The following is a 54512-nucleotide window of genomic DNA, read 5'->3' as shown; positions in this document are numbered from 1 at the left end:
CCAATGTGCAGGCGAAGGTGACGGGGCAGGGCCGGATCGACTGGACCGGCGCCAATGTCACCAGCAGCGGCAGCTTCCGCACCGACAACGCCAATCTCGCCGCTGCCTTCGGTCCAGTCGAGGGGCTGAGCGGCGAAATCCACTTCACCGACCTGATCGGCATGGTCACGGCACCGGGACAGGAAGTGCGCATTGCAAAGGTCAATCCCGGTGTCGAGGTGCAGGACGGCGTCGTGCGCTATCATCTGGAGGCCGGGCAGAAGGTCCGTATCGAGGGCGGCGGTTGGCCCTTCTCCGGCGGCAAGCTGGACCTGCTCCCCACGACGATGAATTTCGGTGAAGACGTGGATCGCTACCTCACCTTCCGCGTCATCGGACTGGATGCGGGCGCCTTCATTCAGGCGATGGAACTGGACAATGTCTCCGCCACCGGCACGTTCGACGGCATCATGCCCCTGATCTTCAATGCCAAGGGCGGCCGGGTCGCGGGCGGCGTGCTGGTCGCGCGGCAACAGGGGATGCCCCCGCTCATCATGCCTGAAGGCGTGCTGCCCACCATCCCCTGCGATCCCACGCGCCAGTCCGGCGTCCTCTCCTATGTCGGCCCGGTGTCGAACGAGCAGGTTGGCGTCATGGGCAAGATGGCCTTCGACGCGCTCAAGGATCTGCAATATAAATGCCTGACGATCCTGATGGACGGCGCGCTGGACGGCGAAATGGTCACCAATGTCGTCTTCAATGGCGTGAACCGGGGCAAGCTGGGCGACGCGCCATCGGGCATCACCCGCAACTTCATCGGTCTGCCCTTCATCTTCAACGTGCGGATATCCGCGCCTTTCCGTGGCCTGATGGGCACGGCTCAATCAATGATCGATCCGTCGCAACTGATCCAGAACAGCATCGGCGATCAGGTGCAGGGGGAAATGCGCACGGGCGCGCAACAAAATCTTGCGGTTCAGCCTGTGGAAAGCGAGAAGGTGCGAAACGGGGAGCCGAAATGAAGACACGATCGATCATGATGGCGGGTTTCGCCGGGCTGGCCCTCACCGGCTGCATCCAGGTGAAGGCCCCGGACAAGCCCATCGAAATCAACCTGAACGTCAAGGTCCAGCAGGAAGTGGTTGTGAAGCTGCAACGCGACGCGCAGGATCTTATCCAGAATAATCCGGAGTTGTTCCCGCAATGACACGCAAATTGCTCATGTTCGCCGCCGGCGCCGCAGTTGCGCTGGCCAGCGGTCTCCTCATGTCCGCCCCTGCACGCGCCCAGTCCGGCGCCGTGGCCGCCGCCATGTCGGCCGGCACAGTCGGTGAGCAGGCCGACGGCTATCTTGGTATCGCCGGGACGGTCGGCGCCGATGTCCGTTCCGAAGTGGAAGCGATCAACATCAAGCGCCGCGCCGCCTACACCCAGTTGGCTGGCCAGCGCGGCGTGACGGTACAGGATGTCGCCGCCGCCACCGGCTGCCAGACGCTCAGCAGCCGTGTGAAACAGGGCCAGGTCTACCGCATCGGCGCCGGCGCCTGGCAGACCAAGGGCGCAGGGGCGATCGCGCTGCCGGGCTATTGCGCGACGGCTGGTTGATCGCAGCGAGATAGAGAATGAAGGAAGGCGCGGTGGCCCGGCAACCGCGCCTTTTTGTTATTTGGTAGCGACGGTCGCGTAATGTCTTAGGGCGACCAGTTTCGGACATAAAAGGAGATTTGCGGCCTCCCCGATTGCGGACATTCCTATCAGGTGCATATTGCCAATATGACTTCTGCCCGCCTAAATCTGATAGCCATGCTTGAACGGGTTGCTGACGGTGGTGACGTTACCGCATGTGAACTCGATAGAGTGATACCCGACCCGCTAGTCCTTGATGCGCGAGAGAAGGCTGCATGGGAAGAACTAAGTCATTGGGCTGATGACGATGATATCCGTGCCAAGGATGCCCAATATGCTGCGTCCAAGCGCGAATGGATGCGAGGCCACTTATCAACATTGCGGGATATCGACTGGCATCCACATCCACCGTCATCGCGTAAGCGGATTAAGGTAGGCATATGGCTTGCTCTGTTTCTGGTTATTGGAGCGAGCTACCAACTCGGTTGGGGCATTTTCGATGGATATGACAAGCAGGTATCCATTGCTCTCCTGCTTATCGGACTTTGGATAATGCTGCCCATGCTCGGATCACTCAAACGACACTGAGTTTTTGTTCACGCTCGCTGAGCGTTTATGTCGGTAAAATATCGCACACTGCCCAGCACCGGACTGCCCGCTAATCACCCAACGTTGCCACTCACCCCAACGTCATCCCGGCCTTGAGCCGGGATCCTGCTTCTTTTTCGGGGGATAAGAAGCGGGATGCCGGGTCAGGCCCGGCATGACGAAGAAGGCACACACTCCATCCCCTCAATCCCGTCCCCGCCGCTTCGGTCGCGCCTCCACGATCCGCTGCGCTTCCCCGCAATAAGGCGCGAGAAACCCATATAACTGCCCCGTCAACGCCTCCACCACCAGCGTATAAAGCACATATTGCCCGCGCTTCTGCTCCCGCACCACGCCGGCCGCTTTCAGCACCGCCAGATGCTTGGAAATGGACGGCATCGCCATCTCGAAATTGTCGGCAATCTCGCCCACGGTCATCGGCTCGACCGCCAGATATTCCAGGATGCGGCGGCGCGGTTCGGATGCCAGCGCCTTGAAGATCTTATCCATTCCTATTTAGCTAAATAGGAAATTACACCAGCGCAACCTCGTTTACCCCTGTTGTCCGAAAGGCCGATTTTCTTGGCTTTTGTCAGGGTTGACACTCCGCCCAACCCTTCCTAGAGGGGCCTCGCCTTGACGGGTGCAGCCGCAAGCGCCATGCCGAACGCCACGGGCTGACAAAGCCTGATGGAGACGATGTATGGCAGCGGACACACCCGGACAGGACCAGGCGGGCGAGGACTCGCGGATCGCTTCTCTTGAGGAGCGGATCGCGCAGGCCGAGCATGTCGAGAAGGTCAGGCAGGGCGCCACGGAACAGGCTGCGGACGATGGGTCGCGGTTGGGGAACCGGGTGCTGGCGGAACTGATCGGCGGTCTTGTCGGTGGTGCGTTGATCGGCTGGGTTCTTGACCGGCTGTTCAACACGACACCCTGGCTCCTGCTGGTTTTCCTCGGTCTTGGGATCGTGGCGGCCTTCAGGAACATCATCAGATTGACGACGACGAAGCCGCCCGAGCAATAAGGCAGCCTCGCTCCTAGTCCGAAGACATTAAGCGTTACAGGGGTCAACGTGGCAGAATCCGGCAAAATCGATCCGATGCACCAGTTCGCTATCGAACCCCTGTTCGGTACGGATCACTGGTCGCTGGGCGGCTTCAACATCGCCTTCACCAACAGCGCGCTCTATATGGTGCTCGCCGCTGTGGTGCTCTGGATCTTCGTGATCGGCGGCATGAAGCGTGAACTGGTCCCCGGTCGCTGGCAGATGGCGGTCGAATATATGACCGGCTTCATCAAGAACTTGCTGATCGCCAATATCGGCGACAAGGGCCGGAAGTATATCCCTTACGTCTTCTCGCTCTTCATGTTCATCCTGCTGGCGAACCTTCTCGGTCTGCTGCCGCTGGGCCTGATCGGGATGCATCCCTTCACCTTCACCAGCCACTTCACCGCAACCGGCGTGCTGGCGATCATGAGCTTTTCGATCGTGCTGATCGTTGGCTTCTGGAAGCATGGTTTCCACTTCTTCTCGCTGTTCGTGCCGCATGGCACGCCGATCGCGATGGTGGTGCCGCTCTTCTTCATCGAACTCGTGTCCTTCATGGTACGTCCGTTCAGCCTGGGCCTGCGACTCTTCGTCGCGATGACCGCTGGCCACGTGCTGCTGAAGGTTCTGGCGGGTTTCGTCATCAACAGCGCCAACGCCTCGCCGGCGCTGGGTCTGACCGTCGGCACTGCCAGCTTCATCCTGATGATCGGCATCAGCGCGCTGGAAATGCTGGTCGCGGTCATCCAGGCCTATGTGTTCGCGCTGCTGACTTCGGTCTATCTGAACGATGCCGAGAACCTGCACTAAGTTTTTACCTGAGAATTTCCTCAACTTTTATCTGATCTGACAAGGGAGTTTACGACATGGACGCAGAAGCCGCAAAGCTGCTCGGTGCTGGCCTGGCCGCAATCGGTGCGGGCATCGCTGCCCTCGGTGTGGGCAACGTGTTCAGCGCATTCCTGGAAGGCGCGCTGCGCAATCCGGGCGCTGCCGACGGCCAGCAGGGTCGTTTGTTCATCGGTTTCGCCGCGGCGGAACTTCTGGGTCTGCTGGCGTTCGTTATCGCCATGATCCTGGTGTTCGTGGCCTAATCACGAAATTTAGGAGCGGGCAGGGCGGCGTCTTGCCGATATCCTGCCCGCTTCCCTTATTGACCGCCCTCTGATCGGACGGACCGTAAAATGCCTCAAATCGCGCAAATTGCCGAAACCTACTCCAGTCAGATCTTCTGGTTGCTGTTGACCTTCGGCCTCGTCTTCTTCGTCATCGGCCTTGGCATGGTGCCCAAGGTGCAGGGCACGGCGGATGCGCGCGACGCGAAGATCAGCGGTGATCTGGACGCGGCCAAGGCCGCCTTCGCCCGCGCTGACGAAGCGGAAGCGGATTACCGCACCCGCGACGCCGCCAGCCGTGCCGCTGCACAGGCGACGCTGGCCAAGGCCAAGAGCGAAGCCGCCAAGGCTTCCGAAGTGCGTCTCGCCGCTGCCGATGCAGAGGTCGCGACGAAGATCGCCGCCGCCGAAGCCCGTATCAAGGGTGCCAGCGACGCCGCGATGGCAGAAATCGAAACCGTCGCCGCCGATGCGGCGCGCGACATGGTGGCTCGCATTTCCGGCGTGGACGCGTCGGACGACGCAGCCCGCAACGCAGTAAAGGCAGCACTGGCCCATGGCTGAGGCAGCATCCCATAGTGCAGCGGAGGTTCCGCACTTGAACCAGGCAATTCACAGCGAAGGCATGGAACCGGTCGGCACCGTCGCGCACGAAGGCGTCGAACCCCATACCGATCCCAAGGCGGTCGGCATGGACGCGACGGCTTGGGTCAGCCTGGCGATGGCCGCGTTCATCGTCATCCTGCTGGTCAAGAAGGTGCCCGCCCTGATCGGCGGCGCGCTGGACGGCCGGATCGCCCAGATCAAGGCGCAACTCGCCGAAGCGTCGAAGCTGCGCGCCGAAGCCGAAGCGCTCAAGGGCGAATATGAAGCCAAGCTGGCCGCCGCGGCAGGTGAAGCCGACGCCATGCGCAAGGCGGCCGAGCATGAAGCCGAAGGGCTGATCGCCGACGCCAAGGTCCATGCCGAAGATCTGGTCGCCCGTCGTCAGAAGATGGCGGAAGACAAGATCGGCGCCGCCGAACGCGCCGCCATCGCAGGCATCCGCGCCAAGGCGGTGAACGCAGCGACCGCCGCTGCCGCCACCCTGATCGCCCAGGGCCATGATGCCAAGGCCGATAAGGCGCTGGTCGACAGCGCGATTTCGGGCCTCGGCACGATCAACTGATCGGATCGAACGACTGAACAAAAAGGGCCGGTGCGCACGTCGCACCGGCCCTTTTTGTTTATCCTCCCCAAGCAGACTTGGGGAGGATGACCTTGCCTCACCCCGCCAGCGTGGCGTTGTCGATCACGAAACGATATTTCACGTCGCTCTTCTGCATCCGCGCATAGGCCGTCTCGATCTCCTGGATCGCGATCGTCTCGATCTCCGCGACGATGCCCTTCTCGGCGCAGAAATCGAGCATCTCCTGCGTCTCCGCGATGCCACCGATCAGCGATCCGGCGATAGACCGGCGCTTGAAGATCAGCGCGGCGACATTGGGCGAGGGGTGCGCATGTTCCGGCACGCCGACCAGCGTCATCGTCCCGTCCCGCTTCAGCAGCGCGGTAAAGGCGTCGAGGTCGTGGCTCGCCGCCACCGTATTCAGGATGAAGTCGAAACTGGCCGCATGGGCCGCCATCTCGTCCGCATTGCGCGACACGATGACCTCGTCCGCACCCAGCGCCAGCGCGTCCTGCCGCTTGCTCTCGGATGTCGTGAACGCCACCACATGCGCGCCGAGTGCATGGGCCAGCTTCACGCCCATATGGCCAAGACCACCGATGCCGACGATGCCGACCTTCTTGCCAGGCCCGGCCTGCCAGTGGCGCAGCGGCGACCAGGTGGTGATGCCCGCGCACAGCAGCGGCGCGACAGCCGCCAGTTGTTCGGCCGCATGGCTGATCTTCAGGACGAAATCATCCTTGACGACGATGCTCTGCGAATAGCCGCCCAGCGTGTGACCGGGTGCATCTTCGGTCGCGCCATTATAGGTGCCGACAAAGCCGGTTTCGCAATATTGCTCTAGCCCCTCATCGCAGGAGGCGCAGCTCTGGCAACTGTCGACCATACAGCCGACGCCGACCGTGTCGCCGACCTTGAACTTGCTCACATGGTCGCCGATGGCGGTGACATGGCCGACGATTTCATGGCCGGGCACGCATGGATAGTGCGTCCCATCCCATTCGGAACGAACCTGATGCAGGTCTGAATGGCAGACGCCGCAATAGGCGATGGCGATCTGTACATCATGCGCGCCGACGGTGCGACGTTCTATGTCGATGGCTTCCAACGGCTTGTCGGCCGCATAAGCGCCATAGGCTTTTACGCTCATTGGGTGGTCCCTTTGATGCTGGCGGGTCGTGGATTATGGAGAGCCGCATCTTTCTGTACGGTACGGTATAGATAGGGTGAAAACCGCGCCGATCAACCCCGACCATTGCGAAAGATAGCGCGTACGCTATCTCTGCCCCCATGTCCGGCCCCCAATCTCCCGATCGTTTCAACGAAGACAAGGCAAGTTTCACCATAACCGGCAGCCAGCCGGATATCGACACCGGCGTGGAAGCGATCCGCATGGTACTGAAGACCCTGCCGATCCGTCCCGGCGTCTATCGCATGCATGATGCGCGCGGCGATGTGCTTTATGTGGGGAAGGCGCGCGCGCTCAAGAACCGGGTTGCCAACTATACCCAGGTCGATCGCCTGCCCAGACGGTTGCAGCGCATGGTCGCCCAGACCCGCAGCATGACGATCGTCACCACCAACAGCGAAGCCGAAGCGCTGTTGCTGGAAGCGCAACTTATCAAGCGTTACCGTCCGCCTTACAATGTCCTGCTGCGCGACGACAAAAGCTTTCCCTTCATCCTGCTGCGCGACGATCATGCCTTCCCTCGCGTCCAGAAGCATCGCGGCGCGCGCAAATATAAGGGTCGTTATTATGGACCCTTTGCCAGCGCGGGATCGGTGACGCGCACCATCAACGCGCTGCAAAAACTGTTCCTGCTGCGCTCCTGCACCGACAGTTTCTTTGCCAACCGCTCTCGTCCCTGCCTGCTCTATCAAATCAAGCGCTGCTCGGCCCCCTGCGTCGATCGGATCGACACGGACGGCTATGCCGAACTGGTCAAGGACGCGCAGGATTTCCTGGGCGGCAAGTCCACCGCCGTGCAGAAGAAGCTGGGCGCTGCGATGGAACAGGCGGCGGAATCGCTCGACTTCGAGCAGGCGGCCGTGCTGCGTGATCGATTGAAGGCGCTGACCTTCATTCAGGGATCGCAGGCCATTAATGCCGAAGGGCTGGGCGACGCCGATATTTTCGCGCTGGCGGAAAAGGGGGGGGCGATGTGCATCCAGGCCTTCTTCATTCGGGGCGGCCAGAATTGGGGCCATCGCAGCTTCTTCCCGGTCCACACCGCCGACGTCGCGACGGAGGAGGTGCTGGAAAGCTTCATGGCGCAATTTTACGAGGAAGTGCCGCCGCCGCGCCTCATCCTCACCGATCGCGAACCGGCCGAATGTGAGTTGATGGCACTGGCTCTGGCCGAGCGGGCCGGGGGCAAGGTCCGCATCGAAGTGCCCCAGCGCGGCGACCGCACCCGCCTTATCAAGCAGGCACAGCGCAACGCGGTGGAAGCACTGGATCGTCGCCTGGCCGAAACCACCAGCCAGGGCCGGATCATGGACGACATGGTCGAGGCGTTCGGGCTGGAGGGCGTGCCGGACCGCATCGAAATATACGACAACAGCCATATTCAGGGCGCGCATGCTTTGGGCGCAATGGTCGTCGCCGGGCCGGAGGGCTTCCGCAAGAACGCCTATCGCAAGTTCAACATGAAAGACCCGGCGATCAGCAATGACGATTTCGCGATGATGCGCGAAATGTTCGAGCGCCGCTTCGGTCGCGCCCAGAAGGAAGATCCCGATCGCGATAGCGGCGAATGGCCAGATCTCGTCCTGATCGACGGCGGCAAGGGCCAGCTATCGGCGGCCCGTGCGATGCTGGAGGAAATGGGCATAGAGGATGTGACCATGATCGGCGTCGCCAAGGGGCCGCATCATGGCCGTGAGGGGCGGGAGGTCTTTCACCTGATGGATGGCCGCGAAATCACCTTCCCGCTCAATCATCCCGTCCTCTTCTATTTGCAGAGGCTTCGCGACGAAGCCCACCGTTTCGCCATTGGCGCCCACCGCGCCAAGCGCAGCAAGGCGATCACCGTCAGTTCGCTGGATGAAGTCCCCGGCATCGGTCCCGCTCGCAAGAAGGCGCTGCTGATGCATTTCGGCACGGCACGGGCGGTGCGAGACGCCGCGCTGGACGACCTGCAACGCGCTCCCGGCGTATCAAAGGCCGTGGCCCAGCAGGTCTATGATTATTTCCACGGATGATGGGGCGCGAAGAAAAGCATGCCCCACCTCACCACCTTTGCCATCATATGCGCCGTGCGGCATCATGGCGAGCATGGGGCGATTGCACGGCTGCTGACGCCCGATGATGGTCTGCTGCCCGGCTATGTCCGGGGTGGCCGGTCGCGAGCGCTGCGGCCTGTGCTGTTGCCGGGCAATGTGGTGAAGGCTGAATTGCGGGCCAGGACCGAGGATCAGCTTGCCGGCCTGACCGTCGAACTCGTCCAAAGCCGCGCCCCGCTTCATGCCGAGCCGCTGCCCGCCGCCGCGATCGACTGGACCTGCGCGCTGACGGCTGCGGCCCTGCCCGAAGGGACGCCCTATCCGGCGCTGCATCAGGCACTCTCCGGCCTGCTCGACGCGGTCGAGGCAGCGCCCGCGGCGCGGGGCTGGGCGGTGGCGCTGGTGCGCTATGAATTGCTGCTGCTCGCCGAACTGGGCTTCGGCCTTGATCTCACGCGCTGCGCAGCGATGGGCGATGTCGATGACCTGGCCTATGTCAGCCCGCGTAGCGCGGCTGCCGTCAGCCGCGTTGCGGCGGTCGGCTATGAAAACCGCCTGCTGCCGCTGCCGCGCTTTCTGCTGGAAGGGGGCATGGGGGATTGGGGCCAGATCCTCGACGGCTTGCGCCTGACCGGCTTCTTCCTCGAACGTTCGGTGCTGACGGATCGCCGTGCCGATGTGCTGGCGGCGCGGGAGCGACTGGTCGAACGGCTCAAAAGAGCGGTTGCCTGAGCGGGTAGCATCTGCAAAGGCGAGCGCCGACAATCTGCCCCATTATTGCACGCACTGGGGCCGCACGCATATTTTGTGAGGAAGCACGCTTATGTTGATCGCCCTGTTCCCCGGAGACGGCATCGGTCCGGAAATCGTAGCACAGGCAAAGCGCGTACTCGATGCACTGGCGATCGACGGCCTGACCTATGAGGAGGGTCTGGTCGGCGGTGCGGCCTACAAGGCTGTCGGCCATCCGCTGCCGCCTGAAACGCTGGACACTGCAAAGCGTGCCGACGCTATCCTGTTCGGCGCGGTTGGAGATCCCGACTGCGACTCGCTGGAACGCCATCTGCGCCCCGAACAGGCGATCCTGGGCCTGCGCAAGGAACTGGGCCTCTTCTCCAACCTGCGCCCGGCCAAGGTCTTCCCGGAACTGGCGCATGAAAGCGCATTGAAGCCCGAAGTCGCCGGCTCGATCGACCTGCTGATCGTCCGTGAAACCAATGGCGACGTCTATTTCGGCGAAAAGGGCTTCCGGACCACCAACGACGGCCTGCGCGAAGGCTATGACATCATGTCCTATAACGAAGCCGAGGTGCGGCGCATCGCTCATGCCGGTTTCCAGGCGGCGCGCGCCCGGCGCGGCAAGCTCTGCTCGGTGGACAAGGCCAATGTGCTGGAAACCAGCCAGCTCTGGCGGGACGTGGTGATCGAGGTGTCGGCGGACTATCCCGATGTGGCGCTCAGCCACATGTATGTGGACAATGCCGCGATGCAGCTGGTCCGCAACCCCGGCCAGTTCGACGTCATCGTCACCGGCAACCTGTTCGGTGACATCCTGTCGGATCAGGCGAGCATGTGCGTGGGGTCGATCGGCATGCTGGCATCGGCCACGCTGAACGGCAGCGGGCAGGGCCTTTATGAGCCGATCCACGGTTCCGCCCCCGATATTGCCGGGCAGGGTAAAGCCAATCCGCTGGCCACCATCCTGTCCGCCGCGATGATGCTGCGCTACTCGCTCAACCTGCCCGAACAGGCCGATCGGATCGAAACGGCAGTGGCAAAGGCGCTGGCCAATGGCGCACGCTCGCCCGATCTGGGCGGCACGATGAACACGGTGGAAATGGGCGACGCCGTTCTGGCGATGCTCTGACTTTCGGTTCGTCGCATAAGGGACGGATAGATTTAAGTTTTGCGTCCCCGATCCGATCTAATCGGAAAATGGGGACGCAAAAATGCATATCGAATTGACGCAGGGCCATGATGACCTGCGCCGGATGATGCGGGATTTCGCGCATCTGATGCTGTCGGCGACGGTCGACGACATGTCGGAAGTGGCGCGTCGTCGTACGCGTTTTTCGCAACTCTACCGCGACCATATGGGGCAGGAAGATGCGATGGTGACGGCGCTGCGGCGTCGGCCGCTGACGCCAGAGGCGGACAGGATATTGCGCGATCATAGCCGCGCCATGGTCGCTCTGTTCCTGCGCTACAGCGATCATATCAAATATTGGACACCGGGCCAGATCGGGCAGGATTGGCCGGGCTATCGCCAGGCCGTTCTCGCGCTCCAAAATGGCCTGTATGAACGCATGGAGTGGGAGGAAGCGCATCTCCACCCCCTCTTTACCGGTCCGACCTTGCGAGCGGCCTGAACGGTCCAATTTCCCGCTATCGGTCCTGTCCTGTTCCATGCCCGGCGGATAAGGGGGGACTATGACCGATTTCTCGCTTACCTCGCTTCGCGCCGCCGCCGCCATGGTTCATGCTCAGGTGCCGCCAACCCCGCAATATGCCTGGCCGCTGCTCGGTCGGCGATCGGGCTGCGACCTGTGGGTGAAGCATGAAAATCACACGCCCACGGGGGCCTTCAAGGTGCGTGGGGCAATCACCTATATCGACTGGCTCCGTCGCACGCATCCGGACGTCACCGGCATCATCACCGCGACGCGCGGCAATCATGGTCAGGCGCAGGTGCGCGCTGCCACCGCCGCTGGCCTGTCCGCCACCATCATCGTTCCCCATGGCAATGCGCTGGAAAAAAATGCCGCGATGCGCGCTTTCGGCGCCAACCTCATCGAACATGGCCATGATTTCGACAGTGCGAAGGCGGAAGCGATCCGCATGGCGGAGGAACTGGGGCTGTTCATGGTCCCCGCCTATCATGACGAACTGGTGCGCGGCGTTGCCAGCTATGGGCTGGAACTGTTCGACGCGGTGCCGGACCTCGATACGGTCTATGTCCCGGTCGGCTGCGGATCGGGCCTGTGCGGCACGATCGCGGCGCGCGATGCGCTGGGCCTCAAGACCAGGGTCGTCGGCGTCGTATCCGCCCATGTCGATGCGGCCAAACGCAGCTTCGAGGCAGGCCGGCTGATCGCTTCGCCCACCGCGCATACTTTTGCCGATGGCGTGGCGGTCTGCACCCCGGTGCAGGCGGCACTCGATTATTTCGGTCCCCGCGCCGACCGCTTCGTTGGTGTCACTGACGATGAGGTTGCGGAGGCGATCCGCATATACTGGCAGGACACGCATAATCTGGCTGAGGGTGCCGGCGCGGTGGCCCTGGCAGCGCTTCTTCAGGAAAAGGCGCGAATGCAGGGCAAGAAGGTTGCGGTTATCCTCTCGGGCGGTAATGGCGATATGAGCCAGATGGCCGAGATATTGGGCGGCGCAACGCCGCGGGTAGAATTGCGGAAGGCGATATGAAGCGGAAAAGCGGTCAGAACCCGGAGATCACGAAGAACTGGAAGCCGGCGACGCTGGCCATTCGCGGCGGCACGGCCCGCAGCGAATATGGCGAAACGTCCGAAGCGCTCTTCCTGACCAGCGGCTACAGTTATGATCGGGCCGAGGATGCCGCCGCGCGCTTCGCCGGCGAGCAGCAGGGCATGACCTATAGCCGCCTGCAAAACCCGACCGTGGAGATGCTGGAACAGCGCATCGCCCTGCTGGAAGGTGCCGAGGCTTGCCGCGCCACCGCCAGCGGCATGGCTGCGATGACGGCTGCTCTTCTCTGCCAACTGTCGGCTGGCGATCATGTCGTCGGTGCCAAGGCGGCCTTCGGTTCCTGCCGCTGGCTGACGGACACGCTACTGCCGCGCTTCGGCATCGAAACGACGACCATCGACGGCAGCGACACTGCCGCCTGGGAAGCGGCCGTTCGTCCGAATACGAAGGTCTTCTTCTTCGAAACCCCGGCCAACCCGACGATGGATATCGTCGATCTGGCGGCCGTCTGCGCGATTGCGAAGGCGCACGGCATCACCACGGTGGTCGACAATGCCTTCGCGTCGCCAGCCCTCCAGCGGCCGATGGAGTTTGGCGCGGACGTCGTCGCCTATAGCGCGACCAAGATGATGGACGGGCAGGGACGTGTGCTCGCTGGCGCCATTTGCGGCACGCGCGACTGGATCGACAATGTCCTGTTGCCCTTCCACCGCAACACCGGCCCGACGCTTAGTGCCTTCAACGCATGGGTGGTGCTCAAGGGATTGGAAACGCTGGACCTGCGCATCCACCGGCAGAGCGAAAATGCGCTGAAGGTCGCGAAATTCCTCGAAGGGCGCGTGGCCAAGGTCAACTATCCGGGTCTGGAAAGCCATCCCCAGCATGCGCTGGCGATGCAGCAGATGGCCGCGGCAGGCCCGATCTTCTCGCTCTATGTCGGCGGTGGTCGGGCGGAGGCGCATGGCCTGCTCAACGGCCTCGAACTGGTGGACATCAGCAACAATATCGGCGATTCGCGCTCGCTCATGACCCATCCGGCATCCACCACCCATTATGGCATGGCGGAAGCGGCGCGGCTGGAGGTCGGCATTACCGAAGACATGCTGCGCCTCAATGTCGGTCTGGAAGATGCCGATGATGTCATCGCCGATCTCGATCAGGCTTTGCGCGCGATAGGGCGTTGACGAAAGAGGGGGTTAGGGCGCATTTCTGAGACGTGAACGCGCTCTTCCCCTTCCATGCGACCACGCGGGATATCACCGTCCATGTCGCCGTCACCTTCCTGCCCGAACAGTCGGAGCCGGACCGGGGCCGCTGGTTCTGGGCCTATCATATCCGCATCGAAAATCAGGGCGACCAGCCGGTACAGCTCCTGACCCGCCACTGGATCATCACCGACGGGCGCGGCGCGCAGCATATGGTGGATGGCGACGGCGTGGTGGGTGAGCAGCCGGTGGTACAGCCGGGGAAAAGCTATGACTATGTATCGGGTTGCCCTCTCAACACGCCGACCGGCTCGATGAAGGGCAGCTATCGTATGATCGGCGTCGGCGGCGAAACTTTCGATGTCGCCATTCCTCACTTCGCCCTGATCGCACCGGCGGTGGCCGAATGAAGCGGACCCATTTGCCCCTGAACGGTCTGCGCGTTCTGGATGCGGCTGCGCGGCATCTGTCCTTCACTCGGGCAGCGGACGAACTGGCGGTGACGCCGGCCGCCGTGGGGCAACAGATTCGCGCGCTGGAGGACATGCTCGGCGTCGTCCTGTTCCGCCGCACGCCCAAGGGGCTGGAACTGACCCCGGAAACCGAGGCAGGCCTCGACGCGCTGCGCGCAGGCTTCCTGGAGTTCGAGGAAGCGGTGCGCGCCATGCAGGCGGGCCAGTCCAGCAACGCGCTCACCATTGCCGCCCCTCGGGACATCACCGCCAAATGGCTCCAGCCGCGTCTGGCCGCTTATGCCGCCAGCCAGACCGATCTGACCTTCCAACTGATTTCGGCGGACGAGGCACTCGATTTCACCGAAGCCAATCTGGATATCGCCCTGCGCCTGAGCGACGGTGCCGGCGAACATGAGGGCATCAAGATCGGCGAAGCCGCTTATGTCACGGTTGAAGCGGCATCGGGCGGTCCGGATCATCGCATCGACTGGCCCGGCTGCCCATCGGGCGACAAGCCGGCGATCATCCGCGTGGCCGATGGCGGTCTGGCGATCGAGGCGGCGGCGAACGGCTTTGGCCGCGCCCGCGTGCCGATGCTGCTGGCGCAGGCCGACCTGGCATCGGGGCGCGTGCGACAGGTGGGCGATACCGTCCCGACGCTGTTGGCCTATTGGCTGATCGCGCCGCTGCCGCAATGGCGGCAGAAGAAGGTCAAGGCGCTGGTGGAAGCGCTGACAAGCGCATGAGCTAATGGCGGGCGGTCGCGGCAAGCGGGGGGTGCGATGCAATATCCGATGATGGTGGCGCTGACGGCTTTGTTCGTGGCAGGTTGCTCCGGCACAGAGCGTGATAATGCGGCTGGTCCGGTCAGGGAGGAGGTGGCCGCTAACGTGGCGCCTGCTGTCCAGCCTGCCGCCAACGCCGTGAATGCCGCCACCTCTACCGGGAAGGATGATGCGATCGAAACGGACGCATCGACCGGTCGCGACCCGGAAAGTCCGATTTACGGCGATTGCTATTTGAAGATCGACGGCAAGGTCTATCTCGATATCAGGAAGACATGCCCGATGTTCCCGCTGGGCGATGGGAAGGGTGGCCTGATCCTCAATTCCGATGGTGAAAACGAAGTGAAGACCTATTTCGCCTATCTGACGCCCAATGGCGATGGCACGGCAGGCGCGACATGGAATGAGGAGCCGGGCATTACCCATGCCCAGGCGTTATTGTCGGAAAATCTGAAGCGGGAAGGGGCCTGCTGGTCTGATGCGCGCGTGAAGATCTGCGCCACCAGACGCTGAACGCTCAGTGCGCGAGTATATTCATCGCGCGCGCCATCAACGCCACGAACTTGCCTTCCTCCACCCGCGCGGCAGGATTGTTCCAACTGCCACTGACGGCATACCATGTGCCGTCATTCGCCTGTGCCAGCAGGTTCATCGCCATAACGCCGGGCTCGCTGCCCCCCTTATAGCCCAGATAGCGCCAGCGCTTTGCGTCGGCGGGGGCGATGCCGGGATTGACCCCCAGTATCGGCAAGGCATCGCCGCCGTGCTGGCGCAGCCAGTCGAGCAGGCCGATCATGTCGCGCGCGCTCGCAAACCATTCGATACTGTCGATCGCAGTGGGGACTTCGGCGACGCTGCCAACATCCACCTTGTCGGCGCTTAGCCGCGGAGCAGCTTCGCGCAACAATGCCCTGCGGGCAGTGGGCGTAGCATTCATATAGCGCTGCCGCAGGTCGGCATTGGCAGGCATTTTGAGCGCAAAGGCTTCGGCGGTACTCAACAGCGGTAGTGCCTTGTCCGCATCCGCATGGCCGGTCGCTTTCAGCATCGCGTCCACCTTTGTCCGTCCCAGTGCGAACAGCAGCGTATCGCTGGCGCTATTGTCGCTTTCCGCGATCATATCGGTGGCCAGGCTGTGCAGCGTCATCGGGGCGCGGTCGGGCCAACTCATCAGTCGTCCCGAAAAGCTTTTGGGGCCCAGCGGCACAACATCGCTCCAGCGCCTTTCCCGCGCCGCCGTCGCACGGGCAAGCTCGGCGAGGAGATAGAGCTTGAAGCTCGATCCCGTCGCCATCTGCGCATCGGGGTGATGGGTGTGCAGCAGCTCGGGCGCGCCCGCACCCAACCGCGCAATGGCAAAGGCGGTGAAGCCGGGCAGGGCGCCAATCTCTGCCACCACCTTGTCCAGGCTGTCATTGGCGGTGCGGGCGCCGACGATATGCAGGCCGACGACCAGATTGGGTGCCTGTGGCGCGACCACCAGCGTGAAGCCGACCGTAGCCTTTTCATAGCGGATCTCGACCTGTCCGGCGGTCGCACTATCGGTCCGTACGGCACCCAGGCTCAGCGGCGCACCATGCTGTGCGCGAAGATCGGCGGCGATGGCGCGCCAGCGATCGACAGGTACGGCGTCCAGAAAGAGCGTGGAGAAAAACGCGCTCTCTCCGCCGGGTGCGGCAAGGATGCGCAGCAACTGTTCGGCTCGGCGTTGATAGGCTGGGGCGGTCACGGCAGAAGCCTGCATGGGAAGTGCCGTAAGGATCAGGCTGAGCAGGATCGACCAGAGGCGCATGCTCAAACCGATCCCGCACCGCGCGTCATGCGTCGATCGCTTCCTCGTCCACGGCCGCCGCATTCTCCTGGATGAAGGCGAAGCGATGCGCCGGGTTGGTGCCCATCAACCGGTCGACCAGATCGCGCACCTGCTGCCGGTCCTCGACATCGTCGGGCAGGGTGATGCGGATCAGCATCCGTGTCTTGGGGTCCATGGTGGTTTCGCGCAACTGCATCGGGTTCATTTCGCCCAGCCCCTTGAAGCGGCTGATGTCGACCTTCTTCCCTTTGAATTCCTTGCGCAGGATGTCTTCCCGATGGGCGTCATCCTTGGCGTAGAGGCTCTTGCCGCCCGCCACCAGGCGATAGAGCGGCGGCTGCGCGAGATAGAGGTGCCCGCGGCGCACCAGTTCCGGCATTTCCTGGAAGAAGAAGGTCATCAGCAGCGTGGCGATATGCGCGCCATCGACGTCGGCATCGGTCATGATGACGATGCGTTCGTAGCGCAGATGATCCGGGTTGCAATCCTTGCGCGTGCCGCAGCCCAGCGCCAGGATCATGTCCGCAATTTCCTGATTGGCCAGGATCTTGGCGGTATTTGCTGAGGCTACGTTGAGGATCTTGCCACGCAGCGGCAGGATTGCCTGCGTCTTGCGATCGCGTGCCTGCTTCGCGGAGCCGCCGGCCGAATCGCCTTCGACCAGAAAGATTTCAGCGCCTTCCGGGTCGTCGTTCGAACAATCTGTCAGCTTGCCAGGCAGGCGCAGCTTGCGGCTGTTGGTGGCGGTCTTGCGCTTGACCTCCTTCTCCTGCTTGCGCTTCAGTCGCTCGTCCATCCGGTCGAGGACATAGGCGAGCAGTGCCTTGCCCCGGTCCATATGGTCGGTCAGATAATGGTCGAAATGGTCGCGCACGGCATTTTCCACCAGTCGCGCAGCGTCCGGGCTGGTCAGCCGATCCTTGGTCTGGCTCTGGAACTGGGGATCGCGGATGAAGACCGACAGCATGATTTCTGACGACGTCATGATGTCGTCGGCCGTGATATCCTTGCCCTTCTTCTGCCCCACCAGTTCGGCAAAGGCGCGGATGCCCTTCACCAGCGCAGCGCGCAGACCCGCTTCATGCGTGCCGCCATCGGGTGTCGGGATGGTGTTGCAATACCAGCTATAGCTGCCGTCGGACCAGAGCGGCCAGGCGACCGCCCATTCGACGCGGCCGGCTTCGCCCGGAAAATCCTGATTGCCCGAAAAAAAGACGCTGGTCGCGCAATCTCGATCGCCGACCTGCTCCTTCAGATGATCGGCGAGGCCGCCGGGGAACTGGAACACGGCCTCGGTAGGGGTGTCGTCGCTGATGAGTTCCGGTGCGCATTTCCAGCGGATTTCGACGCCCGCAAACAGATAGGCCTTTGACCGGGCCAGCCGGTGCAGGCGAGCAGGCTTGAACTTCTGTTCGCCGAAAATCTCGGCATCGGGCACGAAGCTGACTAAAGTGCCGCGCCGGTTAGGTGCAGCGCCAACCTTTTCCAGCGTCGTGACAGGCAACCCTTGCGAGAATTTCTGGCGGAACAATTCCTTGTTGCGCGCCACTTCGACTATGGTGTCAGTGGACAGGGCGTTGACCACGGAAATACCGACGCCATGCAGGCCGCCGGAGGTGGCATAAGCCTTGCCCTCGAACTTGCCGCCCGAATGGAGGGTTGTGAGGATGACCTCCAGCGCCGACTTGCCCGGAAATTTGGGATGCGGATCGACCGGGATGCCCCGGCCATTGTCGGTAATCGTCAGCTTGTTGCCAGCCTCCAGCGTCACCTCGATCCGCGTGGCGTGTCCGGCAACCGCCTCGTCCATGCTGTTGTCCAGCACTTCGCTGGCCAGATGATGCAGCGCGCGTTCGTCCGTGCCACCGATATACATACCGGGGCGCCGCCGGACCGGCTCCAGTCCTTCCAGCACCTCGATGGTCGAGGCGTCATATTGTGGGGCGGCGGGGGTGTTGGCGGCGAACAGGTCTTCGGACATGCCATAAGCTATAAGCGGACGAGCGCCGGGTGCAAGCGTTGCACAGGGGGGCACAGCAGCAATCTTATGTAACGAAGTGCGCTGCAACAAAATGACGCGGCGGTTCGTTGGCGTTCGGAATGTGGAGTGAACCTCTCCGCATCAGGTGAGGAGACGAAAACCCATGAAACTGACCCTGATCGCGCCGCTTGGCGCCACGCTGGCGCTCGCCCTCGCGGCACCGGCCTTTGCGCAGGATAGCGCCCCTGCCGACTGGACCGGTCCCTATATCGGCGGTTCCTTCGGTTATAACTGGCAGAAGAAGGATGGTGGCGAGCATCTGCGTTTCGATGCCGATGCCGACGGCAATTATGATGATGCCATTCGTACATCGACGGGCGCCAACGCCTTTTCGCCGGGCACCTGTGGCGGCGCGGCGCGCGGGCCGACTCCGGCTAGTGGCTGCAACGGCGACAAGGATGCGATCGGCTGGATGGGGCATGTCGGCTATGACCGGCAGTTCGGCAATATCGTTGCCGGTGTCGTAGCCGAAGCGGGCAAGGCCTATATCGACGACAAGGTTACCGAATATTCGACCACGCCGGCTTTCTACACGATGCGCCGAAGCATCGATTATAACGCCAATCTGCGCGCGCGCCTCGGCTATACGACCAATGGCGGCATCATGCCTTACATCACCGGCGGTCTGGCCTATGCAAAGGTGAAGAATAATTTCAGCACCAGCAACGGCGCCAACAGCTTTACCGAGGTCAACCGCAAGGAAGACGGATGGGGCTACACCATGGGTGGCGGCATAGAGGCCAAGGTATCGGACAATTTCTCGATCGGTGTCCGCTATTTGTGGACCCGCTATAATGTCGGCGATTATCGCGTCGATGTCGGTGCGGGCAGTGCGCCTGCGACCAATCCTTTCCGCCTGACGCCGTCGGGTGGGGCCAGCATCAATCGCGGCGACAAGTTCGATACGCAAAGCGTGATGGTAACGACCAGCTTCCGCTTCTGATATCGTTCAAACGAAAAAAAAGGCCCGGTTTCCAGATGGAAGCCGGGCCTTTCTATTATCTCTCGATAAAGATCAGCGAACGCGCGGACCGCCGAAAGGCAGCGGCGGAGGCGGGCGACGCGTGCCGCGCGGCAACTGCGCCTGATAGGCGCGACCGCAATGCTCGACGCAATAAGGGAAGCCGGGGTTCACCGCCTCGCCGCAGAAATGGAAGTCCGGTTCGCCCGGATGGCCCATCGGCCATTTGCAGATCCGCTCGGTCAGATCGAGCAGGCTGGTCTTGTCGGCGATCTCGGCGCTGGGCTTGGCCGGAACCAGACGGCGCGGCGGCGCGGGCGGGATCGGGGCCTGCTGGTCGCCGGGGCCCTGGCGCAGGAAGCCGCCGGGGCCGACCGAGATGATGCGCGGTTGCGGCGCCGGCGCCGGTGCGTCCGTAGCAACGGCAGCCGGTGCGGAGGCCGCAGGCGCTGCGGGGGCAGCGACGGGCGCACGAACCGGTGCCACAGGCGCGGCGACGGTCGGCGCAGCCGCGCGGGGCGCTTCGACTTCCGGTGCAGGCGCGGGCTTGCGCGGGGCAGCGGCGGCCGCCTTCTTGGGGGCCTCGTTCGCCTTGACCGGCGAAGGGCGGGATTGCAGGCCCAGGCGATGTGCCTTGCCGATCACCGCATTACGGCTGACCCCGCCGAGTTCGTCGGCGATCTGGCTGGCGGTCAGGCCGCGCTCCCACATCCCCTTGAGCTGGTCGATACGCTCGTCGGTCCAGGACAATGAAAAACTCCTCACAAATCTCGTCTGGCTTCCTATATGGGAAGCACGCCGCGCAGGTTCAAATCCTTGGACCTTCCCCCTTGCAGCACAACGGACCAGCCGATAGTCGATCCGACCATGAACGACCAGCCAAAAATTCATGCCGCCCCTGCGGTCCAGCCGCCATTCGCCGAACCGGGCGTGCCGCAGATCCGCAACATCAACTGGGCCGGCACCTGGGCGCTCTATGCGAAGGAAGTGCGCCGCTTCATGAAGGTGCAGCTTCAGACGGTCTGGGCACCGGCAATCACCACGCTGATGTTCCTCATCATCTTCATCGTTGCGCTGGGGGGCAGCGGGCGGACGGTGATGTTGCGCGGGGAAGCGGTGCCGTTCGCCGATTTCATCGCCCCCGGCCTCATCGTCATGGGGATGATCAACGCCTGTTTCGCCAATGCCAGCTTTGCGCTGATGGTGGGGAAGGTGCAGGGGACGCTGGTCGACTATCTGATGCCGCCGATTGCGGTTGGCGAATTGTTGTTCGCGCTGGTCGCCTCCTCGATAACGCGGGCGCTGTTCGTTGGCTGCGCCCTGTGGCTCGCCATGGTATTGTGGCCGGGCGTGCATGTGACGCCGGCGCATCTGTGGGCCGTGCTGTGGTTCGGTCTGCTCGGTACCAGCTTCATCGCCTTTCTCGGCGTGCTGACCTCGATCTGGGCGGAAAAATTCGATCATGGCGCTGCGATCACCAATTTCGTGATCAGCCCGCTCGCCCTGCTGTCGGGCACCTTCTACTCGATCGACCGCCTGCCGCCGCTGTTTCAGGGGATCAGCCATGCCAATCCCTTCTTCTACATCATATCGGGCTTCCGTTATGGGTTCGTTGCGGCGGCGGATGTGAATGTGGTGGTTGGCAGCAGCGTGTTGCTGGGGCTCAATCTCCTGCTGGGCGGCCTTTGCTATATGCTGCTGAAGCGCGGCTGGAAGATCAAGGCATAGGGCGCGAAGCTGCCCTTTGGCGCATGTCGCCGGCCTTTCAGATGAAGGCGGCGAAGAGGGGTACGATAATGCCCGTCAGAAATAATAGGGTGGCCGCGATCATCCAGTGACGCAGCCGGGGAAGGGCGTCCGTCGGACGCCCTTCCTGCCTTTGCCTATCCCTCAACCGACGTTGCCGCCGACGCGGGAGAGGGTGAAGCCAGCGGCGGCGGCCTCTTCTGCGGGATAGATGTTGCGCAGGTCGACCAGGGCGGTGCCGTTCATGCTTTCGGCGATGCGCTTGAGGTCGAGGGCGCGGAAGATGTCCCATTCGGTGACCAGCACCAGCGCGTCGGCGCCGTTGGCGGCTTCATAGGCATCCTTGGCCATGACGACCTTGGGCATCATGGGCGCCGCGACCTCTGCGCCTTCGGGGTCGTAGGCGACGATCTTCGCGCCGGCATCTTCGAGCGCCTGGACGATGGCGAGGCTGGGGGCGTCGCGCATGTCGTCGGTATTGGGCTTGAAGGTCAGGCCCAGCAGCGCGACCGTCTTGCCGCGCGCGTCGCCGCCCAGCGCCTTGACGATCTTGCGGCCCATCGCCCTCTTCCGAAGGTCGTTGACCTGCACCACCGTCTCGACGATGCGGATCGGGGCGTCATGATCCTGGCCGGTCTTGACCAGCGCCAGCGTATCCTTGGGGAAGCAGGAACCGCCATAGCCGGGGCCGGCATGGAGGAATTTGGAGCCGATGCGGTTGTCGAGGCCGATGCCGCGCGACACGTCCTGCACCTCGGCGCCGACCGCTTCGCACAGGTCGGCCATTTCGTTGATGAAGGTGATCTTGGTCGCCAGGAAGGCGTTGGCGGCATATTTGATCAGTTCGGCGGTGCGACGGCCGGTGAACATCAGCGGTGCCTGGTTGAGGTTGAGCGGGCGATAGACCTGGCTCATCACCGCGATCGCGCGTTCGGACCCGGTGGTGCCGACGACGACGCGATCGGGCCGCTTGAAATCGCCGATGGCCGCGCCTTCGCGCAGGAATTCGGGGTTGGACACGACCTGGATGTCGAGGTCGGGCTTGAGCTCACGGGCGATCCGCTCGACCTCGTCGCCGGTGCCCACCGGCACGGTCGACTTGGTGACGATCACCGCCGGCGCATCCAGCGCCTCGACGATTTCCCGCGCCGCAGCATAGACATAGCTCAGGTCCGCATGGCCATCGCCCCGGCGCGAGGGCGTGCCTACCGCGATGAAGATCGCGTCGGCGCCCTTGACCCCGGCGGCCAGGTCGGTGGTGAACGTCAGCCGGCCCGACGCCGCATTGTCGCCCACCAGCTTGTCCAGGCCCGGCTCGAAAATCGGCATCCGACCGGACTCGATCGCCGCGATCTTCCCCGCGTCCTTGTCCACGCACACCACGTCATGACCAAAATCCGCAAAACAGGCCCCTGACACAAGTCCAACATAACCTGTGCCGATCATCGTGATTTTCATGAACTGTTCAGCTCCTAATGGCGTGGTGACTGTGCGGAGGCTCTACCATAGTCTCTGCACATTACAATTCGCTGCGTTGCAGCGATGAATTCCGCAAGATCGTTCAGGGGCTGGTTACCATTTTCTGCGACAAGCGGAGCGTTAAGACAGGCAAAGGAGCGATTGTGAAGGTAGCGCTGGTGTTCGGGACGCGACCCGAAGCGATCAAGATGTTTCCTGTCGTCCATGCGCTGCGCGCGCAGCCGGGGGTGGATGTCCGTGTCATCGTCACCGCCCAGCATCGCGGCCTGCTGGATCAGGTGCTGGCCATCGCCGGCATCGTGCCCGATGTCGATCTGGACGTGATGGTGCCAAATCAGACGTTGGATGGCCTGACGGCCAGACTGATCGTGGAACTGGGCAAGGCATTCGACGCCGAAAAGCCGGATCGCATCATCGTCCATGGCGATACGCTGACGACCATGGTCGCCAGCCTGGCCGCTTATTATCGCAAGATCCCGGTCGCCCATGTCGAGGCGGGCTTGCGCAGCGGTGACATCCATCACCCCTGGCCGGAGGAGGTGAACCGCCGCGTCGTCGCCTGCATCGCGGACATGAATTTCGCGCCCACACAGGCGGCGGCCGATGCCTTGCTGAAGGAAAGCCGGGCGACCGAAAGCATTCATATCACCGGCAACACGGTGATCGACGCCTTGCTGGCCACGCGCGATCGGGTGCTGGCGGAACCGGCGCTGGCCGCCGGTCTGGATGATCTGGCGGCTCGCTTTGCCGGCAAGCGGATCGTTGCCGTTACCAGTCACCGGCGGGAAAATTTCGGTGGCGGGATGGAAGCGATCGCGCGGTCGATCGCCGACATCGCCGCGCGACCCGATGTGGCCGTGATCTTCCCGGTCCATCCCAATCCCAATGTCCGCCCGGTGATGGACGCGGTGCTGGGCGACCTCACCAATGTCGCGATGATCGAACCGCTCGACTATCCTCATTTCGTGCGCCTGCTCGACATGTGCCATCTCGTCCTAACCGACAGCGGCGGCGTGCAGGAGGAGGCGCCTTCGCTCGGCAAGCCGGTGTTGGTCATGCGCGAAACGACCGAGCGGCCCGAAGGCGTGGAGGCCGGCACGGCCAAGCTGGTCGGCACCGATCGCGATCTGATCGTCCGGGAAGTTCTGGCGTTGCTGGATGATGAGGACGCCTATCAGGCCATGGCGCGTGCCCACAATCCCTTCGGCGACGGGCAGGCGGCCGAACGGATCGCGGCGGTGATCGCTGGTGTTGCCTGATCGGGATCAACGCGATCGGCTGTTTGCCGACGATCATCCGGATGAGGACGAGATTTTCACGCTGGCTGATTATAGAAGCTATGCGCCCGTCATCTGCTGCGCTTTCGTCATGGCCTTCATTCTCACCGCTATTGCGCAGGCGGTCCTGTTCGCCATCGGGGCACCTGCCTGGATCGGTCGATTGCTCATGCTGCTCTATGCCACCCTGCCATTTGCGGCGCTGATGATCTGGGCCTGGGACAAGCCTGCCGTGCGCCTGCCATCCGGGCAGGTTCTGAAACAGCGGCAAATGCGTCTATATGTTGGATTGGGCTGGGCGGGGCTTACACTGCTTATCGGCGTCCGCTTGCTCAGTTGATCGCCTGACCGACGCACCGTTACCGAAATCTTCAGCATTTTCGGGCAGAAACGCGACCAAATTCACCGATTGAAGGATTGCCAGCCTTATGCCCGTCGATGCCAAGCAGAAGGTTTCCGTCATTGGCCTTGGCTATATCGGCCTGCCGACCGCCGCCCTGATCGCCCGTGGTGGCGCGCAGGTGGTGGGCGTGGACGTCAGTGCCCATGTGGTCGAGACGGTCAATTCCGGCCGCGTCCATATCGAGGAAGTCGATCTTGACGGCCTGGTGCAGGGCGTAGTGGCCCGCGGCAATCTGCGCGCCAGCCTGGAGGTCGAGGAAAGCGACGTCTTCATCATCGCGGTGCCGACCCCGGTGGCGGAAGATCGCGCACCCGATATCAGCTATGTGCTGAAGGCCGCCCGCACCATCGCCCCCGTGCTCAAGGCCGGCGACACCGTCATCCTCGAATCCACCTCGCCCGTCGGCACGACCGAAGCGATGCGCGACGTCATCGGCTCCATCCGCCCCGACCTCAAGATGCCGGGCAAGGGCATCGCCGGCGACATCGCCATTTCCTATTGTCCCGAGCGCGTTCTGCCCGGTCGCATCCTGGTCGAACTGATCGACAATGATCGCTGCATCGGCGGCATCACCCCCCGTTGCGCGCGCAAGGCGCTGGGCTTCTACCGCCAGTTCGTGCGCGGTGCCTGCATCACCACCACCGCCCGCGCGGCCGAGATGGTGAAGCTGGTCGAAAACAGCTTCCGCGACGTCAACATCGCCTTCGCCAACGAATTGTCGGTGATCGCCGAGAATATGGACATTGACGTGTGGGAGGTGATCCGCCTTGCCAACCGGCATCCCCGCGTCAATATCCTGTCGCCCGGTCCCGGCGTGGGCGGCCATTGCATTGCCGTCGATCCCTGGTTCATCGTCCATGGCGATCCGGAAAATGCCCGCATCATCCGCACCGCGCGCGAAGTGAATGATGGCAAGACCGACTATGTCGTCGCCAAGGCGTCCGACCTGATCGACGCCTTTGCGGGCGAGGACATTGCCTGCCTGGGCCTCGCCTTCAAGGCGAATATCGATGATTTCCGCGAAAGCCCGGCCGTTAAGGTCGCTGCGCGTCTCGCCCGCCGCTATGGCCGCCGCATCAAGCTGGTGGAGCCTTATGCCCGCGACCTGCCGATGGAATTTGCGGGAACCGGCGCCGAACTGATCGATCTCGATACGGCTCTGGAACAATGTGGCGTGTTCGTCATTCTTGTCGATCATGACATGTTCAAATCTGTCCCCGTCGACGAACGCGCCGGCAAGGCTGTCTATGACACCAGGGGAATCTGGCCCGATCAGCCGCGCCGTCTGGCGGAACCGGCGCCCGGTCGCCTCGCCGTCTGATACGTCAATTTCTGCACGGGCAGGGCGTTCGGCCCGTCCCGTCTGCGGTTGCCATCGCCGCGTCGCCTCGTTAACCCCCGGCCTCGACTGGGTCTTGACGGGGCGAAAGCGGGGATGAAGCGCGCAAACAGCATCAATGGATCGATCGTCGCCCTGGCAGCCTTCGGACTGCTGGGCGCCTGTTCGACCGTCGAAGATGCGCCGCGGGGCGAAGCTGCCTACGCCGCCATCCCGCCCGCGCCGGCCGTCGGCATGGACTATCGCATCGCGCCCGACGATGTGCTGCGTATCCAGGTCTATCATGAACCCGATCTCTCGCTGGAAGACGCGCAGGTAACGGCGACCGGCATGGTCCGCATGCCGCTGGTCGGCGATATATCGGTTGCCGGCCTGACATCGGGCGAGGCTGCTGACGTCATCGCCGGTCGGCTCGGGCAGCGCTATCTCGTCTCCCCCCAAGTCACATTGTTCGTCAAAAAGGCGGTGGGACGCCGCGTCACCGTGGACGGGGAAGTCCGCGAACCCGGTCTGTACCCGGTCGAGGGCCGACTGACCCTGTTACAGGCCGTGACGCTGGCCAAGGGGCCGACACGTCTTGCAGGCCTTGGCCAGGTGGTTGTCGTGCGCCAGTTGGACGGCCAGCGTCAGGCAGCACTGTTCGACCTCGCCGCCATTCGCAAGGGCAAGGCGCCCGATCCTGAAATCCTGCCCGGCGACCGGGTGATCGTCGGCCTGTCGCGTGCCAAGGCGATATTGGGCGGCGCGCTGCTGGCCGTGCCGGCGCTCGCCACCGGCTTCATCGCGCTGGACGGAGGACGATGATGGCGCCGCTTACCCATTCGTCCGAAGACGCCACCGGCCTGAACGCGCGCCTTTCCGCATCGGCCCGGCATGGCTGGCTCATCCTGCGGCGGCACCGCATCATCCTGTTCGTCACCATGGCGCTCAGCCTGTTGGCCGGCGCGATCGTCATCCTGATGTCGACGCCTGACTATCGCGCCACCGCGTCGGTCGAGGTGGAGGATGTGCCGGCAGGGGCGGCCGGGTCCACGGCGGCACAACGGGCAGGGGCTGCCAACGATACCGAAAGCCTGATGCAGACCGAACTGGAAGTGTTGCGCAGCCGCGCCCTTGCCGAAGAGGTTTCGCGGTCGCTGGCACTGGTTGGCACGCCGACCTTCTTCAAGGGGATGGATCGGGAGCGCCCGACCCAGGGCGTCGGCACCCTGTCGCAACGGCAGGTGGAGCAGGACATGGTCGTGCGCCTGCTGCGCGAGAATCTGGAGGTGCAACTGCCCGGCAAGTCGCGGGTTCTGCGCATCAGCTTCGTCAGCGCCGATCCGGTCCTGTCGGCCCGTATCGCCAACAGCTATGCCGACAGCCTGATCCGAGCCGACCTGAAACGAGGCTTCGAATCCGGCGTGCAGGCGCGCCGCTTCCTGCTGGGTGAACTGGATGGCGCGCGCAACGACCTGTCGCGGGCCGAGCGCGATCTGGCTGTCTATGCCGCCCGCAATGGCGCGCCTCTGCCTTCGGAGGGAAAAGCCGAGGATGGAGGCAAGGCAGCGAAGGCGCCCCAGCCACCGGCCTCGCCTGACGGATCGGTGGCGACGCGCCTTGCCCAGTTGAACGGCTATCGCGCACAGGCCGTGGCGGATCGGATCGCGGCGCAAAAGCGCTGGGAAAGCGCACGCCAGTCCAGCGTCGACACATTGCCAGAAGTGCTCGGCAATGGCGCGATGCAGCAGATCATGGCCGAACGGGCGCAGGCCCGCGCAGTGATCGCCGAGGAACGGCAATTCCGCAAGGATGCGCATCCCGAAATGCGGGAGGCGCGGGCCAGGCTGGCTGCGCTCGATGAACAGGCCGATGCCGTGGCCAATACCATTCGTGCGTCGCTGCGCGAACAATATCAAGTCGCGCGGCGCGGCGAGGATCAGATCGCCAAGGAAATCGCCCAACTGGAAGAACAGGCGCGGGTCGAGCAGGGCCGCGACGTCCAGGTGGGCATCATGGAACGGTCGGTCGACACCTATCGCATGCTGCATGACAGCCTGTTGCAGCGCTATCGCGACATGGCGTCGCAGGCGGGCTTCCAGGCTGGCCGCATCCAGCCGCTCGACCGCGCGGCAGTCCCCACCAAGCCCTTCTCTCCACGCATCGGCCGCATCCTGCTGCTGGCGTCGCTGGGTGGCATCGCACTCGGCCTGCTGCTGGTGGCGGCGCGCCACATCTTCGACGATGCCGTGACGTCGGCCGACACGCTGGCCGAACGGGTCGGCCTGCCACTGCTGGGCGCGGTGCCGGTAACGGGCGACAATCCCCAGCCACCGGAAATCTTCACGCCCATTGCGTCCTCCCTGCTGCTGGCCTCGGCCGATGGCCTGCCGCGTTCCATCCTCGTCACCAGCGCGCAGGAGGGGGAGGGCAAGTCGCTGACCCTCCACGCTCTTGCGCTGGCGCTTGCAGGCCTCGGCAAGTCGGTGCTGGTGGTTGATGGCGATATGCGCCGTCCGGCCCAGCATCGCCTGTTCCGCCTGTCGGCGTCGCGCGGCATCAGCGAGGTGCTGACGGGACAAGCCAGGGCGCAGGACGTGATCGTGCCGACTGGCGTGTCGGGCGTGGCGCTGCTGCCCTGCGGAACGTTGCCGCCCAATCCGTCCGAACTCCTGTCCACGCCCGCGCTCGATGCGCTGCTCGCGGCGGTGCGCGATGGCTATGATACGGTGCTGATCGACGCGCCGCCGCTGCTGGGCCTTGGCGACACGCCGTTGCTGGCCGCCAAGGCGCAAACCAGCCTGCTGGTGGTCGAATTGGGGCGGAACCATCATGGCGGCCTGCGCGCGGCGGTGGAGCGTCTGCGGCGCAGCGGCGGCGCGATCATCGGCGCCATTCTCACCAAGCAGCAGGGACGGACGCTGGATTATGACTATCATCGCGGCGGCTGATCTACGCCGAGGATAGGCTTGCAACCCCACTGTAGGACATAAAAAAAGAGCGCCTTCCCGAGGGGGGGCGCTCTTTTTTGTGCCGATCGGGAAGGGCGGCTTACGCCTTCGCCAGCAGCCCTTCGACAATCCCCTTGAACAGGCGCTGGCCGTCGGTCTTGCCATGGGCCGCCTCGATCACGCGCTCCGGGTGGGGCATCATGCCCAGCACATTGCCGGCGTCGTTCAGGATGCCGGCAATGTTGCGGGCCGAACCATTGACGCTTTCCACATAGCGCAGCGCCACGCGCCCTTCGCCTTCCAGCCGGTCGAGCGTGGCGTCGTCGGCGAAATAATTGCCGTCATGATGCGCCACCGGATAGGTGATCGCTTCCCCCGCCTCATAGAGGCTGGTGAAGGCACTCTGGGCGTTCTCGACCGTCAGGGCGACGTCGCGGCATACGAAATGGCCACCGGCATTGCGCAGCAGTGCGCCGGGCAGCAGGCCGCTTTCGGTCAGCACCTGGAAACCGTTGCAAATGCCCAGGACGAAGGCACCGCGATCGGCGGCCTTCGCCACGGCCTGCATCACCGGCGATCGGGCCGCCATCGCGCCGGAACGCAGATAGTCGCCATAGGAAAAGCCGCCCGGCACGCCGATCAGGTCGATGTCGTCGGGCAGGTCGGTGTCGCGATGCCAGATCATTTCCGGCTTGCTTCCCGTCGCAGCCTCGAACGCCACCGCCAGGTCGCGGTCGCAATTGCTGCCCGGAAAGACGATGACGGCGCTCTTCATGGCTCAGGCGACCTTTTCGATGCGGTAATTTTCGATCACCGTGTTGGCCAGCAGCTTGCGGCACATGGCGTCGATATCCTCGTCGCTGGTGCCGTCGGCCAGATCCAGTTCAATGAGTTTGCCGGCGCGCACGTCATTGACGCCGTCAAAGCCCAGGCCGCTCAGCGCATGCTGGATCGCCCGGCCCTGCGGATCGAGGACACCGCCCTTGAGGGTGACGAAGATGCGGGCTTTCATGGGACGCGGACTCCTTGGAATCGACTGGCGCCGCGCAAAATCGCGCGGCCGGACATTGCCGCACCCCCTAGGCGCGTGGGCGCGTGGAGGCAAGCCATTATGACTTTCTTAGCTACCATTGCTCTAATGTGTCCGGCAGATTTTGGGGGAAGCCGTACGATGTCCGGGCTGGCGCTGGCGATGTTTGTCGGGCTGTTCGCATGGGGACAGCAGATTGTGGGTTATAGCGACCCGGACGGGAAGGTCCGCCTCGCCTTGCTCGCCTGTTTCGCCTTCGGCCTGCTGATCGGCTATCGCGCGAAACGCTGAGGGCATGCGTGCGGGCGGCCCGCATGAATGCGCAGGTCACGGCAGGGTCACGCCTGCCCCGGCCGGCCAAAGTTCACACCGTCACTGGACAAGCAAAAGTGCCGGAAACAGGCGGCCATGAGTTGCTCACGCGACAGCGATGCGCCCGCAAGGGAACGCCGCCGCGTCGTTGCCGCAACAGGCAGGCCACTGCGACGCGCCGGAAACGCGACAGTCGCGTCACGATGGCGCGGTTGATCTGGGTGGTGGCAGGGCCGGATAGGGCGGAGGGAGACTGTCATCCGACAGGATAGATCAGATAAAATCCTACATTGGTAGGACGATGTCACATGTGCGACGAGGCGGCGGGCAGCGATCAACTTCCGTCACCCCGGACTTGATCCGGGGTCCCGCTTCTTCTGAAGCTTGCGAAGAAAGCGGGATGCCGGGTCAAGCCCGGCATGACGAGAGATATGACTGCAAGCGACCAGAAGTTGCCCTTGGCATTGTCGGTTGAATGGCTGGAAAGCGAACTATCATATTGGCGTGGTTAGGTGCAGCGACGGTTATGGATTGGTCAAGTCGTTACCGCATTTTCCACAGATTTTTTCGGGCCAAGGGACACTTATAAATCCGCGCATGAACAACGACTTCCCGCAGTTTGGACAAGCGAGAACGAGGGCTCCGATGCCACTCACCAATAGCCACAGTGCTGCAAGCGGCAAAATGAACATCGGTAGTGATTGCGGAGAAACGCCTAGAGATAGCAATAGAATTGGAATGCACCACATAATGAAGGGCATAGCGATGATCGTATAGAGCATATGTCGCCGTGCTCTAAAATGTACGCTCATTCTGTGGTGGTTTTCACTCATTTGCCCAGCCTAAGACGGCAATTTCTGCTAACCAACACCTTTCTTCCAGAAGCCGACAGTCCCCTAACCAACCATCCCAGCCATTCCCTCTGCCCCGCACATCGCTTAAGCGGGCGGGATGAACTCTGACCTGCTCTACTTCACCTGCGCCATCATCGCCGTCATCGTCTCCGGCCTTGCCAAGGGCGGCTTTGCCGGCGTGGGGGCGCTGGCGATGCCGATCATGGCGCTGGGGGTCGATCCGGTGCGCGGCGCGGCGATCCTATTGCCGATCCTGATCCTTCAGGATGCGGTCAGCGTCTGGGCGTTCCGCAAAAGCTGGGATGGGCATATATTGGCGGTGATGCTGCCCGGCATGGCGGTGGGCGTGGGGCTGGGCTATCTCTTCGCCGCGCAAGTGCCGGAAAGCACGGTGCTGGGCGTGCTGGGCGTCATTTCCATGCTGTTCGGCTTGCAACGGCTTTGGGTCGAGCGGGGCGGGGCGATCGCCCTGCCCTCCAGTTCGCCGGACTGGATCGGCTTTCTCTTCGGCATCGGCAGCGGCTTCACCAGCCAGATCGCCCATGCCGGGTCGCCGCCCTTCCAAATGTGGGTGCTGCCCAGGAAGTTACCCCGCGACATGCTGGTCGGGACGACGGCCGTGGCCTTTGCCGCGATGAACTGGATGAAGGTGCCGGCCTATGCCGCGCTCGGCCAGTTCACCACGCGCAACCTGATGGCGACGGCGATGCTGGTGCCGATCGCGATCGGAGCGACCTTCGCCGGCGTGGCGCTGGTCCGCCGGGTCGATGCCGCGCGCTTCTACACGCTCATCTATGTGCTGATGGTGCTGCTGGGGCTGAAACTGCTGGTTGATGCGCTGACGGCGTAGCCTTCAACAAAACCCATCCGTTCGCCCTGAGCTTGTCGAAGGGCCGCGCTAAAGTAAGTGGCTTCGACAGGCTCAGCCCGAACGGGGATAGAGAAAGGGTACAGGCCAAAAAAAGGCCGGCGCTGTGGCCGGCCTTTCTGTCTTCAGTCCTTCTCGCGCTTCTTGCGATGCGTGTCGAGGTCGAGGACGGTGGTGTCCAGCCCTTCGGGCAGCAGGCCCAGGCGGCGGGCCACTTCCTGATAGGCTTCCACTTCGCCGCCCAGGTCGCGACGGAAGCGATCCTTGTCCAGCTTTTCGTTGGTGGCCATGTCCCACAGGCGGCAACCATCGGGGCTAATTTCGTCGGCCAGGATGATGCGGCTGTAGTCGCCGTCATAGAGGCGGCCGAATTCCAGCTTGAAGTCGATCAGGCGGATGCCGATGCCCGCAAACAGCCCGCACATGAAGTCGTTGATGCGGATCGCCATGTCGGCAATGTCGTGCATCTCTTCCTGCGTGGCCCAGCCGAAGCAGGCGATATGCTCTTCGGAGATTAGCGGGTCGCCCAGCGCATCATCCTTGTAGCAATATTCGATCAGAGTCCGGGGCAGCTGCGTGCCTTCCTCGATGCCCAGCTTCTTGCTGAGCGAACCGGCGGCGACGTTGCGCACCACGACTTCGATCGGCACGATCTCGACCTGGCGGACAAGCTGTTCGCGCATGTTGAGGCGACGGATGAAATGGGTCGGCACGCCGATCTGGCCGAGCAGGGTGAAGATATGCTCGGAAATCCGGTTGTTGAGCACGCCCTTGCCGGAAATCGTACCCTTCTTCTGCGCGTTGAAGGCGGTGGCGTCATCCTTGAAATATTGGATGATCGTGCCCGGCTCCGGGCCTTCATAAAGGATCTTTGCCTTGCCTTCGTAGATCTGGCGGCGACGGGCCATGCGCGTTCCTGTCTTTTTGTCACAAAAACAATGCGCCCCGGCAAACGCGAATCGAAAGGGATCAGCGGGTGCCGGGGCTGTTCAACGCGGCCCATAGAGCAATATCGTCAGGGGTGCAATTGCGTGCGCCGCGCTACAGTACGTCCCCGAACATGAACCAGATCATCGCGCACCAGGCGATCAGGCCGACCACGCCCAATATGACGCCGGATCGGGCGCGGATGGCAGGCCACAGGCCGCGCAGTTCATTATCATCATCCTCATGCATGGGCCGGCCGTAGCGACGGACGCGACCATACTCAACCGGCGTCCCGCTCCAGTAACTGTTTGAGCGCCCGGAGATCGGCCATTACCGCCTGGGCATCCGCTTCGAACGCGGCATCGTCCATGCCCGGCTGGCGAAACAGAGTGAAGATCACCTGCGTGCGATCCCCATGGGCAATCATCCGCAGTGGGATATAGATGTCCGGCTGCCCCGCAATCCGCACATGATGGTCGAGGATGCCATGTTCATTGGGCGGCGCAAACAGGACCGCGGCAGGCCCGGCCGGCGTGTCCGCCACCCAATGTTCGCCATCATGGTGAAGCGAAGTGGACAGGCCTGCCGCCCAGAGCGGGAAATTGTCCGGCCGATGGGCAAAGGCATAGGCGCGGGCCAGCGGCACGGCGATGCTGATGCTCAGATGCCGGACATCTTCGCTCATTCCGCCGTTTCCTCGACCTCCGCCGGGGCATGGTCACGGTCCACAGCCGTCAGCCGGCCGGTAAAACATTGGCGCCACCAGCTGATATCCTGCTGTTCCACGCTGTCTATCATCGCCCGCCAGCGCCGCTTGCGCTCGTCCAGCGGCATCGCCAGCGCGCGCAGGATGGCGTCGGACATTTCCTCCGGGCTGTAGGGATTGATGAGCAGCGCGTCCTTGAGCTGCATGGCCGCGCCGGCAAAGCGCGACAGGATCAGGACGCCCGGATCTTCGGGGTCTTGCGCCGCGACATATTCCTTCGCCACCAGGTTCATGCCATCGCGCAGCGGCGTCACCAGCCCGATCTTCGCGCTGCGATAGATGCCGGCCAGCTTGTCGCGCGGATAGCCCTGATTGACGTAGCGGATCGGCGTCCAGTCGACATCGCTATATTCACCGTTCATCCGGCCCGCGATGGAATCCAGCGTGGCGCGGATCTGCTGATAGCTTTCCACTTCCCCGCGCGATGGCGGCGCGATCTGGGTCAGCACCACCTTGCGATGCTGTTCGGGATGATCCTTCAGGAAACGGCCATAGCCGTTGAACCGTTCTTCCAGCCCCTTGCTGTAATCCAGCCGGTCGACCCCGACGATCATCGTGCGATCCTGAAGGGAGGCGCGGACCTGCGCCTGCATCGCTTCGGCCGCGTCACTGGTGGCGGCGTCGGCAAATTCCTGCGCGTTGATGCCGATCGGGCAGGCGACCGCCTGAATGGTGCGATCCCCGACCGTGACGAAATCGCCGTTCACCGTGCCGCCCATTTCCCGTTCGACATAATGGCGGAAGGATTCCAGCCATTCCTCGGTATGGAAGCCGACGACATCATAGGCGAACAGGGTGCTGACCAGCTTGCTGTGATGGGGCAGCGACACCAGCAGGCGCGTGGGCGGCCAGGGGATGTGGAGGAAGAAGCCCATGCGGTTCTTCAACCCCTTGTCGCGCAGCATCTGGCCCAGCGGGATCATGTGATAGTCATGGACCCAGATGACGTCTTCCGGCTCGATCAGCGGACTGGCCGTCTCCGCAAAGCGTTTGTTGACGCGGTTATAGCCGCCCTCGAAATCGCGGGCATATTCGGCCAGGTCTATGCGGAAATGAAACAGCGGCCACAGCGTCTTGTTGGCATAGCCATTATAATATTCGTCGACATCCTGCTCTTCCAGGTCGATCGTCGCCGTCTTGACCCCTTCATCCTCGGCAAAGCCGATATGGCCGGTGAAATTGTCCGTGACCTCGCCCGACCAGCCGACCCATATGCCCCGGCTTTCGCGCAACGCCTGAGACAGTGCGACGGCAAGACCGCCCTGATTGCCGGTCTTGCTGGGTCTACTGACCCGGTTGGAAATGACAATCAAACGGCTCATCGCATCGCGCTCCACGGTTTGCTCAGCAAGACGGCGCAGTTGATGATGCCGACCAATGAGTAGGTCTGGGGATAGTTCCCCCACAATTCCCCGGTTACGGGATCGATATCCTCGGACAGCAGGCCCGCGCCGGTGCGGCGGGACAGCATTTCCTCGAACAGTTCGCGGGCTTCCTCAGTCCGCCCGGTCCGGTGCAGCGCCTCGATCAGCCAGAAGGTGCAGACGTTGAACGCCGTTACCGGCTCGCCGAAATCGTCTGGCGCGCTGTAGCGCAGCATGTCGTTGCCGCGCCGCAGGTCCGCTTCCAGCGCGGCGAGCGTGCCGATGAATTTCGGATCGTCAGCGGTCAGGAAGCGCAGGTCGAGCAGTTGGAGCAGGGATGCGTCGCGCGCATCATCCTCGAAATTGGCGGAAATGGCGCGGCTGTCCTCCCGCCATGATGCCTCCAGGATGCGCGCCTTCATCGTTTCGGCGCGATTTTCCCAATGGGCGGCGCGCAGGGGCAGGCCCATGGCAACGGCGGCATGGGCCAGCCGATCGCAGGCCGCCCAGCACATCACCGCGCTATAGCTGTGGACATGGGCGCGGGTGCGCAATTCCCACAGGCCCGCGTCGGGCTGGTCATACACCTGCCACGCCCGTTCGCCGACCGCCTCCAGCGCCTCGAAATCGGCATGGCCCGCCATGCGCAGCAATCGCTGGTCGATAAATCCCTGCACGGAGGACAGCACGATCTGGCCATAGGCGTCATGCTGGATCTGTTCATAGGCGGCATTGCCCACGCGGACCGGCCCCATGCCGCGATAACCGGGCAGGCTTTCCGCCTCCCATTCGGTCAGCGTCGCATTGCCGCGCACGTCGTAGAGCGGCTGGATGTGCCCGCCCTTCGCGCCATCCACGATGTTGCGGAGGTAGACGAGATAGGATTCCAGCACGTCCAGCGCGCCGAGCCGGTTCAGCGCCTCGACGGTATAATAAGCGTCGCGAACCCAGCAGTAGCGATAGTCCCAGTTGCGCCCGCTATCGGCATGTTCGGGGATGGAGGTGGTGAGCGCGGCGACGATCGCGCCGGTTTCCTCATGCTGGCACAGTTTCAGCGTAATGGCGGATCGGATGACCGCTTCCTGCCATTCGGCGGGGATGGCCAGGCCCCGGACCCAGAGCTGCCATTCATGGATGGTGTCGTCCAGCATCCGCTCGATCGCCGGGCGCAGCGCGTCGGAAAAGCCTTCATCAGGCCCCATGAAGAAATGGGCGTCCTGTTCCAGCCGGAACCAGCTTTCCTGCGAAATCAGGCCGATCGGCGCATTGGTCGACACGCGCATCGCCATGTAGGACAGGACGATGCGGATATGGTTGGAACCATAGCTGATCGGCACCTTCTCGCCGTTCCAGCTGGTCGTCGGGCGGAACTTGACGCGAATGCGGGGAGAGCCGGCTACCGGACGCACGATGCGGATGAATGCGACCGGCCGGTACATGCGGCCCTTATGCCGGTGGCGCGGGCAGAAATCGAAAATTTCGATCGCATTGCCCTGCGCGTCGCTCTGGCGGGTGACCAGGATCGGGGTATTACGGATATAATGTTGTTCGACCGCGACGCAATTTTCCAGCTCTATGGCCCAGAAACCTCGCGATTGCGGGTCGTCCCATCCCTTGTCGTCCAGCAGAGAAGAAAAGACCGGGTCGCCGTCCACGCGCGGGACGCAGGCCCACACCATGCGGCCCATGCGGTCGATCAGCGCGGATGCCTGGCAATTGCCGATGGGCCAGAGGTCGAGCGTGCGCTCTGATCCGGCCAGGATGGATTCGATTGCTGCTTGGATCGGTCTGCCCCCAATTTGTTGGTCACGACAAAGGGGCTCCGGAAATCTATCCGGCGGCCCCCTCGGACAGATAATGCCTGACGGCGGCAACCTGTTCCAAAAAGAATGACGCCAATGTGGGACGCGGTGTCCCGACCAATATGCCGGCGCCGCCCAGTTCGGTGGCAGCGGCAAAGCCTTCCTCGTCGGTCACGTCGTCGCCGATGAAGACCGGCACGCCGCCGGCCATCGGCTGCTGCTGCATCAGCGCCGTCAGGGCGCTGCCCTTGTCCGCGCCGCCGGGACGCAGTTCGTACAGCATCTTGCCATGTTGCAGTGCCAGCCCATGATCGCGTGCCAGCAGATCGGCCAGCCCCCCCGCTGCCTCGCCCCAGATTGGCGCGCCACGGAAATGCAGGCCGACGCTGATCGATTTGCGCTCGACCAGCAGGCCCGGCTTGTCGTCGGCAAAGGCGTGGAAGGCGGCCTCTACCGCGTCGATCGCCGGCAGGCGGGGCGGCGCCTGCACCGCTTCGCCGGGATGCGCAAATTCCAGGCCATGCGTCCCCGACAGCAGGAAATCGCCCAGGCCCAGGTTGCGCAAGGTCGCGATCGACCGGCCGCTGACGATCGCCAGCCGCCCCTCCAGCCGATCGCGCAGTTGGACCAGCATGGCCAGCAACGCGTCATCGACACGAACCGCATCGGGCGTGTCGGCCAGCGGTACCAAAGTCCCGTCGAAATCGAGGAACAGCGACGCGCCGTTTAGCAGCGCGATGGGAGGAGGGGGAGGGGCGGATTGGGGGGCGGGGTTGGATTCGGGCACGGGGGCAAGGTGGCGTCCCCCGCCCAAACCGCAACCCCTGTCATGCCGTCGCCGGTGGATTTTCTGCGCCGCGCTCAGGATCGGCAGCGTCGATCCTCGACCCACGGCGCCGCCCACTGGATGCCATGCAGGACGCGAAACGCCTGCATGATCCGGGCAACCAGCCGGTCGATATCCTTGTTGATCTGCTCGCGGCCGTCATTCCACAGCCGGTCGTCATATTCGTCGCGCATGATGCCGTCCTTTCTGAGGCAGGAGGCGGACCGGAGCATCTGTCCGCGATCCGGCTTGTGCCCGATCGGGGCCATTGCCGCCAGCAAAAGGCTGGACCTCATAAATAAGGTCAGCTTATTAATTGCGGTCATGACCAGCCTGCCGCCCCTGTCCGCCATTCGTGTGTTCGAAGCCGCCGCGCGGCTGGAAAATTTCACTGTCGCCGCGCAGGAATTGGGTATGACGCAGGCGGCCGTCAGCTATCAGGTGAAGCTACTGGAAGAGCGACTGGGCCTCAGTCTGTTCCAGCGCGTCGGACGCAAGGTGGCACTGACCGACAAGGGGCGTGAAATCGCGCCCGTCCTGACCCGCGCCTTCGACCTGATGCGCGACGGCTTCGCCGCACTGACGCAGGATCATGCGGCGGTGCTGACGATCAGTTGCACCAACAGTTTTGCGCATCTGTGGTTGGCGCCCCGGATCGGTGCGTTTCAGATGCGCCATCCGCACCTTGCCGTGCGCATCCAGGCGAATGATGCGGTGGTCGATCTGGCCCGCGACGGCGTCGATCTCGCCATTCGCGGCGGCAAGGGGGAATGGCCGGGTCTCGAAGCGAAGCTGCTCACCCACAGCCGCCTGGTGCCCATGTGCAGCCCCGACTGGCTTGCCCGCCATAGCCCGATTGCGGATGCCGCCGCCTTGCTCGCCTTGCCGCGTCTCTCGCCGGAAGATAGCTGGTGGCGTGACTGGCTGACGGCGATGGGCGTGGAGGCGAGCGACCATGACGGGCCACCTGCCATCGCGCTCGACAGTCAGGTAATGGAGGGGCGGGCTGCCATGGCCGGCCAGGGTATCGCCATCCTGACCCACATGTTCTGGCGCGCCGAGGTGGAGGCCGGGCTGCTGGTGGAGGCGGTGCCATCCTATGTGCGTGACAAGGCGAGCTACTGGATCGTCTACCCGCCGCATGCGCGCAACACCCCCAAGACCAAGGCCTTTCGCGACTGGATCAGCGCGGAATTCGCCGCCGAGATCGCCGCCGATCCGGACGGGCGCTACTTGCCGCGTTGATGTGCCATGCGTATGTTCATGCGCATAATGAATGCGGGAGTCGATGATGACCAGGCATGAACGAGTGACTGCGCGCAAGGCGACGAACCTGTCGCTGGACGTCGATCTTGTGGCTGACGCCAGGGAATTGGGCATCAATCTGTCGCGCGCCTGTGAAGAGGGGTTGCGCAAGGAAATCGCAGCGGAACGGGGACGGCGCTGGCAGGAGGAGAATGCTGCCGGCATCGCTGCCTCCAACGCCTATGTCGAAAAATATGGATTGCCGCTCGAAAAATACCGGATGTTCTGATGGCTCGCCTTTGCGTGCATCGCCTGCCTGACGGTGGACATGTTCTGGATTGCCAGTCCGACCTGCTGGATCATCTGACGACGCGTTTCGTGGTGCCGTTGATTCCGATCGAGGATGTCGGCACGCCGATGGCGAAACTCAATCCGATATTCGACGTGGATGGGCAGCGACTGGTCATGATGACGCAATTTTCCGGTGCGGTGTCTGCGCGGTCATTAGGTAAAGTCGTTCTATCGCTGGGGGATCGGAATTATGACATTTCCAACGCCCTCGACATGCTCATGTCGGGCTATTGACCAAATCCGTTTCCGTTCACCTTCCGTCCTGCTAAGCCGTCCCCAATGACCGACTATCGCGACCCGTTCGACGCCATCAAGGATCACCCGTTCGACGATGCGCTCCAGCAGCGCTATCTCGTCTATGCGCTCTCGACCATCACGGCGCGATCGCTGCCGGACTTGCGCGACGGGCTGAAGCCGGTGCATCGCCGCCTGCTCTGGGCGATGCGTCTGCTACGGATGGAGCCGGGCGGCGCGAACCCGGACGTGCTGGTCGCCAATCCGGCGCGCAACACGACCGCCTACAAGAAATGCGCCCGCGTCGTCGGCGACGTCATCGGTAAATATCACCCGCATGGCGATGCGTCGGTCTATGACGCCATGGTGCGTCTGGCGCAGGACTTCTCGCTGCGCACGCCGCTGGTCGACGGGCAGGGTAATTTCGGCAATATCGACGGCGATAATGCGGCGGCGATGCGCTATACCGAAGCGCGCCTGACGCAGGCCGCCGCCGACCTCATGTCCGGCCTGGACGAAGGCACGGTCGATTTCCGTCCCACCTATAATGGCGAGGATGAAGAGCCGGAGGTTTTTCCCGGCCTCTTCCCCAATCTGCTCGCCAACGGCGCCAGCGGTATCGCCGTCGGCATGGCGACCAGCATCCCGCCGCATAATGTCAGCGAACTGATCGATGCGGCCGGACTGCTGATCGACAATCCCGATGCCGATCATGCCGCGCTGATGCAGATCGTGCAGGGTCCGGACTTTCCGACCGGCGGCGTGCTGGTCGACAGCCCCTCTATCATTTCCGAAGCCTATGCCACGGGGCGCGGCGCCTTCCGCACGCGCGCGCGCTGGCACAAGGAAGAGGAAGGGCGCGGCAGCTGGATCGCGGTCGTCACGCAAATCCCCTATCAGGTGCAGAAGTCGAAGCTGATCGAGCAGATCGCGGCGCTCATCAATGACAAGAAACTGCCCATCCTGGCCGATGTGCGCGACGAATCCGACGCGGAAATCCGCATCGTCATCGAACCGCGTGCGCGCACCGTCGATCCGCAGATGCTGATGGACAGCCTGTTCCGGCTGACCGATCTGGAAAATCGCTTCCCGCTCAACCTCAACGTGCTCGATTCAACCCGCACGCCCCGCGTGCTGGGTTTGAAGCCGCTGCTGATCGAATGGCTCAGGCATCAGATCGACGTTCTGGTCCGCCGCGCCCAGCACCGGCTGGACAAGATCGCCGCGCGCCTCGAACTGCTCGACGGCTATATCATCGCCTATCTCAACCTTGACCGGGTGATCGAGATCATCCGGACCGAGGATGAGCCGAAAGAGGTGATGATGGCCGAATTCAGCCTGACCGATCGTCAGGCCGAGGCGATCCTGAACATGCGCCTCCGCTCGCTGCGCAAGCTGGAGGAAATGGAGTTGCGGCGCGAACATGCCGAACTGGTCAAGGAAAAGGAGGAACTGGAAAAGCTGGTCGAAAGCCCGGCGCGCCAGCGTACCCGCCTGAAGAAGGATCTGGCCGCGCTGCGCAAGCGCTACGGTCCAGACGTCGATCTCGGCCGTCGTCGTACCCTGGTGGAAGAAGCCGCCCCGGCGCGGGAAATCCCGCTGGAGGCGATGATCGAGCGCGAGCCGATCACCGTCATCCTGTCCGAACGCGGCTGGATACGCGCGATGAGCGGCCACCGCGATCTGGCCGCCGCCGACACGCTCAAGTTCAAGGAAGGCGACGGCCCGCAATTCGCCTTCCACGCCTACACCACTGATAAGCTGCTGATGGCGACCGCTACCGGCCGGGTCTACACGCTGGCGTCGGACAAGCTGCCGGGCGGCCGTGGTTTCGGCGATCCGGTGCGCTCGCTGGTCGACATGGACAATGAAGGTGCGATCGTGGCTTTCATGCCGGCGCGCACCGGTGCGGAACTGCTGCTGGCCTCGTCCGACGGGCGCGGCTTCGTGGCCGCCGTGGCCGATCTGATGGCGGAAACCCGCAAGGGCAAGCAGGTGGTCAATGTCCGCACGGGCGCGAAGCTGAGTGTCATCCGCCCGATCCCGGCGGAGGCGGACAGCGTCGCGGTGATCGGCGAAAATCGCAAGCTGCTGGTCTTCGCCCTTACTGAAATGCCGAAAATGGCGCGCGGGCAGGGCGTGCAGATGCAGCGCTATCGCGATGGCGGCCTGTCCGACGCGATCGCCTTCAGGCTGGCTGATGGCCTCAGCTGGACGATGGGTGGCGAGTCGGGGCGCACCCGCACGGAAAGCGACATGATGCCGTGGAAGGTTGCCCGCGGCGCCGCCGGCCGCATGCCGCCGACCGGTTTCCCGCGCGACAATCGCTTCTGATTTCAGCTTTTTATCCGTTGGTCTGATTTCCACCATATCGGCGGTTAGCGTTTCCCGAAAATTTACTCCTTCTGGATACAGCGGGGGTATGGAATCGACGTCGGTGCGTAATTTGCCGGTCATACAGGCCAGCGGCACCCCCTTGAGCGGGGGCGATGACGCGCATCCTGACTGCGCCATCGGCGTGACCGAATGGCTGGCGGCACTACCCCAGCTGGCGGCTATTTTTTCATATGAAAACAATGAAATAGACTTCAAGCAGGGCAATGCCCGCTTTGTCACCGTCTTCCGTTCCAACCCGCAGCGCAGCAACCCGTCGGATCGGGTGGCGAAGGAATGGCGGGAACGGGCCATCAGCTTCATTCAGTCCGGACGCGATTCGGACAGTTTCGAACTGCGCCGCGACGGCAAGCTCGGCCCGGAATATTTCATGTGTACGCTCGGCCGCCTGCCCGCCGCCCAAGGCCATCCCGAATATTATCTCTTCACCGCGATCGATCGCACCAGCGAGCGCACGATCGAGAAGAATCTGCGCCGTGAACTGCTGTCGGACGGCCTGACCGCGCTGCCCAACCGCACAGGCTTTGGTGAGGAAATTGACGATCGTCTCGCCAATGGCTCCTGGCCGGACAATGCGCAGTTCGGCATCATCGCCATCGACCTCAGCCGGTTCAGCCGGGTGAATGAATCGCTTGGCCCGATGGCCGGCGACGAACTGCTCATCACGGTCGCCAAGCGGCTCAAGTCCAGCCTGCGTCAGGGGGATGTCCTGGCCCGCATCGGCGGCAACGACTTCGCCATTTTTGCACGTCTTAACAATGGCTTGTCGGATGCTCTTCATATCGTTCAGCGGATCAAGGAGGCGCTCAGTTCGCCCATCCGCCTGAGCGACCTCCAGATCCGTGTCGATTGCGCGATCGGCTGCGCCCTGTCGCTCAATCTGGACGATGATCCCGACGATGTCGTGCGCAAGGCGCAGGCGGCAGTGAAGATCGCCAAGCGCAGCGGCAAGGTGGAAATCTACCGCAATGGCGTGCTGAAGGAAGCGCAGCGCCGCTTCTCGATCGAAAGCCGCCTTCGCGATGCCCTGGCGCAGGGCGGCCTGACGCTCGCCTATCAGCCGCTCATCCATCTCCAGACCGGTGAAATCACCGGCTTCGAGGCCCTCGCCCGCTGGAATGACGAGGAACTGGGTGATGTCTCTCCGGTCGAGTTCATTGCCGTGGCGGAGGAAAGCGGCCTCATCACCTCGCTTGGTCGCTGGGCTGCCTATGAAGCGGCACAGGCGCTGTCGCGCTGGGATGCGAAATTCGGCCAGGCGTTGCCCGTCGGCGTCAACGTCAATCTGTCGCCGATCCAGATGGCGCGCGACGATGTCGCCTCCATGTTCGAGGAAGCCTTACGCTATTCCGGTATCGCCGGCAGCCGCCTGACCGCGGAACTGACCGAAAGCGCGATCATCGCCGATCCCGACAAGGCGCGCAAATTGCTGGTTGCGCTCAAGGGGTTGCAGATGCCGATCGCGATGGACGATTTCGGTACCGGCTTCTCCAACCTTGCCAGCCTGCACAGCCTGCCGATCGACATCCTCAAGATCGACCGAAGTTTCGTGTCCTCCATGCTGGAGGATCATGACAAGGCGGTCATCGTCCGCACCATCCTGTCGCTCGCCGAATCGCTGAACCTGAAGGTTACGGCGGAGGGGATCGAGACGCAGGCGTTGGCCCATGCCCTGCAACAAATGGGCTGTTGGCAGGGGCAGGGCTATCATTTCGCCCGTCCGATGGGCGAGAATGACGCCTTCGATTACTGGCGCGCGCGCTGGAATTTCGAAACGATCTGATCCGCGATCGCCGCGACCCGCTCAGCGTCGGGGAAATCCTCCGCCACCCATAGCGCCTGCACCGCATGCAAGGCCTTGGCCACGTCCGGTCCGGGCGGCAGGCCACGCGCGATCAGGGCGCCGCCACCGATCGGCAAGGCCAGCGGTGTCCAGCCTTCCAGCGCGGCCAGCGCTGACAAATCCTGTCCGATATCCAGCAGCAACCGGTCGATTGCGCCTTCCACCCCGACCCGATAGGCCAGCGCGCGCGGCGTCTCAGCGATGGCTGCTGCCGGCTCCAGCGCCACGACCAGCCGCTTGCGCGCCTTGTTCGATAGTTTCAGGCGCGCACCCACGCCATCGGCCAGCGCCGGATCAGCCGGCAGCAACGCCGCCAGTCGACGCAGCGCCGATCCGCCGATACTGCTCTCCGCCTCCCGCGCCATCAGCGCCTCGACCCGCGCCACGCCGGCCATATCGACTTCCGGCAGCACGGGACGCAATATCCCGCCCTCCACCATCAGCCGCAGCGCATGGACCGGCGCCGCCACGCCCAGCAGTTTCAACAATTCGTCCGCGATCCGCTCGCGCGACAGCGCCATCAGGCTGTTGGCGGCGGCAACGCACGCGTCGTAAGCGCTACTGTCCAACTCGTTGTCGCCATAGCGCGCCAGGAACCGGAAATAGCGCAGGATGCGCAAATGATCCTCGGCGATCCGCGCCGATGCGTCACCGATGAAGCGCAGGCGTCGCGCCGCCAGATCGGCAAGCCCGTCGAAATAGTCGCTGATCTCGCCCGTCAGCGGATCGGCATAGAGCGCGTTGATGGTGAAGTCCCGCCGAGCCGCATCTTCGCGCCAGTCGTCGGTATAGGCGATCGTGGCGCGCCGTCCGTCGGTGCTGACATCCCGGCGCAGGGTGGTGATCTCCACCGGTCCATCGGGCAGTACGGCGGTGATGGTGCCATGGTCGATGCCGGTCGGCACTGCCTTGATCCCCGCCGCCTTCAGCCGGTCGACCACATCATGCGGGTCCAGCACCGTGGCGACATCCAGATCATTGACCGGCAGCCCCAGCAGCCCGTCGCGCACCGCGCCGCCGACAAAACGTGCCTTGCCTTCCGCCGCGTCCAGCGCGTTCAGCAGGCCATCGAGGCCGGGGCGATGGCGCCAGGCGGCGTCAGGCGGCAGGACGGTCATGGCCCAGCCTCCGTGACAAATTGGCCAGGATCGCCGCTGTAATGCCCCAGATACGCCGACCCTCCCAGAAAATCTCGTAATAATGGCGCATCGCGCCGGCAAATTCGACCTCGCGCCGCATCCGGTTGGCCGGGTCGAGCGCATAGGCCAGCGGCAATTCGAACCAGTCCGCCACTTCCCCTTTCTGCGCACGCAGCGGCAGGTCGGGCGGAATGACACCCAGCACAGGCACGATATCGAAGCCCGTAAAGGTGCTGTAGCGATCGGACGTGCCGATCACCTCCACCCGGTCGGGCGACAGGGCGATTTCTTCCTGGGCTTCCCGCAGCGCGCCGGCAATCTCGTCGGCATCGCCCTCATCCACCCGGCCGCCGGGAAAGGCGATCTGCCCCGCATGCTTGCGCAGCGTCGTCGCGCGCTCGGTCAGGATCAGGCCGGGTTCGGGCCGGTCGGTGATAGCCACCAGCACGGCAGCCGGCGCCAGCGCGATGTCGCCGATGATGCGCGGGTCGCGTATGTCGTCCGGTGCAATGTCGGTCCGCCGGTGCCCGTCTTCCAATGCGGTGCGCAGCCGCTGCGCCAATGTCATGCGGCGCCGTCCAAGGGGAAGAAGGCGCCCTCGCTCCACAGGCCGACCCGCGCGCCATCCTCTTCCAGCGCCAAATTCATCAGTTCATAATAGACGCTGCGCCCGACCAGCGCCTCCAGTCCGCCACGCACATGCAGATAGGGATGGGGGCCGTCCGGCGTCTCGCGCACCGTCAATTCATGGTCCGGCCCGGCGGTCACGATATCCCCGCTGTTCAGGCGGAATGCCAGGCTGCGCGCACGTCCTTCGCCCTCGCTCTTCAGTTCGACCGCGACGAAGGGGGCGTCCTCCACCTCTATGTCCAGCTTCTCGACCGGGGTGACAAGCACATGGCTGCCATCCGGTTCCCGCCGCAATATGGTGGAAAACAGCCGCACCATCGTTTCGCGCCCGATCGGCGACCCCTGATGATACCAGGTGCCGTCGCGGGCGATCCGCATCTCGCTGTCGCCGCAATGGTCGGGATTCCATTTCTCGACTGGCGGCAGGCGCTTTTCGGCGGCCAGCCGCGCGATATCGGCAAGCGACAGGGTGGCGAGGTCGGGCAAGGGTTCCATCGGCATGGGGCGGAGATAGGAGCCTCTGCGCCGCGCGCAAAGAGTTAATCAGGCCGCGACGGATATTCTGGGGCTGAGCATGCCCGTTCCGCCGACTGGACGGCCATCGACCGACAGGGCGAGCAGCCGGCGCGGCTCGAACGGGCCGGGCGCGTCCCAGCCTGCGGTGCCATCGGCGGCGAAGCCCCAGAAGCGGCCATAATATTCCGGATCGCCGATCATCATCAGCGGCTCGCACCCGATCGCGCGGGCGGCAGCGACCACCGCGTCCATCATCGCCCGGCCATGGCCGCCAAATTGATGCGCCGGCGCGACAGCGACCGGGCCGACCATGATGAGCGGCGTCTGCCCGCCATCCGCATCGGTCAGCGCCACCGGCCAGCTTTGCAGCGACCCGATCAGCGTGCCGTCGGCATCGACCGTGGCGAAGGAGAGGGCGGGCAGCCAGGGCATGCCTTCACGGATACGATAGGCGGTGCGGCCATGACGGTCGGGTCCAAACGCCGCGTCGAGCAGTTGCTCGATCGCCGCTTCGGGCTGACTGTTAAGGGGCACAATGTCTGACACGTCTTGCCGATCCGCCATCAATGGCGCATGGGGCAGCGCCGGAAGCGGGGCTTTAGCGTCCGCTTCGCAAAATGAAAGACTAAATAGGCCCCGGCTCACACCATCTTATGTGGTGGGACGCGGCCCTGATGTGGCAAGGCTATGCAGACGGGATTTGACGATTTTCTGACGCTGGAGGTGAACAACCTGCACGTCGATGTACTCACCGGCATCTATTCGGAGGAGACGCATCTCCCCCAGCCGCTGCGTATTTCCATCCGCGCGCGCCTGCGAATCGCCGATCATTACGAGCCGGACACTGCGCTTTCCCAGTCCAAAAATTATATGGACCTGAAGCATTCCGCGTCCACCGCGCTGCCCGAAGGCGTGCATTTCACCCTGATCGAGGCGGTGGCCGACCATATCATCGACACCATCTTCCTTCAGGACGACAAGGTCAGCCATGTCGAGGTGAAGATCGTCAAGCTGGCGCTGAGCGAACGTGGCGAGGAAATCGGCATCACCCTCGGCCGCGGGCGCAAGTAAATCAGGTTCCGTTCGGTTCGAGCTTGTCGAGAACTGTTCTCGACTTGCCTTCTCGGCTTCGCTCGAAGGCTGCTCGAACCGAACGGAATTTCTACCCCTTCTGGATCAGCCCGATCTCGATCAGCCGCTCGGTCAGATAATCATGCGCGCTGATCGGCGGATCGCGGCGCGGATTATCCTCGCTCACGCATTGCGGCAGCGCGTCGATCATGAAATCGGGGCGCAGGTGCAGGAAGAAGGGCATGGAATAGCGCGAATGACCGCGCCGTTCGGGCGGCGGATTGACGACGCGGTGGCTGGTCGACGGCAGCACATGGTTGGTCAGCCGCTGCAACATGTCGCCGACATTGATTGCCAGCGCGCCGGGCGGCGGCACCACGGGCAGCCAGTTGCCGCTGCGATCCTTCAGTTCCAGCCCGCCTTCTTCGGCGCCCAGCAACAGGGTGATGAGGTTGATATCCTCGTGCGCCCCAGCGCGGATACCCGGTGCCTCCGCTGACACCGGCGGATAATGGAGCAGGCGCAGGATCGAATTGCCATGTTCAATGGGGCCGTCGAACCATCGTTCGGGCAGGCCCAGATACAGCGCGATCGCCGACAGCAATTCCGCGCCAACCCGGTCGAACTCGCGATAGAGTTTCGCGAAGACCGGCTCGAACTCCGGCATTTCGCTTGGCCACACGTTCGGCGGCATCGTCTCGGCCAAAGGATCGCCCTCGGGCAGGTCGCGGCCGACATGCCAGAATTCCTTCAGGTCATTCTCGCTCGCGCCCTTGGCGATTTCGACGCCGAACGCCGTATAGCCACGTTGCCCGCCATTGAATTTGGCGTCATAGGCGCGCTTGGTTTCCACCGGTTGATCGAAGAAGCGGCGCGCCAGCGCCCAGCCATCATCGACCAGTCTCTGATCCATGCCATGATCCTTCACCATGGCGAAACCGAAGCGCTGGAAGGATTGGCCAAAGGCCGTGGCGAAGTCCGCCTTGCTCATTTCCGCCATGGACAGGACAGGCACCTGATCCAGTACCGCTTGCGACACGTCTTATCTCCACTATTCGTTCAGAAGGGGCGATGGCTCATCATATAGGCCGGCCCGCGCATGACGCATCCTTGATCGCGCCGAGGCGCTGTTGCAAGGAGGCAGGATGAACTACTGGCTGATGAAATCGGAACCCGATGCCTTCTCCTATGACGATCTGGTCAAAAAGGGGAAGGCCGAATGGGACGGCGTGCGCAATCATGCGGCCCAGGGGCATATGAGGGCGATGCGCAAGGGCGACCTGTCGATCTTCTATCACAGCAATATCGGGGTCGAAGCGGTCGGCATCATGACGATCGTGGAAGAAGCCGCACCCGACAGCACGGACGATAGCGGCAAGTGGATCGCGGTGCATGTCGCGCCTGTCGAACGGCTAGCCAAACCGGTGACGCTTAAGGCGATGAAGGCCGATTCGGCACTCGCCAACATGGTGATGCTGCGCCAGTCGCGCCTGTCCGTCGCCCCACTGACAAAAGCCGAGTTCGACCATATTGTAGCGCTATCAAAGGCTTAAATAGCGGGCAAAACCATGGTTGCACGGGACGCAACCGGATCGTCATTTTTTGCGATTGTCGCTTTGACGCGCTGCAACATATGACGACCTCCAACAGAAAAAGAACAATAAGAGGTGTTTGATCGGCATTCACAAGGAGTTTACCCATGCGAATGCTGTCCAAGTTCATTGTCGCCGGCGCCGTCAGCGCCATCGCCGCCACTGCCGCTCAGGCTGAAGATGCCGCTCCCAAGCAGCGCTTCACCCACGAAGGCTACACCTATGTCTATCAGGTGAAGGACACCAAGACTGGCAAGGTGATTTCGGGTCGTCGTTTCCCTGACGCCGTCGCCTTTAATCTGGCCGTCAAGAACGGCAAGGTTTCGGGCGTATCGGGCGGCCAGCAGGTTGCCTTCAAGGTGGAAGACGCCCGTGGCGCCGCTGCGGAAGCCTCGGCTGACTGATTATGGCGCGCTCCAGACCGGAGCGCTGCAAACAGATAGGGACGGCATCCGACGGGATGCCGTCCCTTTTTTGTTGTCGAACAGCAAAGGCAGCGAAGCCGGCACGCGCTCCTGACACGCGCCGGCCGCTATGCTCAGCGGCAGCGACGCTTGCTGTCGATTTCCTTGCCGAGCAGAGCGCCGCCGGCCGCGCCCAGAATGGTGCCGGTGGCGCGATCCCCGCGAGTATCGATCGCCCGGCCGACCAGGGCGCCGCCGACGCCGCCCACGATCAGGCCGGTCGTGCCGTTCGATTTGCGGCAATAGGTCCGGCCGTCACGGCCACGCCATTCCTTGTACCGATAATGTTTGCGGGCCTGGGCGCCGTCGGTCGGCACGGCCATCGACACCGGGATGGCCAGCGAGATGGCGGCCAGGGCGAGCAGGGCATTACGCATGATATTCTCCTCCGAATTGCGTGATTTGTCGCTTCAACCCGTCTACATTGATCCAGGTTGCATGAACGTCAGGCAACAATTTAAGTTACTGTTTCTAATGCAATAAAATTTGAGGTGAATGGATGGGCGGCGACGATGAACGGGAAGGACGCCGGCTGGTCGAGGCGCTGGATCTCGCGCCTCATCCCGAAGGCGGTTGGTATCGGGAAACATGGCGTGCCCTCGCCGGACCGGGCGAGCGAGCTGCCGGCACCGCGATCCTCTTCCTGCTGGAGGCGCATCAGCGGTCGCACTGGCACCGTGTTGATGCCGACGAACATTGGTTCTGGCACGCCGGCGCACCGCTCATCCTCTCCATTGCCGCGCCGGGGGAGGCGGCCCGCGACCTGCTGCTGGGACCGGACATTCTCCATGGCGAAATGCCGCAGGGCTGGGTGCCCGCCCATCATTGGCAGGCGTCAACGCCGCAAGGCGGCTGGACGCTGGTCAGTTGCACTGTGACGCCAGGCTTTGATTTTTCAGGCTTTTCCCTCGCGCCACCGGACTGGGCGCCGCCCGGCTGACACTTATCCACACTTATCCACAGATTTTGATGGCAGTCCGTCAAAAAACTGTCGGATTTCGCTTTGAACGACTCAGGACTGGTGAGACCATCTCTATATCGGAACGGTGGAAATGGAGCGATCCAATTCCAGAAAAAACTGAGAAATCAGGAGTTTGAGCCGTAACGACAGTTCATCGGCAGGCAATATCCGCAAGGGTGGAGCCGGGCAGACGGACGAAATGCTTGAAGCCCTTGCCGGGTACGCGCGAAAGTGAACGTCGGGCATTGGAAGCGGGCATTTTAGCACCGGGCAGGCGGCCCTTGGCCAGAACCCGGAGCAAAACCTGCGCGGCGCCTTCGCCCTGAAGGATGGCGCACAGGATCGGCGGGCGGATGATCGCATCTCTTCGTGAGAAGCGGATCGCCTCGGCAGGATCATGTTTGCCGGCTTCGGCTGGCAATACGGAAAATGCTTGAGGAAAAGCCTGACGGAAGTGGGGACCGGCAGCAATGCCGGCCCCCATTTTGCGTTATGGCCCTGACAAGGGTGGTCGGCCGATCAGTGCCGCATCCAGACTCCTGTGTTCTGTCATGACCTGTATTTATTCCGTTGTGGCGGCGCGCGTCTTCCGACAGGAAAACATATTTGCATATCGCAACAATTATGTCTTTTGCTGTCATAATTATGCGGAAGTATTTGAATGATTTAAAGATATTCATACGGTCATATTCTTCTGCAAAGCTTTGCATGTACAGGCTATTCGAAAATTATCTGGCATAGTGCTGCATTGTCAAATAGCCTGACTTGGCAAGCTAAGTCGGAGATTCATATGAATTTGGACATAGAGGATTTTGCAGAAGCCAAAGAGATTGAGTTTAAAGGAAAGACTTTTGTCTTTCCTGAAACCAGGGGCAAAATTGCGGCCTGTTGGAAGAAAGGCCGTTTCTACGAAAGGCGAATGCTTCGGCATATATGGGGGCTGAAGATCGAAGGCGTCTATCTCGATATCGGCACGAATATCGGCAATCACTGCCTGTTCTTCGCCGCCATGTGCAAATCCAGTTTCGTGGTCGGCTTCGAACCCTATCGCGCCCTTCGGGCCATTGCCACGGATCTTCTCGCTATCAACGGCATGGGCCATAAGACGATGGTGATGCCGGTTGCCCTGGCTGACGAGCGCAAGCTGATCGATCTCAACGTGCGCGAGCGCCCCCTAACCATACAGGCGCTGACGGCGGACTCCGTTGCACCCGGTAAGGTCGGATTGATGAAGATCGACGTGGAAGGCGCGGAAATTCCGGTCCTTCGTGGCGCCAAGCGCATCCTGGCCGAAGATCGGCCACGCGTCTTCATCGAAGTATTCGACAACCAGATCGAAGAGGTGCGGTCGATCATGCGGGATGCCGGCTATGTCGAAACCGGCAAGGTGTTCAATCCATCGCCGACTTATGAATTCGTCCCGATTGAAATCGCTTCCACGATTCCAGAGGAAGATATAGATTCGGACGCAGATTTTTTCTGACGGAAGCGGCCGGGTTCAGGCTGGCCATCGGCGGTCCGGGGTCAGCAAATGCGTATGGCGGACATCGGGTCCGCCATGCCGGCGGTTCGCGTCTGTGGCCTGCGTTGCCGCAGGCTAAAAATCCCGAGCTGGCAGGTCGGAACGGCGTTTTGGTCTGTGAATGGTGCCGGATGAGGGGATCGAACCCCCGACCTTCGGTTTACAAAACCGCTGCACTACCGCTGTGCTAATCCGGCGCACCCTTTCGAGTGGGACGCCCTTACTATCAGTTCACGCCAAAGGTCCAGCCCTCAGTGCGCGCAATTTGCGCTGTCAGCGCGGACGGCTGCCATAAGGCCGGCCGCATCGCCGCGCGCCGCATCCAGGCGGCGGTCACGATCGCGTCGGCTCCATGATCGTCCGGCATCACATCGCCATGCGTTTGCGATCCCAGCGCCGCCAGCGCCTGGTTCAGCGCCTCCGCATCGCGCATCTTGGTCCGCCCCTTGGGCCGTCCGGCCGCACGCGCCGCGATGCTGGTATAGATCTCCACCACCAGCGATCCCGCCTCCGGTAACAGATCGAACGGCCAGACCGGTACATGCGGCCGCACATGATGCAGCAGCCGCATCCCGGCAAAGCTGGCCTTGGCCACCTGCGCCGCGCCGATCGCATCATAGACGGTGGACGGCTTGCCGCCGCCGCCGGCATTATATTGCGCCTCGCAGACGCGGTTATGCATATAATCCGCTTTCGCCCCGTCCGCCTTGCCGAAATAGAAATGGCGGCGATGGGCGATTTCCAGCAGGCTCGCCGCGCCCAGATCCGCGTCCTCGCAGATCGCATCGACATAGGCCCAGAAGGCCGGCCCGTCTTGCGGCACGACATCGCCCGGCAGATAGCCGCCGCGCGCAACGAAAGGCGGCGCAAAGCTGAAGTCGAACCCGAACAGCGTCGGCGCCTCCCGCGCGGCGCCGATCAGCCAGTCCGCCACGGCCTGTCGCGACCAGACGCCATCCGGCGCGGCAACCAATAGCGGTACGGCGTCGCCTTCCGCGCATAGCGCCACGGCAATCCCCTTGTGCCGCGAACCCTTGGCCCCCGACCAGTCGATCGCCGCGAACCGCGCAAAGCGGGGCGTCACTGCCCTCCGCGCTCCGCCCGCAGCCGGTTCCAATGCGCGATCCGCTCGGCGATCCGTGCCTCAAATCCGCGATCGGTCGGCGTATAGAAGGTTTGCGGGGCCATCTCCTCCGGCCAGTAATTCGCCCCGGAAAAGCCCTCCGCCGCATCATGGTCATATTGATAGCCCTTGCCGTAACCGACTTGCTTCATCAGCTTGGTGGGGGCGTTGACGATGTTCATCGGCGGCATCAGCGATCCGGTATCTCGCGCCGATTTGAACGACGCCTTCATCGCCATGTAACCCGCGTTCGATTTGGGCGCGGTCGCGCAATAGAGACAGGCCTGCACGATCGCCAGTTCGCCCTCCGGCGACCCCAGAAACTCATAGGCGTCCTTCGCTGCCAGGCATTGCACCACCGCCTGCGGATCGGCCAGGCCAATATCCTCGGTCGCGAACCGCACCAGCCGGCGTAGCACATAGAGCGGCTCTTCCCCCGCCGTCAGCATCCGCGCCATATAATAGAGCGCCGCCTGCGGGGCCGACCCGCGCAGCGACTTATGCAGAGCGGAGATGAGGTTGTAATGCCCCTCCCGATCCTTGTCATAGACCGCGACCCGGCGGTGGAGCAGGGCGGACAAGGCGGCCGGATCGAGCGGTTCGGGGATGTCGATCGAATAGAGCGTCTCGACCTGGTTCAGCAGGAAGCGCCCGTCGCCATCCGCGCTCGCCACCAGCGCCTCGCGCGCGGCGGCGTCGATCGGCACCGGCCGGCCGGTCAGCGCCTCGGCCCGGTCCAGCAACTGCTCCAGCGCGGCGGCATCCAGCCGGCGCAGGATCAGCACCTGCGCCCGCGACAGCAGGGCCGCATTCAGTTCGAAGCTTGGATTTTCGGTCGTGGCCCCGACCAGGGTCACCGTGCCATCCTCGACAAAGGGCAGGAAGCCGTCCTGCTGCGCCCGATTGAAGCGGTGAATTTCGTCGACGAACAACAATGTTTTTTCGCCCAGCCGGGCATGGTCCTTCGCGGTCGCAAAGACTTTCTTGAGGTCGGCCACACCTGAAAATACGGCCGAAATAGGGGCAAAGCGCATGCCCACCGCATCCGCCAGCAGTCGCGCCGTGGTCGTCTTGCCGGTGCCCGGCGGCCCCCATAATATGATGGAAGACAGCCGCCCCGCCGCCACCATCCGGCCGATCGCGCCATCCGGCCCGGTCAGATGTTCCTGTCCCACGACATCGGCCAGCGTGCGCGGACGCAGCCTGTCGGCAAGGGGGGCGGTATCGGCCGGCGCATCGGCGCCGGGCAGGTCATCGGGAGCGAAAAGGTCGGCCATTGCCACCGATATAGGCGATAGGATGGATTATGGAACCGGGCTGGATCGCGGTGCCAGCCCCTGCGCCCGCTGGCCGATAACCCGCAAATAGGTGTCGACCAGCGCCTGATTGACCTGGTCCCAGCCATTGCGCTCCGCTCGCGCCTGCGCGGCGGCACCGGCGGCCTGGCGGGCGTCGGGGTCGATGCAATAGGCTTGCAGCGCATCGGCAAAGGCGCCGATCGCGCCGGGGCGGATCAGCCGACCGGTCACGCCTTCCGTCACCAGGCTTTCGCTGCCGGTCGCGCGCGCCGCCACCGTTGGCAGACCGCACGCCATCGCCTCCAGCGTCACGTTGCCGAACGTCTCGGTCACCGACGGATTGAACAGCATGTCCATGCCGGCGACCGCGCGGCCCAGATCCGGCCCCTTCTGAAAGCCGGTGAAGACCGCATGGGGCAACCGGTTCTGGAACCATTCGCGCGCCGGGCCTTCGCCCACCACCAGTACCTTATGCTGCACCTGCCGCGCGGTGAGCTGGTCGATCGTGTCGGAAAAGACGTCCAGTCCCTTTTCCATCACCAGTCGGCCGATAAAGCCGATCGCCGGCACATCGTCGCCAATGCCGAGCGACTGGCGCCATGCCATGTCGCGCCGGCCAGGGTTGAAAATCTCCCGGTCGATGCCGCGCGTCCAGATGCCGACATCATAGTTCATCCGCTGTTCGCGCAGCAGTTGCGCCATCGATTCGGACGGCGCGACGATCGCATCGCAGCGGCGATAGAAGCGGCG

General features: G+C 63.2%; 62 protein-coding genes and 1 tRNA gene (2 of these 63 only partly in view). 37 read left to right on the top strand and 26 right to left on the bottom strand.

Features of this window, described 5'->3' with window-relative positions:
* The 4 genes from ACNHGR_RS07615 to ACNHGR_RS07600 form a co-directional block, all read left to right on the top strand.
* Positions 1–1001: the final stretch of an intermembrane phospholipid transport protein YdbH family protein gene (locus ACNHGR_RS07615; protein WP_475285139.1), read on the top strand. 2230 nt of this gene lie to the left of the window's left edge; the window shows 1001 of its 3231 coding nt (coding positions 2231–3231); its start codon lies beyond the left edge, outside the window; its stop codon occupies positions 999–1001.
* Complete coding sequence (locus ACNHGR_RS07610) at positions 998–1186, top strand: YnbE family lipoprotein (RefSeq protein WP_475285137.1); 189 nt, start codon at positions 998–1000, stop codon at positions 1184–1186. Before ACNHGR_RS07615 ends, ACNHGR_RS07610 begins: the two co-directional genes overlap by 4 nt.
* Positions 1183–1584 carry a YdbL family probable chaperone protein gene (locus ACNHGR_RS07605; protein ID WP_475285136.1) on the top strand — a complete coding sequence of 134 codons (402 nt, stop codon included), beginning with the start codon at positions 1183–1185 and terminating at the stop codon, positions 1582–1584. Before ACNHGR_RS07610 ends, ACNHGR_RS07605 begins: the two co-directional genes overlap by 4 nt.
* Before the next feature lie 168 nt (positions 1585–1752).
* The gene (locus ACNHGR_RS07600) at positions 1753–2193 is read left to right on the top strand and encodes a hypothetical protein (RefSeq protein ID WP_475285134.1); all 441 of its coding nucleotides are present in this window, start codon (positions 1753–1755) and stop codon (positions 2191–2193) included.
* A 204-nt stretch (positions 2194–2397) separates the two neighbouring features.
* Here the strand turns inward: ACNHGR_RS07600 and ACNHGR_RS07595 are convergent, their stop codons facing one another.
* Positions 2398–2703, bottom strand: coding sequence for a metalloregulator ArsR/SmtB family transcription factor (locus tag ACNHGR_RS07595; protein ID WP_475285132.1), 306 nt, complete (start codon positions 2701–2703; stop codon positions 2398–2400).
* A 193-nt stretch (positions 2704–2896) separates the two neighbouring features.
* Between ACNHGR_RS07595 and ACNHGR_RS07590 the strand changes: the two genes are divergently transcribed.
* The 5 genes from ACNHGR_RS07590 to ACNHGR_RS07570 all read left to right on the top strand — a co-directional run bounded on the left by ACNHGR_RS07590 (position 2897) and on the right by ACNHGR_RS07570 (position 5527).
* Positions 2897–3220, top strand: coding sequence for an AtpZ/AtpI family protein (locus ACNHGR_RS07590; protein ID WP_311270820.1), 324 nt, complete (start codon positions 2897–2899; stop codon positions 3218–3220).
* A gap of 48 nt (positions 3221–3268) precedes the next feature.
* Positions 3269–4054 (top strand): F0F1 ATP synthase subunit A, encoded by a 786-nt coding sequence (locus ACNHGR_RS07585; RefSeq protein WP_311270819.1) that lies wholly within the window; start codon positions 3269–3271, stop codon positions 4052–4054.
* 56 nt (positions 4055–4110) lie between these two features.
* Positions 4111–4338 carry a F0F1 ATP synthase subunit C gene (locus tag ACNHGR_RS07580; RefSeq protein ID WP_006961951.1) on the top strand — a complete coding sequence of 76 codons (228 nt, stop codon included), beginning with the start codon at positions 4111–4113 and terminating at the stop codon, positions 4336–4338.
* Positions 4339–4428: 90 nt separating this feature from the next.
* Complete coding sequence (locus ACNHGR_RS07575) at positions 4429–4923, top strand: F0F1 ATP synthase subunit B family protein (RefSeq protein WP_475285128.1); 495 nt, start codon at positions 4429–4431, stop codon at positions 4921–4923.
* A complete protein-coding gene (locus tag ACNHGR_RS07570; protein WP_184265588.1) occupies positions 4916–5527 on the top strand; it encodes a F0F1 ATP synthase subunit B family protein in 612 nt (203 codons plus the stop codon). The genes ACNHGR_RS07575 and ACNHGR_RS07570 overlap by 8 nt, the downstream gene beginning before the upstream one ends.
* Positions 5528–5624: 97 nt before the next feature.
* On the opposite strand, the gene ACNHGR_RS07565 is transcribed toward ACNHGR_RS07570, so the two are convergent.
* Positions 5625–6677, bottom strand: a complete 1053-nt coding sequence (locus tag ACNHGR_RS07565; RefSeq protein ID WP_475285126.1) for an NAD(P)-dependent alcohol dehydrogenase — start codon at positions 6675–6677, stop codon at positions 5625–5627.
* 140 nt (positions 6678–6817) lie between these two features.
* Between ACNHGR_RS07565 and uvrC the strand changes: the two genes are divergently transcribed.
* The 9 genes from uvrC (at position 6818) to ACNHGR_RS07520 (ending at position 15154) form a co-directional block, all read left to right on the top strand.
* Positions 6818–8731 (top strand): excinuclease ABC subunit UvrC, encoded by a 1914-nt coding sequence (gene uvrC / locus ACNHGR_RS07560; RefSeq protein ID WP_475285124.1) that lies wholly within the window; start codon positions 6818–6820, stop codon positions 8729–8731.
* An 18-nt stretch (positions 8732–8749) separates the two neighbouring features.
* Positions 8750–9484 carry a DNA repair protein RecO gene (gene recO / locus ACNHGR_RS07555; protein ID WP_475285122.1) on the top strand — a complete coding sequence of 245 codons (735 nt, stop codon included), beginning with the start codon at positions 8750–8752 and terminating at the stop codon, positions 9482–9484.
* A 91-nt stretch (positions 9485–9575) separates the two neighbouring features.
* Positions 9576–10619: a 3-isopropylmalate dehydrogenase gene (gene leuB, locus ACNHGR_RS07550; protein WP_475285120.1), complete on the top strand. Its 1044-nt coding sequence runs from the start codon at positions 9576–9578 to the stop codon at positions 10617–10619.
* An 82-nt stretch (positions 10620–10701) separates the two neighbouring features.
* Entirely contained in the window at positions 10702–11121 is a 420-nt protein-coding gene (locus ACNHGR_RS07545; RefSeq protein WP_475285118.1) for a hypothetical protein, read from the top strand.
* A 61-nt stretch (positions 11122–11182) separates the two neighbouring features.
* Positions 11183–12175, top strand: coding sequence for a threonine dehydratase (locus ACNHGR_RS07540; RefSeq protein WP_475285117.1), 993 nt, complete (start codon positions 11183–11185; stop codon positions 12173–12175).
* A complete protein-coding gene (locus tag ACNHGR_RS07535) occupies positions 12172–13380 on the top strand; it encodes a trans-sulfuration enzyme family protein (RefSeq protein WP_475285115.1) in 1209 nt (402 codons plus the stop codon). The genes ACNHGR_RS07540 and ACNHGR_RS07535 overlap by 4 nt, the downstream gene beginning before the upstream one ends.
* A 32-nt stretch (positions 13381–13412) precedes the next feature.
* Positions 13413–13811 (top strand): Co2+/Mg2+ efflux protein ApaG, encoded by a 399-nt coding sequence (apaG, locus tag ACNHGR_RS07530; RefSeq protein WP_184265564.1) that lies wholly within the window; start codon positions 13413–13415, stop codon positions 13809–13811.
* Positions 13808–14602 (top strand): LysR family transcriptional regulator, encoded by a 795-nt coding sequence (locus ACNHGR_RS07525; RefSeq protein ID WP_475285113.1) that lies wholly within the window; start codon positions 13808–13810, stop codon positions 14600–14602. Before apaG ends, ACNHGR_RS07525 begins: the two co-directional genes overlap by 4 nt.
* A gap of 36 nt (positions 14603–14638) precedes the next feature.
* The gene (locus ACNHGR_RS07520; RefSeq protein WP_475285111.1) at positions 14639–15154 is read left to right on the top strand and encodes a hypothetical protein; all 516 of its coding nucleotides are present in this window, start codon (positions 14639–14641) and stop codon (positions 15152–15154) included.
* Between the two features lie 4 nt (positions 15155–15158).
* Here ACNHGR_RS07520 and ACNHGR_RS07515 read toward each other — a convergent pair whose 3' ends face one another.
* Both ACNHGR_RS07515 and parE read right to left on the bottom strand, forming a co-directional pair.
* Positions 15159–16433, bottom strand: coding sequence for a serine hydrolase (locus ACNHGR_RS07515; protein WP_475288358.1), 1275 nt, complete (start codon positions 16431–16433; stop codon positions 15159–15161).
* 25 nt (positions 16434–16458) lie between these two features.
* Positions 16459–18435, bottom strand: coding sequence for a DNA topoisomerase IV subunit B (parE, locus tag ACNHGR_RS07510; protein ID WP_475285110.1), 1977 nt, complete (start codon positions 18433–18435; stop codon positions 16459–16461).
* A 163-nt stretch (positions 18436–18598) separates the two neighbouring features.
* Here parE and ACNHGR_RS07505 point away from each other — a divergent pair, with 163 nt between their 5' ends.
* Positions 18599–19438, top strand: coding sequence for an outer membrane protein (locus ACNHGR_RS07505; RefSeq protein ID WP_475285108.1), 840 nt, complete (start codon positions 18599–18601; stop codon positions 19436–19438).
* Positions 19439–19510: 72 nt separating this feature from the next.
* Here the strand turns inward: ACNHGR_RS07505 and ACNHGR_RS07500 are convergent, their stop codons facing one another.
* Positions 19511–20206 carry a GcrA family cell cycle regulator gene (locus tag ACNHGR_RS07500; RefSeq protein WP_475285106.1) on the bottom strand — a complete coding sequence of 232 codons (696 nt, stop codon included), beginning with the start codon at positions 20204–20206 and terminating at the stop codon, positions 19511–19513.
* Between the two features lie 117 nt (positions 20207–20323).
* Between ACNHGR_RS07500 and ACNHGR_RS07495 the strand changes: the two genes are divergently transcribed.
* Positions 20324–21184, top strand: a complete 861-nt coding sequence (locus tag ACNHGR_RS07495; protein ID WP_475285104.1) for an ABC transporter permease — start codon at positions 20324–20326, stop codon at positions 21182–21184.
* Between the two features lie 162 nt (positions 21185–21346).
* On the opposite strand, the gene ACNHGR_RS07490 is transcribed toward ACNHGR_RS07495, so the two are convergent.
* Positions 21347–22660: a UDP-glucose dehydrogenase family protein gene (locus ACNHGR_RS07490; RefSeq protein WP_184267011.1), complete on the bottom strand. Its 1314-nt coding sequence runs from the start codon at positions 22658–22660 to the stop codon at positions 21347–21349.
* Between the two features lie 164 nt (positions 22661–22824).
* On the opposite strand from ACNHGR_RS07490, the gene wecB reads away from it, so the two are divergent.
* From wecB to ACNHGR_RS07465, 5 genes are all read left to right on the top strand, one after another.
* Complete coding sequence (wecB, locus tag ACNHGR_RS07485) at positions 22825–23940, top strand: non-hydrolyzing UDP-N-acetylglucosamine 2-epimerase (RefSeq protein ID WP_475285102.1); 1116 nt, start codon at positions 22825–22827, stop codon at positions 23938–23940.
* Positions 23933–24298: a hypothetical protein gene (locus ACNHGR_RS07480; RefSeq protein WP_184265536.1), complete on the top strand. Its 366-nt coding sequence runs from the start codon at positions 23933–23935 to the stop codon at positions 24296–24298. The genes wecB and ACNHGR_RS07480 overlap by 8 nt, the downstream gene beginning before the upstream one ends.
* An 88-nt stretch (positions 24299–24386) precedes the next feature.
* Positions 24387–25682, top strand: a complete 1296-nt coding sequence (wecC, locus tag ACNHGR_RS07475; protein ID WP_184265533.1) for a UDP-N-acetyl-D-mannosamine dehydrogenase — start codon at positions 24387–24389, stop codon at positions 25680–25682.
* A 114-nt stretch (positions 25683–25796) separates the two neighbouring features.
* Positions 25797–26504 carry a polysaccharide biosynthesis/export family protein gene (locus ACNHGR_RS07470; protein ID WP_475285100.1) on the top strand — a complete coding sequence of 236 codons (708 nt, stop codon included), beginning with the start codon at positions 25797–25799 and terminating at the stop codon, positions 26502–26504.
* Positions 26501–28630, top strand: coding sequence for a GumC family protein (locus tag ACNHGR_RS07465; protein WP_475285098.1), 2130 nt, complete (start codon positions 26501–26503; stop codon positions 28628–28630). Before ACNHGR_RS07470 ends, ACNHGR_RS07465 begins: the two co-directional genes overlap by 4 nt.
* Before the next feature lie 100 nt (positions 28631–28730).
* Here the strand turns inward: ACNHGR_RS07465 and purQ are convergent, their stop codons facing one another.
* Together purQ and purS are read right to left on the bottom strand one after the other, a co-directional pair.
* Positions 28731–29405: a phosphoribosylformylglycinamidine synthase subunit PurQ gene (gene purQ / locus ACNHGR_RS07460; protein ID WP_475285096.1), complete on the bottom strand. Its 675-nt coding sequence runs from the start codon at positions 29403–29405 to the stop codon at positions 28731–28733.
* A 3-nt stretch (positions 29406–29408) separates the two neighbouring features.
* On the bottom strand, positions 29409–29642 hold the full coding sequence (gene purS / locus ACNHGR_RS07455; protein WP_056694119.1) for a phosphoribosylformylglycinamidine synthase subunit PurS: 234 nt from the start codon (positions 29640–29642) through the stop codon (positions 29409–29411).
* A 159-nt stretch (positions 29643–29801) separates the two neighbouring features.
* Between purS and ACNHGR_RS07450 the strand changes: the two genes are divergently transcribed.
* A complete protein-coding gene (locus ACNHGR_RS07450) occupies positions 29802–29951 on the top strand; it encodes a hypothetical protein (RefSeq protein WP_184265523.1) in 150 nt (49 codons plus the stop codon).
* A gap of 972 nt (positions 29952–30923) precedes the next feature.
* Complete coding sequence (locus tag ACNHGR_RS07445; protein WP_475285094.1) at positions 30924–31676, top strand: sulfite exporter TauE/SafE family protein; 753 nt, start codon at positions 30924–30926, stop codon at positions 31674–31676.
* A gap of 143 nt (positions 31677–31819) precedes the next feature.
* Here ACNHGR_RS07445 and purC read toward each other — a convergent pair whose 3' ends face one another.
* The 7 genes from purC to ACNHGR_RS07410 form a co-directional block, all read right to left on the bottom strand.
* Positions 31820–32602, bottom strand: a complete 783-nt coding sequence (purC, locus tag ACNHGR_RS07440) for a phosphoribosylaminoimidazolesuccinocarboxamide synthase (protein WP_004207352.1) — start codon at positions 32600–32602, stop codon at positions 31820–31822.
* Between the two features lie 133 nt (positions 32603–32735).
* The gene (locus ACNHGR_RS07435) at positions 32736–32870 is read right to left on the bottom strand and encodes a hypothetical protein (RefSeq protein ID WP_475285092.1); all 135 of its coding nucleotides are present in this window, start codon (positions 32868–32870) and stop codon (positions 32736–32738) included.
* A gap of 31 nt (positions 32871–32901) precedes the next feature.
* Positions 32902–33306, bottom strand: coding sequence for an SRPBCC family protein (locus tag ACNHGR_RS07430; RefSeq protein ID WP_475285090.1), 405 nt, complete (start codon positions 33304–33306; stop codon positions 32902–32904).
* The gene (gene otsA / locus ACNHGR_RS07425) at positions 33303–34709 is read right to left on the bottom strand and encodes an alpha,alpha-trehalose-phosphate synthase (UDP-forming) (protein ID WP_475285088.1); all 1407 of its coding nucleotides are present in this window, start codon (positions 34707–34709) and stop codon (positions 33303–33305) included. Before otsA ends, ACNHGR_RS07430 begins: the two co-directional genes overlap by 4 nt.
* Entirely contained in the window at positions 34706–36475 is a 1770-nt protein-coding gene (locus tag ACNHGR_RS07420; protein WP_475288356.1) for a glycoside hydrolase family 15 protein, read from the bottom strand. The genes otsA and ACNHGR_RS07420 overlap by 4 nt, the downstream gene beginning before the upstream one ends.
* Before the next feature lie 106 nt (positions 36476–36581).
* Positions 36582–37340, bottom strand: a complete 759-nt coding sequence (gene otsB, locus ACNHGR_RS07415; RefSeq protein ID WP_475288355.1) for a trehalose-phosphatase — start codon at positions 37338–37340, stop codon at positions 36582–36584.
* Positions 37341–37414: 74 nt separating this feature from the next.
* Complete coding sequence (locus ACNHGR_RS07410; RefSeq protein WP_184265513.1) at positions 37415–37573, bottom strand: hypothetical protein; 159 nt, start codon at positions 37571–37573, stop codon at positions 37415–37417.
* A gap of 130 nt (positions 37574–37703) precedes the next feature.
* Between ACNHGR_RS07410 and ACNHGR_RS07405 the strand changes: the two genes are divergently transcribed.
* The 5 genes from ACNHGR_RS07405 to ACNHGR_RS07385 all read left to right on the top strand — a co-directional run bounded on the left by ACNHGR_RS07405 (position 37704) and on the right by ACNHGR_RS07385 (position 43386).
* Entirely contained in the window at positions 37704–38624 is a 921-nt protein-coding gene (locus ACNHGR_RS07405) for a LysR substrate-binding domain-containing protein (RefSeq protein WP_475285086.1), read from the top strand.
* A 46-nt stretch (positions 38625–38670) separates the two neighbouring features.
* Positions 38671–38913 (top strand): type II toxin-antitoxin system CcdA family antitoxin, encoded by a 243-nt coding sequence (locus ACNHGR_RS07400; protein ID WP_475285084.1) that lies wholly within the window; start codon positions 38671–38673, stop codon positions 38911–38913.
* Entirely contained in the window at positions 38913–39209 is a 297-nt protein-coding gene (locus ACNHGR_RS07395) for a CcdB family protein (protein ID WP_475285082.1), read from the top strand. The genes ACNHGR_RS07400 and ACNHGR_RS07395 overlap by 1 nt, the downstream gene beginning before the upstream one ends.
* A gap of 45 nt (positions 39210–39254) precedes the next feature.
* Entirely contained in the window at positions 39255–41543 is a 2289-nt protein-coding gene (gene parC, locus ACNHGR_RS07390) for a DNA topoisomerase IV subunit A (protein ID WP_475285080.1), read from the top strand.
* An 88-nt stretch (positions 41544–41631) separates the two neighbouring features.
* Positions 41632–43386, top strand: coding sequence for a putative bifunctional diguanylate cyclase/phosphodiesterase (locus ACNHGR_RS07385; RefSeq protein ID WP_475285078.1), 1755 nt, complete (start codon positions 41632–41634; stop codon positions 43384–43386).
* On the opposite strand, the gene ACNHGR_RS07380 is transcribed toward ACNHGR_RS07385, so the two are convergent.
* Genes ACNHGR_RS07380 through ACNHGR_RS07365 form a run of 4 tightly spaced genes read right to left on the bottom strand, consistent with a single transcriptional unit; the run spans position 43350 to position 46295 of the window.
* Positions 43350–44564, bottom strand: a complete 1215-nt coding sequence (locus tag ACNHGR_RS07380; protein ID WP_475285076.1) for a CCA tRNA nucleotidyltransferase — start codon at positions 44562–44564, stop codon at positions 43350–43352. The two genes, ACNHGR_RS07385 and ACNHGR_RS07380, sit on opposite strands and share 37 nt — an antisense overlap.
* The gene (locus ACNHGR_RS07375) at positions 44545–45153 is read right to left on the bottom strand and encodes a CoA pyrophosphatase (RefSeq protein WP_475285074.1); all 609 of its coding nucleotides are present in this window, start codon (positions 45151–45153) and stop codon (positions 44545–44547) included. Before ACNHGR_RS07375 ends, ACNHGR_RS07380 begins: the two co-directional genes overlap by 20 nt.
* Positions 45150–45716, bottom strand: coding sequence for a DUF1285 domain-containing protein (locus tag ACNHGR_RS07370; RefSeq protein ID WP_475285073.1), 567 nt, complete (start codon positions 45714–45716; stop codon positions 45150–45152). Before ACNHGR_RS07370 ends, ACNHGR_RS07375 begins: the two co-directional genes overlap by 4 nt.
* 42 nt (positions 45717–45758) lie before the next feature.
* Positions 45759–46295 carry a GNAT family N-acetyltransferase gene (locus ACNHGR_RS07365; protein WP_475285071.1) on the bottom strand — a complete coding sequence of 179 codons (537 nt, stop codon included), beginning with the start codon at positions 46293–46295 and terminating at the stop codon, positions 45759–45761.
* 123 nt (positions 46296–46418) lie between these two features.
* Here ACNHGR_RS07365 and ACNHGR_RS07360 point away from each other — a divergent pair, with 123 nt between their 5' ends.
* The gene (locus ACNHGR_RS07360) at positions 46419–46802 is read left to right on the top strand and encodes a dihydroneopterin aldolase (protein WP_184265486.1); all 384 of its coding nucleotides are present in this window, start codon (positions 46419–46421) and stop codon (positions 46800–46802) included.
* 91 nt (positions 46803–46893) lie between these two features.
* Here the strand turns inward: ACNHGR_RS07360 and ACNHGR_RS07355 are convergent, their stop codons facing one another.
* The gene (locus tag ACNHGR_RS07355) at positions 46894–47841 is read right to left on the bottom strand and encodes an isopenicillin N synthase family dioxygenase (RefSeq protein WP_475285069.1); all 948 of its coding nucleotides are present in this window, start codon (positions 47839–47841) and stop codon (positions 46894–46896) included.
* Between the two features lie 106 nt (positions 47842–47947).
* On the opposite strand from ACNHGR_RS07355, the gene ACNHGR_RS07350 reads away from it, so the two are divergent.
* Positions 47948–48355, top strand: coding sequence for an EVE domain-containing protein (locus tag ACNHGR_RS07350; RefSeq protein WP_184265480.1), 408 nt, complete (start codon positions 47948–47950; stop codon positions 48353–48355).
* A 152-nt stretch (positions 48356–48507) separates the two neighbouring features.
* Positions 48508–48798, top strand: coding sequence for a hypothetical protein (locus tag ACNHGR_RS07345; RefSeq protein ID WP_475288354.1), 291 nt, complete (start codon positions 48508–48510; stop codon positions 48796–48798).
* A gap of 134 nt (positions 48799–48932) precedes the next feature.
* On the opposite strand, the gene ACNHGR_RS07340 is transcribed toward ACNHGR_RS07345, so the two are convergent.
* Entirely contained in the window at positions 48933–49235 is a 303-nt protein-coding gene (locus ACNHGR_RS07340; RefSeq protein ID WP_475285067.1) for a glycine zipper 2TM domain-containing protein, read from the bottom strand.
* A gap of 122 nt (positions 49236–49357) precedes the next feature.
* Between ACNHGR_RS07340 and ACNHGR_RS07335 the strand changes: the two genes are divergently transcribed.
* Entirely contained in the window at positions 49358–49798 is a 441-nt protein-coding gene (locus ACNHGR_RS07335; RefSeq protein ID WP_475285065.1) for a cupin domain-containing protein, read from the top strand.
* A gap of 172 nt (positions 49799–49970) precedes the next feature.
* Here the strand turns inward: ACNHGR_RS07335 and ACNHGR_RS07330 are convergent, their stop codons facing one another.
* Entirely contained in the window at positions 49971–50303 is a 333-nt protein-coding gene (locus ACNHGR_RS07330; RefSeq protein WP_475285063.1) for a hypothetical protein, read from the bottom strand.
* A gap of 306 nt (positions 50304–50609) precedes the next feature.
* On the opposite strand from ACNHGR_RS07330, the gene ACNHGR_RS07325 reads away from it, so the two are divergent.
* A complete protein-coding gene (locus ACNHGR_RS07325; RefSeq protein WP_475285061.1) occupies positions 50610–51302 on the top strand; it encodes an FkbM family methyltransferase in 693 nt (230 codons plus the stop codon).
* 161 nt (positions 51303–51463) lie between these two features.
* Here ACNHGR_RS07325 and ACNHGR_RS07320 read toward each other — a convergent pair.
* The 4 genes from ACNHGR_RS07320 to ACNHGR_RS07305 all read right to left on the bottom strand — a co-directional run.
* Positions 51464–51538 (bottom strand) — tRNA-Thr (locus tag ACNHGR_RS07320).
* 29 nt (positions 51539–51567) lie between these two features.
* A complete protein-coding gene (locus tag ACNHGR_RS07315) occupies positions 51568–52425 on the bottom strand; it encodes a hypothetical protein (protein ID WP_475285060.1) in 858 nt (285 codons plus the stop codon).
* Entirely contained in the window at positions 52422–53741 is a 1320-nt protein-coding gene (locus ACNHGR_RS07310; RefSeq protein ID WP_475285058.1) for a replication-associated recombination protein A, read from the bottom strand. Before ACNHGR_RS07310 ends, ACNHGR_RS07315 begins: the two co-directional genes overlap by 4 nt.
* A gap of 27 nt (positions 53742–53768) precedes the next feature.
* Positions 53769–54512, bottom strand: the 3' portion of a protein-coding gene (locus tag ACNHGR_RS07305; RefSeq protein WP_475285056.1) for a glycosyltransferase family 4 protein. Its footprint extends 435 nt past the window's final position; 744 of the gene's 1179 nt are visible here — the last part of the coding sequence; its start codon lies beyond the right edge, outside the window — the gene reads right to left on this strand; it ends in the stop codon at positions 53769–53771.

The organism is Sphingobium sp. RS1 (assembly GCF_056156825.1).
This window is presented reverse-complemented; position numbering and strand designations above follow the sequence as displayed.

Coding starts and splice junctions, on each gene's coding strand:
- ACNHGR_RS07375 (WP_475285074.1), bottom strand. CDS start 45,153: ATGACATTGGCGCAGCGGCTGCGCACCGCATTGGAAGACGGGCACCGG.
- ACNHGR_RS07380 (WP_475285076.1), bottom strand. CDS start 44,564: ATGACCGTCCTGCCGCCTGACGCCGCCTGGCGCCATCGCCCCGGCCTC.
- purS (WP_056694119.1), bottom strand. CDS start 29,642: ATGAAAGCCCGCATCTTCGTCACCCTCAAGGGCGGTGTCCTCGATCCG.
- ACNHGR_RS07365 (WP_475285071.1), bottom strand. CDS start 46,295: ATGGCGGATCGGCAAGACGTGTCAGACATTGTGCCCCTTAACAGTCAG.
- ACNHGR_RS07505 (WP_475285108.1), top strand. CDS start 18,599: ATGAAACTGACCCTGATCGCGCCGCTTGGCGCCACGCTGGCGCTCGCC.
- ACNHGR_RS07405 (WP_475285086.1), top strand. CDS start 37,704: ATGACCAGCCTGCCGCCCCTGTCCGCCATTCGTGTGTTCGAAGCCGCC.
- purC (WP_004207352.1), bottom strand. CDS start 32,602: ATGGCCCGTCGCCGCCAGATCTACGAAGGCAAGGCAAAGATCCTTTAT.
- ACNHGR_RS07385 (WP_475285078.1), top strand. CDS start 41,632: ATGGAATCGACGTCGGTGCGTAATTTGCCGGTCATACAGGCCAGCGGC.
- ACNHGR_RS07310 (WP_475285058.1), bottom strand. CDS start 53,741: ATGGCCGACCTTTTCGCTCCCGATGACCTGCCCGGCGCCGATGCGCCG.
- ACNHGR_RS07435 (WP_475285092.1), bottom strand. CDS start 32,870: ATGCATGAGGATGATGATAATGAACTGCGCGGCCTGTGGCCTGCCATC.
- ACNHGR_RS07525 (WP_475285113.1), top strand. CDS start 13,808: ATGAAGCGGACCCATTTGCCCCTGAACGGTCTGCGCGTTCTGGATGCG.
- ACNHGR_RS07610 (WP_475285137.1), top strand. CDS start 998: ATGAAGACACGATCGATCATGATGGCGGGTTTCGCCGGGCTGGCCCTC.
- ACNHGR_RS07570 (WP_184265588.1), top strand. CDS start 4,916: ATGGCTGAGGCAGCATCCCATAGTGCAGCGGAGGTTCCGCACTTGAAC.
- ACNHGR_RS07330 (WP_475285063.1), bottom strand. CDS start 50,303: ATGGGGGCCGGCATTGCTGCCGGTCCCCACTTCCGTCAGGCTTTTCCT.
- ACNHGR_RS07590 (WP_311270820.1), top strand. CDS start 2,897: ATGGCAGCGGACACACCCGGACAGGACCAGGCGGGCGAGGACTCGCGG.
- ACNHGR_RS07470 (WP_475285100.1), top strand. CDS start 25,797: ATGAAGCGCGCAAACAGCATCAATGGATCGATCGTCGCCCTGGCAGCC.
- ACNHGR_RS07595 (WP_475285132.1), bottom strand. CDS start 2,703: ATGGATAAGATCTTCAAGGCGCTGGCATCCGAACCGCGCCGCCGCATC.
- ACNHGR_RS07540 (WP_475285117.1), top strand. CDS start 11,183: ATGACCGATTTCTCGCTTACCTCGCTTCGCGCCGCCGCCGCCATGGTT.
- ACNHGR_RS07490 (WP_184267011.1), bottom strand. CDS start 22,660: ATGAAAATCACGATGATCGGCACAGGTTATGTTGGACTTGTGTCAGGG.
- ACNHGR_RS07580 (WP_006961951.1), top strand. CDS start 4,111: ATGGACGCAGAAGCCGCAAAGCTGCTCGGTGCTGGCCTGGCCGCAATC.
- ACNHGR_RS07515 (WP_475288358.1), bottom strand. CDS start 16,433: ATGCGCCTCTGGTCGATCCTGCTCAGCCTGATCCTTACGGCACTTCCC.
- ACNHGR_RS07400 (WP_475285084.1), top strand. CDS start 38,671: ATGACCAGGCATGAACGAGTGACTGCGCGCAAGGCGACGAACCTGTCG.
- ACNHGR_RS07565 (WP_475285126.1), bottom strand. CDS start 6,677: ATGAGCGTAAAAGCCTATGGCGCTTATGCGGCCGACAAGCCGTTGGAA.
- uvrC (WP_475285124.1), top strand. CDS start 6,818: ATGTCCGGCCCCCAATCTCCCGATCGTTTCAACGAAGACAAGGCAAGT.
- ACNHGR_RS07605 (WP_475285136.1), top strand. CDS start 1,183: ATGACACGCAAATTGCTCATGTTCGCCGCCGGCGCCGCAGTTGCGCTG.
- parC (WP_475285080.1), top strand. CDS start 39,255: ATGACCGACTATCGCGACCCGTTCGACGCCATCAAGGATCACCCGTTC.
- ACNHGR_RS07350 (WP_184265480.1), top strand. CDS start 47,948: ATGAACTACTGGCTGATGAAATCGGAACCCGATGCCTTCTCCTATGAC.
- ACNHGR_RS07395 (WP_475285082.1), top strand. CDS start 38,913: ATGGCTCGCCTTTGCGTGCATCGCCTGCCTGACGGTGGACATGTTCTG.
- ACNHGR_RS07535 (WP_475285115.1), top strand. CDS start 12,172: ATGAAGCGGAAAAGCGGTCAGAACCCGGAGATCACGAAGAACTGGAAG.
- recO (WP_475285122.1), top strand. CDS start 8,750: ATGCCCCACCTCACCACCTTTGCCATCATATGCGCCGTGCGGCATCAT.
- ACNHGR_RS07370 (WP_475285073.1), bottom strand. CDS start 45,716: ATGCCGATGGAACCCTTGCCCGACCTCGCCACCCTGTCGCTTGCCGAT.
- otsA (WP_475285088.1), bottom strand. CDS start 34,709: ATGAGCCGTTTGATTGTCATTTCCAACCGGGTCAGTAGACCCAGCAAG.
- wecC (WP_184265533.1), top strand. CDS start 24,387: ATGCCCGTCGATGCCAAGCAGAAGGTTTCCGTCATTGGCCTTGGCTAT.
- ACNHGR_RS07445 (WP_475285094.1), top strand. CDS start 30,924: ATGAACTCTGACCTGCTCTACTTCACCTGCGCCATCATCGCCGTCATC.
- ACNHGR_RS07340 (WP_475285067.1), bottom strand. CDS start 49,235: ATGCGTAATGCCCTGCTCGCCCTGGCCGCCATCTCGCTGGCCATCCCG.
- ACNHGR_RS07545 (WP_475285118.1), top strand. CDS start 10,702: ATGCATATCGAATTGACGCAGGGCCATGATGACCTGCGCCGGATGATG.
- leuB (WP_475285120.1), top strand. CDS start 9,576: ATGTTGATCGCCCTGTTCCCCGGAGACGGCATCGGTCCGGAAATCGTA.
- parE (WP_475285110.1), bottom strand. CDS start 18,435: ATGTCCGAAGACCTGTTCGCCGCCAACACCCCCGCCGCCCCACAATAT.
- ACNHGR_RS07575 (WP_475285128.1), top strand. CDS start 4,429: ATGCCTCAAATCGCGCAAATTGCCGAAACCTACTCCAGTCAGATCTTC.
- purQ (WP_475285096.1), bottom strand. CDS start 29,405: ATGAAGAGCGCCGTCATCGTCTTTCCGGGCAGCAATTGCGACCGCGAC.
- ACNHGR_RS07335 (WP_475285065.1), top strand. CDS start 49,358: ATGGGCGGCGACGATGAACGGGAAGGACGCCGGCTGGTCGAGGCGCTG.
- ACNHGR_RS07450 (WP_184265523.1), top strand. CDS start 29,802: ATGTCCGGGCTGGCGCTGGCGATGTTTGTCGGGCTGTTCGCATGGGGA.
- ACNHGR_RS07360 (WP_184265486.1), top strand. CDS start 46,419: ATGCAGACGGGATTTGACGATTTTCTGACGCTGGAGGTGAACAACCTG.
- ACNHGR_RS07410 (WP_184265513.1), bottom strand. CDS start 37,573: ATGCGCGACGAATATGACGACCGGCTGTGGAATGACGGCCGCGAGCAG.
- ACNHGR_RS07325 (WP_475285061.1), top strand. CDS start 50,610: ATGAATTTGGACATAGAGGATTTTGCAGAAGCCAAAGAGATTGAGTTT.
- ACNHGR_RS07430 (WP_475285090.1), bottom strand. CDS start 33,306: ATGAGCGAAGATGTCCGGCATCTGAGCATCAGCATCGCCGTGCCGCTG.
- ACNHGR_RS07465 (WP_475285098.1), top strand. CDS start 26,501: ATGATGGCGCCGCTTACCCATTCGTCCGAAGACGCCACCGGCCTGAAC.
- ACNHGR_RS07520 (WP_475285111.1), top strand. CDS start 14,639: ATGCAATATCCGATGATGGTGGCGCTGACGGCTTTGTTCGTGGCAGGT.
- ACNHGR_RS07345 (WP_475288354.1), top strand. CDS start 48,508: ATGCTGTCCAAGTTCATTGTCGCCGGCGCCGTCAGCGCCATCGCCGCC.
- ACNHGR_RS07600 (WP_475285134.1), top strand. CDS start 1,753: ATGACTTCTGCCCGCCTAAATCTGATAGCCATGCTTGAACGGGTTGCT.
- ACNHGR_RS07495 (WP_475285104.1), top strand. CDS start 20,324: ATGAACGACCAGCCAAAAATTCATGCCGCCCCTGCGGTCCAGCCGCCA.